Below are 57,671 nucleotides of genomic sequence, written 5' to 3' on the forward strand. Positions count from 1 at the left end.
ACTCACCGACGAGCCAGCCACAGAGCGAGTGCCACACCAGCAAACCCGACGCCTTAGCCACGGTGTCCTGGAAATCTGCCCTGTCCCAGTGCTCGGGCGCCAGCGCCGCGCCCCGCTCGGTAAACTTGATATGGTAGGCGAGAGAGGCCACATCTGCGTCGGCCTCCAGTTCGACCCGGTGACCGATCATCGGGTACAGCATTTTTTCATAGCGCGCTGCAATCGCCAGGGCATCACCCAGGGTGCGCTCGCCAATCATGCAGTGGCACATCAACGCGAACGCTTCGCTGCCCACGCCGGCAGCCCAGGGCAGCGGCTGTTTGAGCGTTTGCATTTCCTGCACCGCTTCCTTGTACAGGGCGGAATATTGCCGGCCAGAGAGCGGATCATCCGGTGCCAGCGCGGCCAGCCGCCGGGCGCTGAGCCCTGCCCTGTCGGCGATGCCATCCGCATCCAGCCCCAGGTGTTGCAGGTAATCCAGCAGGCGCAGAAACTTCTTCGCGGCGATGTTAACTTCGTTCATGCGGGTAGCGGCGGATAATGTTTATAAATATGGTTGGTCGAGCCCTTCACTAAGCTCGCCATCAGCCTATCATAAACGGCTGACTGAACAAGCCGGGAACCACGCCATGAACAATACCGCTTACCATCACCTGCGCCACGAGGTCCTGGTAGGTGGTATATCCAATGCCGTGTTCAACGGGCTCATAGCGTGGTTGCTGCTGCGCAGTGGCCCGGCGCTGGCGTGGTGGGGAGAGCACAGCTTTGTCATGGACATCGCCGCTACCGCGTTGTTGCTACCGTTGATTGTAGCGCTGATTGTTATTCCCCTGCAGCGCAGCAAATTGCGCAAAGGCAAGCTACAGCCAATAGCGCTGGGGCCCTCTTCCTCTATACAGGCGCTGGCCGACCGCTTCCCCTCCGGCGCCGGCAAAAGCGCTTTGCTGTTCGGGCTTGTCGGCCTGTTACTGGTGGCACCGCTTACGCTGTCGGGCTTCTACCTGCTGGGCGTTGAGCAGGTGGCGCCCGGCAACTACGCTCTGTTCAAGGGTATCTGGGCAGGCGCCATGGCCGGCGTACTGGTGATTCCCATGGTACTGGTGGCGCTGCGCGCAACACCCACGAATTCATAACACAAGGAAAACGACATGGGACTTCTGGAAAACAAAGTTGGCGTGGTCACGGGGGCCGGTCAGGGCATCGGCCGCGCTATCGCCCTGGCGTTCGCGGCCGAGGGGGCGCGCGTAGTGGTAGCCGACTTCAATCGCGAGGCCGGTGAAGAAACCGAGAACCTGATCCAGCAACAGGGCGGAGAGGCCTGCTTTGCCTACGGTGATGTTAGCGACGAGGCGTCGGTAAAGGCGATGATCGATACCGTGATCGAACGTTTCGGGCGCCTGGACATTGCTTGCAACAGTGCTGCTCTGAGCCGGGGTTCGGGCCCGATTCACGAGTACAGCCGGGAAATCTTCGACCAGACCCTGGAGATGTGCCTGACCAACACCTGGTTGTGCATGAAGTATGAGGTCCCCGCCATGCTCGCCAATGGCGGGGGCGCGATTGTGAATATTTCCTCCAACGCCTCCCTGCGCGGGCAGGCCTTCAATACCGCCTACGCAGCAGCCAAGGGCGGCGTCAATTTGCTGACCAAGAGTTCCGCTGCCGAGTATGGCGGCCAGGGAATCCGCATCAATGCGGTGTCGCCCGGGGTGATCCGCACACCGGGGCTTGAGGCCTACTTCGAAGAGCAGCCCAAGGTGGCGGAAGGCCTGAAACGCGCAGCCGTGATGAATCGCCTCGGCGAACCCGAGGAAATAGCCCAGGCAGTCGTATTCCTGTGCAGCGATCGGGCATCTTTTATCACCGGCCAGCTGCTCAGTGTGGACGGCGGCAGCGCCGTCAAGTAAACGCCACGCCGGCTGCTGCCGGCGTGCAGTCAGTTGCTCAACACATCCGGCGCCAGGTTCTGCAACTGGCGTCGCACGCCATCATGCCAGTCGACGCTGGTGCGGCCGATCAGCTCATGCATGCGTTCCGTGTCGATGGCGAGGCTGCCGAAAGCCTTGGGGTTCTCGCTGAATTTTGCCTCGAATCCTGTCAACTCACTGATATAGTCGCACCATTCCTCGATGCTCACCTTCTGCGAGCCGCCGAAATTGGTGGTGGTCACCTCCGGCGTCGCCGCGCCCAGCAGGTAGGGAATCTTGTCGATGTAGTCATCGGCGTGTAACGGGTTGTAGTAATTGGGCCCATCGGGGTGTATTTCTATGGGCGCGCCCTGCTGCATCATCAGCATGTGAAAATACATCCAGCCGCCGTTGTCGCCGTAGGGCACGCTGAGGCGCGCTATGGTGGTAGGGATGTTCTGCTGATGGGCGACAAAGCGGCACACAGTCTCCGCCGCAATCTTGGAGATGCTGTAGGTGGGAAACATAATGCGGTGGTTGTCGCCCAGTGGCGCATTTTCCTTGCGCGGTTCCTGCCCGGCATACTCGTAGACTGCGGTCGAGGAAAAGTGCACAAAGGCCCTGGCACTGGCACAGCGCATCATCAGATTGCCGACGCCTTCGCCATTGGCGGCAAGGTCGTACTCGAAATCACCGCTCTTGACGACGGCAAAGTTCAGCACGTAGTCAATATCGTCCGGAATTGCCGCCAGCGTCTCCGGCCTGGCGAGGTCCGCTGCAATGACCGTAGCGCCCATCGCCTCGATCTGATCGCGATCTTCCTGCTTGCTGAAACGGGCCAGTGCATACACATCGGCAATGCGGGCAAAATGCTCTACCACGGGGAGTGCCACCTGGCCGGTGGGGCCGGTGATCAGCATCTTGCTGCCTTTGACGTCGACGGGTGTTACGGGCATGACTATCTCCTTGCGAGGCGGACTCAGGCCGCCGGATAGCTGGTGTAGCCCTCCTCCCCCTGCGTATAAAGTGTTTTGGGGTCGAAGTCCGCCAGCTGTTTACCGAGACGCCAGCGCTGTGGCAGATCGGGGTTGGCTATAAAGTAACGACCAAATGAAACAGCCGTCAATTCTCCATTGGCCAGCGCCGCTTCCGCCTCTGCATAGGTATAACTATCATTACCAATCAGGCGTTCACCGAAATGCGCCCTGCACAGTCCCAGGTTATCCACTCGCCCCCCGGGCATGCGGATCACGTGCAGGTAGGCCGGATCCATTGCGCGCGCAGCCCTGAGCAGGGTCTCAAACGTCTCCCCCGGGTCAGCATCCGACAGATCGTTGAATGGATTATCGGGGCAGATACGCATGCCTACCCTGCCGGGACCATCCACGCCAATCATGGCCTGCAACACCTCCAGTACAAAACGGCAGCGGTTGGCGACAGAACCGCCGTACTGGTCATCCCGGTGGTTGGTGCCTGTGGAAAGGAACTGGGCGGGGAGATAGCCACTGGTACAGTGCAGCTCGACCCCGTCGAAACCCGCCGCATAGGCATTGATAGTCGCCTGCCGGTACTCCTCAACCACCTCGGCTATTTCCTCGATGGCCAGTGCACGCGGCGCGTCCATGGGCTGCATGCCCGCAGCATCGGTGTAGATCTCACCCTTTGCCGTAATCGCCGACGGCGCCACGGTGCCGGCTCCCGCCGGCTTGTTGTAGTGGCTGGAGACACGGCCAACGTGCATGATCTGCGCAACCATGGTACCGCCCTCGGCGTGCACGGCATCGGTTATCCGCCGCCATCCCGCAACCTGCTCTGCGTTATACAGCCCCGGAGTGCGACAATAGCCCAGTCCCGCGGCACTGGGCGCAATGCCCTCGGAGATAATCATGCCGGCACCGGCACGCTGGCGATAATATTCCTGCATCAGCGCATTGGGCAGGCCGGCCTCGTCGGCGCGACTGCGGGTCATGGGTGCCATTACGATGCGATTACGCAGCTGTAATCGACCGAGTTCGAGGGGAGTAAACAGATCAGTAGTCATCGTTCAGCGCACCTTGATTCTGGGCTCGCCGGCATCGCGGCGCATGGTGGTTAAAAAAGTTTCCAGTGGCGCCGGTGGCGCCACTTCGGGTTCGTCGGTATCGGGGGGAGAGTCCCAGAATGCCTGCCAGGACGGCCACAGGTCATGATATGCGCCGGCGTAGGGCTCCCTGTCCGGCCAGCGCATCTTGTTGTCACCGACCGGCGGTTTGTTGATATCCGTCGCATACCAGTAGCAGGGCAGCCTGCGCCGAAAATACCAGCGCCCGTCGATGCGCTCGTAGTTATCCCAGTACAGCATCTGCATGATGACCCATTCAGTGCCACCGTCACTACGCGGGGTCTCGTGCTCGTTCTTGCTGTACACCACGCCGTGGGCGTGGTCCGGATCATCGAATTCGATAATGTGGTTGCCAATGTGATGCGAGGTGCCGGTGAACTGCAGGCGCAGGGTGTCGTCGAGCCAGCGTTTCAGGCACGCCCGGCCAACCTTGTCCCGGCTTACCCGGATATCATGGGCAAACAGATTCACGTGCGCATCGAGATCACGCATATCCAGGGACAGCGCGTACTTCGCCGGCAATTGCCGGATCTCATCAAGCGATTCGAGTCGATCAATGCGCGCCAGCAAATCTGTCTCCGGCATAAAGACACTCCTTCAGGAAAAGTTCGTATCGGCAGCTTAGGGTTGCCGCCACCACCTGGTCAACAACACCACGGTTCAAATTGATCGGCTTTAACGGTCAGCACGCTGACAGGCCCGACCGCCATCGCCTGTGCTATAAAGTGATCATGGAAACCCTCTACATAAAGGCCGCTGACGACTGCGATGTACCGATCTATTGGACCATGCCGGAGCAGCAGCCGCGTGTCACGCTCCTGCTGTTGCCGGCCCTGGGCATACAGGCGCGACTGTACCGGCAACTCGCCAGCGCGCTGGCAGCACAGGGCTGCGCCACTGCGATCATGGAACAACGCGGGCACGGCCTGAGCAAGGTCAAGCCCGGGTATGGCGTTCGCTTCGGCTTTGACGAGTTCCTGTACCTGGACATTCCCGCGGTTATGGAGTGGATAAAGCAGCAGGTACCAACAGCACCGCGATTGCTCGGCGGCCACAGCCTTGGCGGCCACCTGTCTACAATCTATGCGGGTATGCAACCGCACCAGGTAGACGGTGTTATCCACCTGGCCTGCGCATTCCCGTACCTGGGTGATTACGCTGACAGGCAACGCCGAACACTGCGCCTACTTTGCGCCCTGATTCCGCTTTTCGGCCTGCTTCCCGGATATTACCCCGGTCATCTCATCGGTTTTGGCGACAGGGAATCGGCTCGCCTCATGTCGCAATGGCGGCAATGGGCGCTGAGCGGGGATTTTGACTACGAGGATAAGCACGATCTCGCAGCAGCGGTGGCCGCATTCGACGGCCCGGTTTTGTCAGTGAGTTTTGAACGGGACGATTTCAGCACACCCGCGGCGGTCGCACGCGCCCTGTCCCCTTTCACCGGGGCCACGGTCATGCGCGTGGAACTGGGTGAGCGCGAGCAGGGAACGTATCTCGGCCATACCGGCTGGGCAAAACAACCCGATGGTGCCGCTGCAGCCATCGGCGCCTGGCTTGATACGCAGTTCCCGCGCAGTTAGAAAGGAAATACCCTGGGAATCAGCAGCAGTACAACCGCGGAGTACACCAGCGACAATGGCAGTCCCGCGCGGAAATAATCATTCAGCCCGTAACCCCCCAGGTTCTGCACCATGAGATTGGTGGTATAACCATAAGGCGTGAGGAAACTGGCGCTGGCACCGTAAGCCACCGCCATAACGAAAGGCATGGGGGAGAGTCCGTAACTCTCGGCCAGACCGAAAGCGATGGGGAACGCCAGCGCCGCTGCCGCGTTATTGGTCATCATCTCGGTCAGCATCAAGGTGCCGAGATAGATCCCCGCAAGCGCAGCCCAGGGCCCCAGTGCAGCGAGGTGATCGTGCAGGAAATCCGCCATCAGTTCGACTACCCCGGTGTTGCCCAGGGCCTGCGAGAGAGTCAGTGCCGAGGTAATGATCAACCACAGCTCAAAGGGAAACCGGCGGCGCAATTCCGAACCTCGCACCACGCCCAGGATGAGCATCGACACCAGCAAAAACGCCATGCCCTTGATCAGCGGCACGACGCCGGTGGTCGCCAGCGCAATCACGGTCACCAGTGCACCGGTGGTGAAATAATTCTGGAACGGCGTGGTCTTGATACCGCCTACCGAGTCGTCGACAACCACGAAATTCTTGCCCAGGTTCTTGCGCTCGTTGAAGTCCGGCCCGACCGCCAGCATCATGTTGTCGCCGGCCTGTATGGTAATGTTGCCTAACTTGCCGGAGAGTCGCTTACCACCCCGACGCATACCCACCACCGCGGCATCAAACAGGGAGCGAAAACCGCTATCCTTGATCGTCTTGCCCTCAATGGATGCGTTGGGCATGACAATCACTTCCATCATATTTTCGCGCAACAGGCCCTCTTCCACCGCGAACAGTTTCAGGCCATCGATAGACTCCAGCACCGCGACCTGGTTGATATCACCGGAAAAAATCAGTTTATCCCCGGCCTCGATGTACTCGTAGGGTCCCACCGGACTGATCAGGTGTTCGCCCCGCACGAGCTCAACCAGGAACAGGTCCTCCATGTCGCGCAAGCCGTTGCTGAGAATGCTCTTCCCCACCAGCGCTGACTCCGCAGTGACCTCGGCCTCAATGAGGTACTCATTGATATCCATTTTCTCGTCGTCGCGTGCCGGGAGCAGGCGTGCACTGAGCAACAGCATCACCAGGCCCAGCACCGTGGCCAGGCCGCCGATGAGGAGAAAATCGAAGAACGCCAGCCCGGTACCCGTCGCATCCTCCAGGAAACTGCTGACGATAAGGTTGGTTGAGGTGCCGATCAGGGTCATGGTACCGCCGAGGATGGCGGCATAGGAGAGTGGTATCAGCAGGCGCGACGCTGGATGGTGTTTGTTGCTGCGCACGGTGTGCGCCAGTGTAGCGACCACTGCCGTGTTATTAACGAAAGCGGAAAAAAACGCGGTCACCGTCCCGAGGCGCAGGAGGCTGGCCGTGTAACTCGGCGTGATGAGCTTGCCAGAGAGGTGTGTCAGCCAGGACAGTTTCTCCAGACCGACAGACACCAGTAACAAGAGCACCAGCGTAATCAGACCGCTATTGGATGCCTTCGACAGTACGTCGGCGGTATCTACAAGGCCGATAAAATACGCTGCCAGCATGGTGCAGGTGAACACCCAGACAGCAGGCCAGTCTGTAAAAACCAAGCTGGCGACCAGCCCGGTGAACAGCCCGACGATCAACAACTGATCGATCATTTAATGTACGACGCCCCTGTTTTTTTCTGGGGTAAGCATACTGTGTTGCGCGCGCTATGAATAGGCTCGCTCGCACCGCGGCGAGGCCCCGGCCGGACTGCCAGGACGTTCACAATACAGTGATGAAAAGCGCTGAAAATGCCGGTTTTACATTGTCCCTGCGCGAGGTGTCATGCTAGTTTCAGTGACATAAGCAAGCCAGGGCAAGCAACGAGGACGCCCGGCAGAACAATGACGTGAACCCAGGAATCTCGTGCTGGTGATTGTGGGACTCAATAATATGACATCCATCATCGCCCTAAACGCGCTGTGTGACCGGGGGCGGACGCCTTGAGTATCGCTGCTCGATTCAGCGTCCTGCTGGCCGGCGTGGTGCTGCTGATCGGCGTATTGGCTGCCGTGTTTGCCGCACAGCGGGAATTCGCCGCCGGCCTGGCCGATCTCACCCTGCGCACGCAGGCGCGTTTGACCGGCAATCCTGGGCTGCAGTTTTTTATCTACAAGGCTGACGGCGAGTCACTGCAGCGATCGCTGCAACCCTTCCTGGAGTCAGGGCCTGTCACCACAGCGCAGGCCTTCGACGGACTGGGCGAACTGATCACCACCGTCAAGCGCCCCGGGTCGAGGACATTCCAGCCAGCGCCATTTCCCGTGGTGCGTCGCGACCTGCTCAGTCTCGACAGCGGTGTACTGTTTTTCGACAGCGACAGCGGCGCGCGCGAGCCAGTCAGCCTGCTGCGCACCCTGCTCAATGCTGATGCTCCCCTCTACCTGAGCCTGCCGGTGCTGACAGAAGCCAATACCGGAGCAGCGGGCCTGAGCGCCGCTGATTTCGCCAGTGCCCTGGTCAGCGGCAGCGGCAATGACAGCCAGCGCATCGCCGGTTATATCCATGTGCTCGCTGACCCCGGGGTACTGAACGCACCTGCAGTGAGAGCCGGCGCAGTGGTACTGCTGCTTTATTCGGGGCTGGCCCTGGTGTGCGCCCTGGCCACCTGGTTCCTGACACAAAAAATCACCCGCCCGCTGCGCGAACTGGCCGGTATGGCCGACGCCGTGGCCGCCGGTGAGATCAGCGACCCCATCCAGGTTGACGGCAGTGGTGAGTTGCAGGACATTGCCCGACTGTTCAACAGCGTGATAGAAGGCATCAAGGACTCACAGAAAGTCATGGAGACCGACAGGCGACTGCTGAGCCTGAAGGTACAGGAACGCAGCTCACAGCTCACGCAACGCGATGCGGCACTGAGCCGCGCAGTCGAGGAAGCGAACGAGACCCGCGACCAACTGCAGCACCTGGCCAACTATGACAGTCTCACCAACCTGCCCAACCGCCGCCTGTTTACCGAGCAGCTCGAGTTGTTGCTGAAATTAAACCAGCGACACGGGCATACGCTGGCGCTGCTGTTCATCGACGTGGACGATTTCAAGCGCGTCAACGATTCACTGGGTATCAGTGCCGGTGACCAGATGCTGGTTGAGGTGGGTACACGACTGGCCAGCGCCGTGCGTGACAGTGACAGCATCGGCTTTTTCACTCATAGTGGCACCGGCATTGATGTAGCGCGACTCGGGGGCGATGAATTCACGGTTATTCTGAACCAGCTGGATGCGCCTGAATCGGCGACCATTGTCGCCCGGCGACTGATCGCCAGCCTGACCCAGCCGCTGGAGGTCGACGGACACCGGCTATCGCTGCAGCCCACCATGGGGATTGCCATTGCCCCCACGGACGGCAAGGATGTCGAGAGCCTGCTCAAAGCGGCGAGCACTGCCCGGCATCACGCCGCTCGCAGCGGCAGCGACGAACGCTTCGCTGTCTACCGCAGTAACATGGGGCAACAGGGAGCAGAGCGCCTGCGCCTGGAATCGGACCTTCGCCAGGCCCTGCAGGAGGACGGCCTGAGCCTGCATTACCAGCCGCAGGTAGACACCAATTCCGGATCAGTAGTGGGCGCAGAGGCGCTGCTGCGCTGGACACACCCGCAGCTTGGCGACATTCCCCCCGGCCGCTTTGTCAGTCTTGCCGAGGACGCGGGCATGATGAATGAGCTGGGCGACTGGGTGCTGCGCAAGGCCTGTCGGCAGGTCAGCGAATTCAATCGCGAAGGCGTCAAACTGGGCAAAGTCGCGATCAACATCTCCGCCGAGCAATTTTCCCCTGCCTTTGTCGACAGTGTGCGCGCCACCATTGATGAAACCGGGATCGACCCCGGGCAGCTGGAACTGGGTCTGACCGAAGCGGTCATGAGCAGCAATGCGCCGGAAACCGTCAGTGCCCTGCGCAGCCTGAAGGAAAGCGGTATTTATTTATCCGTGGACGATTTCGGCACCGGCTACTCACCGCTGAACTACCTGAGCCAGTACCCCCTGGACGAATTGAAAATCGATCGCAGCTTCCTGCTCGAGGCGGGGCGTTCAAAGACCGGCGCCAACCTGGTGGTGGCGATCATCGCGATGGCGCACAGCCTGGGGTTGCGAGTGCTGGCCACGGGCGTGGAGACAGAGTCGCAGTTCCACTTTCTTACCGCCCACGGCGCCAGCCTGATACAGGGTTACCTGTTCAGCAAGCCGGTCTCGGCGGAAGCGCTCAAACCCATGCTGTCGCCCTGGCATTTCGTAGACCAGCTGCAAAGCCTTGCTGCGGCAGCGGCCGACTAGCTTGGCTGACGCCCCCGGCAGAAGGTCGCCTAGGCACCGTAGGCTGCATTGATGGCACTGACAAACCCGTCCAGGCTGTCGACCGGCAGGTCATTGATGCCAGCCGCGGCCGCCCTGCCCCCACCCGTGGGGAACTGCATGCACAACTCTGCCGCACCCTGCTTGTTGCTGAGTGGCGCGCGCACACTCACCAGGTAATTGCCATTGGCTTTTTGCGTCAGTACCGCGTGGGCCCGTTGCGGGTTCCCTGTGGCCAGGTCGTTACTGAAAACGCCGCTGACGCGGCGCGCCCAGGCCTCGTCAGGCAACATGAATACGGCAACCGAGTCATTCACATGGGTTGGCTGCAGCGCTTCTGCGGCGGCCATGTCCTCATCATAGCCAAGGCTGAGGCGCTGGAAATCAGCGGATTCATGCACGAATGCCAGGGGTGAACCCGCTTCGTAGAGTTTGCGATAGAGCTCCTCGGGGTCGAAGTGCAGGTCCTCGATGGACGGTCCGTAACCGTTGTAATTGATACAGATACCCAGGCGCTCCAGCGCCGTGAGGTCAGCCTCTGCCAGCGCCAGGGTTTTACCCAACTTGCGTGCCGTGTCCTTGAGGTTATCGCCGAAGGCACCGGCAACGGCCCACTGCGCATGGGCGCCATCAAGGTGACCGTTAACCAGCACTGCGGTGCAGACATCGGGCGCCTCATTGATAAGGCTGGTCAGGCCGGGGTGCTCCGGGATATCACCGGGGTAGTGGTGGTCCACGTAAAACACCTGTGCATCGTTGTTTAACGCCTGCTCCAGATCGGCCTTGTTCTTGTCCATCGAAACATCGAGAACCGTAATGCGATCCCCGGGCTCCGCCTGTACACGCTTCATCAGGTTGATGTCGCGCTTGACTCCGGTAACCAGTTTGGCATCCCGGGGCTCAGCCAGGCGCAGTTGCAGCAGTGCACAGATGCCGTCGGCATCACCGTTGAACAGATCGTAATCCATGGTTTCTCCCGTGAGGAAGCCGACGCCACCATGCCGGCGGCGTCAGCGGGCTTGTGCAGGTGCCTAGCTATCCAGAGACTGGTAGTAGTCGGAGAGGATTTTGGCGACTTCAGGCCGTGAAAACTCAGGCGGCGGCGCAATGCCCTTGCCCAGCATTTCCCGCACAGCGGTACCGGACAGCAGCACGAAATCCTCTTTCTCATGGTCGGGCGCGTCGCGCATCATCACCACCTTGTTGAGCTTCTTGCTGTAGGCAGTGTGATCGGCCTTGTAGATTTCCAGCTCCAGGGCGTCGTCCGGCACTTCTTCGTCAAAGATAGTCTGCGCGTCGAAGCCGCCGTAATAATCACCGACACCGGCGTGGTCACGCCCGACGATAAGGTGTGAGCAGCCGCAGTTCTGGCGGAACACGGCATGCAGGACGGCTTCGCGCGGGCCGGCGTACAGCATGTCGAAGCCATACCCGGTCACCATCACGGTATTGGGTGGGAAATACACCTCTACCATCTTGCGGATGGCGGCGTCGCGCACATCGGCGGGAATATCACCCGGCTTCAGTTTGCCCAACAGCATGTGCACCAGGATTCCATCTGCGCCGAGGTCATCCATGGCCATGCGGCAGAGTTCCTCGTGGGCGCGGTGCATCGGGTTGCGCGTCTGGAAGGCCACAACCTTGTCCCAGCCGCGCTCGGCAATCTCGTTGCGAATTTCCACCGCGGTGCGGAAGGTATCGGGGAAGTCAGTCTGGAAATAGGAAAAATTCAGCACCTGGATAGGGCCCGACAGCATGGTCCTGCCCAGTGACTTGAATGTGGCCACGCCGGGATGTTCCGGGTCGAGGGTACGGAAAATCTTCTCAGCCATGAAATCGATCTGTTCGTCGGACACGCTCTCCACGGATTCCACGTCCATGATGGCCAGCACCGGGTGACCCTCGACATTGGGGTCTCGCAGCGCAATCCGGGAACCTGCTTCAACGCCGCTTTCATCGGTCAGGTTTACCACGGGCACCGGGAAAAACAGGCCCGAAGCAGTGTGCATGTTCTCGGCCACTGACATGGCGTCTGCCAGGTTCATATAGCCTGCCAGGGGGTTGAAGTAACCACCACCGAGCATCACGGCATTGGCGGCGGCGGCTGAATTGAGCAACAGCGCCGGCAGGTTTTCCGCTTCCGCTACAAGTGCGTGGCGCCGGTCACTGTCATACACAAACAGCGGATTGAGTTCGTCTGACCCATGGGGCTTGATCATTATTATCTCCTGTTACTTGTTGACGATGCCGCGCTCTCGCAGCACAGCCAGAATCTGTTCGACCTCTTCCTGCAGCGACTGCTTGTCGGAATGCAGGTGAATTTCAGGGTTTGCAGGCGCCTCGTAGGGATCATCAATACCGGTGAAATTCTTGATCTCGCCAGCACGGGCTTTCTTGTACAGACCTTTCGGGTCACGTGCCTCGGCTGCCTCGAGCGAGCAGTCGACGAAAATCTCGATGAAATCCATGCCGGCATCTTCATGCAACTGGCGAACCTGGTCGCGATCGGCACGGTAGGGGCTGATGAAACTGGACAGGGCTATCTGCCCGGCATCGACGAAAAGCTTCGCCACCTCGCCGATACGGCGAATGTTCTCGGTGCGGTCCTCGGCGGAAAAGCCCAGGTTCTTGTTGATACCCATGCGCACATTGTCGCCATCGAGGCGGTAGGACAGGATACCCATCTCATGCAGTGTCCCTTCCAGTTCGACCGCAACGGTGCTCTTGCCGGAGCCGGACAAGCCGGTGAACCAGAGCGTGGCGCCGCGGTGTCCCAGCAGTTTTTCACGATGCGCACGGGTGATGTCTCCCTCGTGCCAGTGTACGTTGGTGGCTTTTTGCTCTGCCATGAATACTGTCCTCTTATGATTGCTAGCTACAGCGCGCCCGGCATACCGGCCAACTGCATTCCGAAGCGCAGGGTACGGCCATTGGAGCCATATGTAAAACAGGATATTATGGAAAGCGCCATCGGATTTTCCGATAGTCATACCAAACCGGGCCAGCAATGAAATACACCTTGCGACAATTACAGATTTTCATCGAAGTGGCGCGCCTGCAAAGCATCTCCGGGGCGGCAAAAAACCTGCACATGTCACAGTCCGCGGCCAGCGAGGCCTTGCAGTCGCTTGAACACGCCTACGAGATCGCCCTCTTCGACCGGGCCCGCAACAAGCTGGCACTGAACGCGGTGGGCCAGACCGTGCGCAAGGAGGCGCAATCACTGCTTGATCACGCGCTCAGTTTTGAAGAGGTCCTGAAGTCGCATAAAGAGCTGGGCCACATAAAGGTGGGCGCCAGCTTTACCATTGGCAATCACCTCGCTACCCGCTACCTGGCGGGTTACCTGTCGCAATACCCGCAGGCGGACGTCGGGCTGGAAATCGCCAACACCCCCGAGATCGTCGCCAAAGTGCTGGATTACCAGGTCGATATCGGCATGATCGAGGGTGAAGTGCAGCACCGTGAGTTGCAACTCATCCCCTGGCGACAGGACGAACTGGTGGTGTTTTGCGCCGCGCACCATCCCCTGGCCCAGCAGCGCAGCCTGTCTACGCGCGACATCAAGGAGGCTGCCTGGATACTGCGGGAACCGGATTCGGGCGCGCGCCAGACCTTCGACAAGGCCATGGCCGGCCTGCTGCCCGATCTCAACGTGTACATGGAGTTTCACCACAACGAAGCGATCAAGAATGCGGTGGAATCCGGCCTCGGTATAGGCTGCCTGTCGCGCATTGTGCTGCAGCGTAACTTCGACAACGGAGACCTGGTGCCACTGGCCCTGCCGCGACGGGACATGCGCCGCACCTTCTACTTTGCCCTGCCGCGCAAGCGCTACCCACTGGAATCGGTACAGTTCTGGATGGACAACTGCCGCTCCCTGGACGCCTAGGGCAAGACTACTGGCCATGCCCCCTGCCCCGTCCGGCCTGCGGCAGCGCGAACGAGCGGGGCTAACACGGCGTAATGCATTCGTATTAGAATCGGGGTTTTATCCAGGACCCGACAACTGATGACAGCCGCGGCGAACAGGCATGCCCAGAGGTCGGCAGAAACCCGGCGCCGCTTCATTGCCACTGCGCAAAAACTGTTTGCAACGCGCAGCATCGACGGCGTCTCCGTGAACCAGCTGACCGCGGCAGCCGGCCAGAGAAACCGCAACGCCCTGCAGTACCATTTCGGCGGCAAGGAAGGCCTGGTCCAGGCAATCCTGGACACCCACGCCGATGCCGTCGGCGAGCTACGCCGGGCCTACACCAGTGCTACCAACCTGTCTGCACTGACACCTGCAGAGGCGGCCGCGCGGGTCCTGGTAATACCGCTGCAACAATACCTGGACGCGCACCCGGAGGGTGTCTACTACGTGCAGATACTGTCCCAACTGGCGGCGACCAACAGTAACCGGACCAATCCGCAGTCACGATCCAGGCTGACTTTCCGTGATATCCCCGAGCTGGAGCGACTAATGGGTGGCGCCATGGCGCATCTCGAACCCGCCGAGGCGCGCAGGCGACTGTTCCTGGTGATCAGCATTACCTTTCACGGCATTGCCGACAGCTGCAGGGCCGCGCCCGGGAACAGCGCTGCCGGAAGGCGCGAGCGTTCGGCATTACTGCAACAGGTCATCGCCTGTATCAGCGCACTGATGGCCGCCCCCGCGCGCGACTAGCATGGCGAATACCCGCAAGATCATTCACGTCGACGCCGACTCATTCTACGCCTCGGTAGAGATGCGGGAAGATCCCTCGTTGCGCAACAGGCCCCTCGCAGTCGGAGGCAGTGCAGAGGGACGTGGCGTGATCGCCACCTGCAACTACGAGGCGCGCGCCTTCGGTGTGCACTCGGCCATGTCCAGCCGGGTGGCGTTGCGCCGCTGCCCACAGCTAGTGATCGTGAAGCCGCGCTTTGAGCTGTACCGACAGGTGTCCCGCCAGTTCCACGACGTGTTCAGGCGCTATACCGACCGCATCGAACCGCTCAGCCTGGACGAGGCCTACCTGGACGTGAGCGACTGCACGGACTGCCAGGGCAGCGCCACACGCATTGCCGAGGCCATCCGCAGACAGATCAGGGAAGAACTCCAGCTCACCGTTTCTGCCGGTGTCGCGCCCAACAAGTTTCTGGCCAAGGTCGGCAGTGACTGGGACAAGCCCGACGGGTGCTTCACCATCGCGCCGCAGGATGTGGCGGACTTCGTGCGTGACCTGCCGGTCTCGCGTATCAACGGCGTGGGCGCCGTCACCGCGTCCCGACTGGCAAAGCTGGGGGCCCGCACCTGTGGCGAACTGCAGCAGGTCCCGTTGACCCTGTTGCTGCGGCACTTCGGCAAGTATGGTTCCAGGCTGGCGCAACTGGCGCAGGGAATCGACAACCGGGAGGTAAAAACCAGCCGTATCCGCAAGTCGATCTCGGTTGAGAATACTTACCGCGAGGACATCGATTCGCCGCAGGCGATGGATGCGGCGCTGGCGGCGCTACTGGATGAACTGGAGACCCGCTTTCACCGGATCGAAGAGCAGTACCGGCCCAGCAAGCGCCTGGTCAAGGTACGTTTTAACGACTTCTCCCGCACCACCGTTGAGGAACTGATTCCCGAGAACGGCGACCACTGGCTCAACACCGGTGCCTACCACGCCCTGCTGCGACAAGCCTGGGAGCGAGGGCGCAAACCGGTGCGACTGCTCGGTGCCGGGTTGCGCCTGGCGCCGCGACGCGCCGATGACCACGAGCAGCTGGCGCTGTTTGGCGAAGACGCGGACTGAACGCTGTCAGCCCTGCCGGCGGTCGAACTTGGTAGACAGGACAATCGCAGAATCCGTATCACGTACGCCCTCAAGCGCTCCGATACGGTCCAGGCTGGCGTCCAGTTCGGCCGGCGATCCGACCCGCATGATAGCAACCAGGTCAATTTTGCCGCTGACCGTATAGAGCGCTTCTACCTCGGGCATACGCTGCAGGGCGGCGACAATGGGCGTGCTGTAGTGCGGATCGACCACCAGGTTGACATAGGCCTGGAAGGTCGCCGACTGGTAGCTGCTGCCCAGCTTGACCTGGTAACCGGCAATCACACCGCTGGTTTCGAGGTGACCCAGGCGTTTTTGCACGGTAGTGCGCGACAGGCCAAGTTCCCGGGCCAGCTCGGATATGGTTTGCCGGGCATTGCGTTGCAGCGCCTGTAGCAGTCGCCGGTCATTACGGATCAGGTCCATGATGTCTCACTATGACTCACTCACTGGTCAATTTGACCACATAAGCATCAAATTAACCAGTTTTTGCAACTGTTCGCTGAACACGCGTCTCGGCCAGAATTGCCCTATAACAACACCGAGGTGGTGCCATGACAGGTAGCAATGCAAGGGTATTCCAGCGACCGGAGACTGCCGGTTCCTATCGCGACTGCGCGCAGATCACCGGCGAACTGAAACCGACAGACCCACTGTATCTTTACTGCCCGGCAACATTACAAGGTCGGGCAGCCGCGTTCCTCGACGGCTTTCCCGGACAGGTCAGCTACGCTGTGAAAGCCAACCCTGAGCAACGGGTGCTGGCCACGCTGGCAGCAAGCGGACTGCGGCACTTTGATGTTGCCTCGCTGGAGGAAGTACGTTGCGTGACTGCAACCGCGCCGCACGCCACTGTGCATTTCAACAATCCAATCAAGGCGGAAGAAGCCGTCGCCGAGGCCTACCTGCGCCACGGTGTCCGGTCGTTTGCTGTCGACGAATTGCAGGAGGTCGACAAGATCCGGCGCTGCACCGGCGCTGACCCCACGGTGACTTATGCAGTGCGTTTTAAACTGCCCCACACGGCAGCAGCTTACGACTTCGGGAGCAAGTTCGGTGCCGATGAAGAGGCCGCCGTGGCACTTCTGCGCGCCATCAAGCAACTCGGCGCGCGCGCTGCCCTGACCTTTCACCCCGGATCGCAATGCACAGAGCCGGCAATGTATGCGCGCTATATCCGCGCCGCGGCGCGCATCGTCACGCGGGCCGGGGTGCAGGTGGATTTTATCAATGTGGGGGGCGGTTTCCCTGAATACTACCCGGGGCAGACGCTGCCGGACCTGGCCACGTATTTCTCGCACATTGGCGACGCCGCCAGCAAATACCTGCACAGCAACACGCCACTGATCTGTGAACCCGGTCGCGCCATGGTGGGTTCGTCCGTGTCCCTGCTCACGCGGGTTATCCATGTGCGTGACTGCGGCGTGAACCTGTTCATCAATGACGGCGTCTATGGTGGCATGCAGGAACAGAGCCTGGTCGATCTGCAACTGCCGGTGCGTGCCTGGCGCGACGGCAAACTGCTTGCCGGGCCTTCAAGGCAGTACCGGATTTTCGGGCCCACCTGCGACCCTGTCGACCGACTCTCGCGCGAGACAGGACTGCCGGAGGGACTGCGTGCAGGAGACTACCTGGAATTTGGCCTGCTGGGTGCCTACGGATCGGCGACATCAACACGCTTCAATGGATTCCACTCCAACACCTACGTCAATGTGGCAGCAGGCACGGATTTCACAGGGCAACGGGCTGATCAGCCTTCCGGGGCGCTGGCATCGGCCTGAGCCTGCCCACTGCCATTGTCCGGCGTATACCAGATAGGCGAAGACCAGGCGCGCTCCTGAACCACCGGTCGATGGGTTTCTGCGCAGCAACCGCTATAGCCTTCGGTGATGGTTGCCGGGTCCGCACAATCTACTCCCGCGGCCACGCACTGGCGCTGGCTCCATCGGCAACTGGGGTTTTCCAGTACCCGGGTGTAATAAAACGCCGCCTGCCCGGGATCAAAGTTGTCGTCACGCCAAACCTGGCACAATTGCGCGTGACCCTCGCCACGGGTAGCGCAGGTCTTTAAATCAACTGAAGCGCCGTTGTCGGCATCTCCTGCCACGTCAATAACGCGCTGGTGGGTCTCGCCGCGCTCATCCACCCAGCCCTTGATCACCTGCACGCGCTGCAGCGGTATACCCGGTGACGCCGCGGTGCCCGAATCCTGGCTGGCTGCCACCATGAAAACCGGTGCCGCACGCTCCGGCCGCGGCGTCAGCACACCACCCATGGGCACGCCACGTTCATAGGCCAGGCGTGTCGCCTCGGGCTGTGCACAGAGATCCTGCGGGTAATCCCAGCCGCCAAAGAACCGGGTAACGATACGCGGCCCGCTGGTGGCGTACGTTTCCCGACGACGCATGGCCGCGAACAGCGCATCGCGGCTGTTTTCCTCGGCCCATACCGCAGCCAGCCCGCCTGGGTTGTACTCGAGCTTGTCCGGCAGCCCCGGCGGAATTTCGTCACGGGCGGGCACGCCGGCACCACCGTGCCCGGGGAAGCCATCTTCAGCCACCGCACCGGGTGCGCCGAGGTGGGTATCGGTACTGGCGATCACCCCGAACTGGTAGGGATTCACACCCAGATCACGTTCCAGCGCCAGCCCGTCAGCAAGCACCTGGCGAACGAAGCCGGTACCGCGCCCGGGAGGAGAGTCGTATCCGGCTATATTGTCTTTGGGTAACTGCTCGAAAGCACAGAGCTCGTCGCTGCCGGCAACCGCGGCATAGAAGCACTCAGAAGCCCCCTTGTGCTGCATGATCTCCACCAGTGGCTCAAAGCGCCGGCGGTTCGCCGCGTACTCGGGCGTCATCACACCACCACCATCCAGTTCTCCGGAGAACATGTAACCGGCACTGAGGTTGGAATTGTGCGGGATCACCAGCGCATCGCAACGACCTTCGCCCTGCAGGCAGTCCCGCTCCAGCGCCTGCCACAGCAAATTCGCGCCCGGTGTCTGGATATAGCCGGCGGGCAGGCGCGGCACGTCGGCATTGCGAAAGACCACGTTGCGGTGCAAGTTGCCACCGCTGGAACTCTGCATGCCGGTCCATTCGTAGCCGACAAAAGACGTGAATGCGCAGGTGTCACTGCGGTCATAGGCTTGCTCTGCCGCATCCTGCATTTCCCCCCAGGGCTGCAGCGCGGCGAGACGGCACTTCTCTCCCGCTTCACCACACATGCCCAGGTGCGAGGCGCGCATGGTCGCCATGTAATTGAAGAGATAATAGGCGCCGCGGGGAATATATCGGTAAAGCAGGCATTGCCAGCTGTTATAGCCGTCTGTTTCCGGCGTATTACACATCTGCACCTCGCCGATCAATTCGGCGTGATCTGAAACCATGGCGAAGTCCAGCGGGCGCCGCAGTTGCAGGCTGCGCGCAGCATTGCCCTCCTCGTCCCAGGGCTGGATGCCGATCTTCGCCCCCTGCGCAAACGCGTATGCCTGTGCCGGCGTGGTCCTCGTGCCCTGGGTGCTGGCATCAAGTGAATAACGTGTATGTACATGCAGGTCACCGAAAAACACCTGGCGCTGGGAATCGAAATTGGCACAAGGCTGGCGCTGTTCAGTGTAATCGGATGCATTGTCGGCATGGGCGACAGTCGTGGCCAATATAGCCAGGCAAAACATCAGTGGGACTTTCATCATTTAGCAGGCTCCAACAGCCGGTTAAAGGGGTATCGATCTGGGGCGCGTCAGGGACTCACCCTCCTCGCCTGCGCAGCCTGCTGCCGCCAGGCCGAGGGCGCGAGCCCCGCCCAGCGACGAAAGGCGTGGCTGAAATTGCCGGACTCCGTATACCCCAGCAGCGAAGAAATCTCCTCCATCGGCAGGTCAGTATCAGTGAGGTACTCCCGGGCGAGCCCATAACGTATCTCCTCCAGCAGATCGCGAAAGCTGGTGCCCTCGTTTTTCAGTCTGCGGCGCAGGGTTCGCGTCGACAGTTCCATTTTTTCTGCAACATAATCGACATCCGGAAAGTAGCCCGGGCGCGCCAGTATCAGCATGCGGACCTGGTCTACGAAACTGCCCTGTGAGGTCAGCTTGGCAATCAGCATATGACACTGCTGCTGCAGGTGTCGCGATGAGTCCGGGTCGCTCTGCGGCAGGGGCTGGTCAAGTATTTCCGAGCTGAAGTGAAAGCGGGCGTCGGGCCGGTTGAGTTCAAGGTCGCAAGCGAAATACTGGCGATACCGGTCCACGCAACCCCTGCCGTCATGGGGCAGGTGCAGGCAGGCGATCGCGAACTGTTTGCCCAGTATCTCGGTAAAGTCCACCCGCGCCGCAGCCAGGTCCCGATCCAGGTAGAGATTGATCAGCTCCGGCTCCATGACTGGCGGGTCGCGCAGCGCAAACCAGGCGCTGCGCCCCTCCACACCGAAATAGAAACTGAACAGGCTGAAGGTCAGGCGCCCGAAGTGCTCGGCCACTGCGAGGGCATGGCGAAACGTCTCTGCACTGAGCAGCGCGTACCCGAACAGGCCATAGCGCTGGGGCACAAAAGGTTCCCCCAGGCGCAAGCCGATGAGGGGGTCATCGGATACTTCGAGCACATTGCGGTAAAAGCGCAGCTCCTGCTGCAGGGTGATCAGCGCACCCGGGTCAGACAACTGTGACGCCGTCACACCGGTTCCGCGCAGGCACTGCTGTTGCGCATAACCCATCTGCTCCAGTACCTCCAGCGGAGGGAGCAGTGCCCTGGCCGGGTGGCGCAAGGGAAAATGCTGCGCAGACTTGGTCATATTATTCTTCTAATAACTAAGGGGCGACTTGCAAGCAATGTAGCACACTGGCCGAATATCACAAATTTGTGGCCCGGTGACACACGCCCGGGAACCCAATACGCGCTACAATCAGTGGGCTTTGCGTAAACCAGGATGTACTGTTCCCGTGGCTACACCAGCCGCAACAGTCTGGTGGACAACAACGCTCCCGACCCGAAACAAATATAAACCGTCAGCACGGCAAGGAGTTGCCATGAAAACCGTATTGATCACCGGCGCTGCACAGGGCATCGGCCTGGCCACCGCGAGACACTATGCCAGCCAGGGATGGTTCGTAGGCCTGTATGACATCAACGGCGACGCCGTGCAAAACCTGCTGGACTCGGGCGAATTTGAACACGCCTGCGGCGGACATTGTGATGTCACCGACTATGCCTCGCTGCAGGCGATGTATCGCCAGCTCGCCGACCACTCCGGCGGTAAATTGCACTTACTGGTCAACAACGCGGGCGTGCTCAGTGCCGGGCGTTTTGAAGCCATCGACAGCGCGGCCCACGATGCCATCGCCGATGTCAATGTGCGCGGAGCTACCAACACCTTGCACGCCGCGTTCCCGCTGCTACGCGAGACACCGGGGGCAACGGTCGTCAACCTGTGTTCCGCTTCCAGTATTCACGGCATACCCCACCTCGCCGTGTACAGCGCCAGCAAGTTCTACATCGACGGACTCACCGAAGCACTGGACCTGGAGTGGCGTGATTACGATATCCGTGTGACCTGCGTAAAACCTCCCGTGATCAACACGGCCATGGGCCAGGCTGTTGCGGACGAGATTCCGCAAAAACTAGGCATGGATCTGAATGCCAGCGATGTGGCCGCATGGATACAACACGCCGCCGAGGGCAGCGGCACATCCTATCCCATGGGCCTGGCGACGCGATGCTGGTACCTTGTGGATCGGTTGCTGCCTAATCCCCTGCGCCACCTGCTTACCCGCTACCTCACGGGTGCATGACCGGGTCGACGCCAGCACCCATAACGACAGCAAGCACAACATCCGCAAGAAGGAGATCAAAATGTCCGCACGCCTGGAAAGTAAAGTTGCCCTGGTCACCGGTGGTGGCGCCGGCATCGGTGAAGCCACCGCCAAACGCTTCGCAGAGGAAGGCGCGATCGTGTTTGTCAGCGACATCAACTTCGACGCCGCGAGCGCAGTCGTGGAAGCGATCGCAAGTTCCGGCGGCCAGGGGCATGCCCTCGCACAGGACGTCACCGACGAGGCGCGCTGGGATGAGGTCACGGCAGAGATCCTCGACCGCTGCGGTGCCCTGCACATACTGGTCAACAATGCCGGCATAGCGCTCACCGACAACGTGGAGGAAACATCGCTGGCTGACTGGCGCACCACCCAGGCAGTCAATGGGGAAAGTGTTTTCCTGGGCACCCGCGCTGCCATCAAGGTGATGCAGGCGAGCGGCGGATCGATCATCAACATCTCTTCCATCGAGGGCATTGTCGGCGAGCCCAGCGCCCCCGCGTACAATTACAGCAAGGGGGGCGTGCGTATTTTCACCAAATCGGCCGCCCTGCACTGCGCCGCGCAGGGCTACCCGGTGCGGGTCAACTCGGTGCATCCGGGGTTCATACTCACCGCCATGGTGGAGCAAGGCATCGCCGCACTTCCCGATGGCGTCCGCGAGGAGGCCCACCAGCGCATCATCCACGAGATACCACTGGGTGCTATGGGCTCTCCCGAAGATATCGCCAATGGCTGCCTGTTCCTCGCCAGTGATGAATCACGCTACATGACCGGCTCCGAACTGGTGATTGACGGTGGCTTTACCTGCCACTAACCGGGTGACAGCGCTGATCGCAACGGCGTCCGCGCGCTAATTGTGCGCCGCGGTCAATGGGGGCATACTTGCGCCCTGTTTACCATGCAATGGAGCCACCCCGCTTGAACCGCCACCTATGTTACCTCCTTGCCGCAATGCTGCTGGCCGGATGTTCGTCCGATGTGGATCGCGCCAGGGAGGCCGTCACAGACAGCCTGGTAATCCACACCGACCTTGAATTTCACGAACTGGAGGCCTTCCCGGGTGACGTTGTCTGCGGCAGTTTCAGCGCCTATACCTCTTACAGCGAGCCACGCGTTGAGCACCAGCCCTTTCTCTATCTCCGTGGCACCGTGGACAAGGCCCCGTCGGCGAGGGACCTCAAGTTCTATTGCAGCACGGATCACAGCAACAGCCTGCTCGAGATGTCCGGAATCGGACCATTCACCGCTGACAATGACGCCCTGGCGCAGATCACCCGGGACATGACCTTGCTTACAGCCGCGCTGGAAACCTACTACACAGACAATCATGTATACCCCACTGCAGCGCAGGGGCTGGCAGCACTGGTCAGCAAGCCCGAGGGCGGACGCCCACTGCCACGGTACCGGGAAGGGGGTTACCTGAAATCCGTACCAGCCGATCCCTTCGGCCATCCCTATCGCTATACCGAAATGCAGTGGGGCCGCACCAAGGGCCGTTTTACCCTCAGTACACTCGGGCGCTCCGCACAACCGGGTGGCGGCGGCGACGAGGCTGACGTCAGCACGGAGTACCTGCCCTACCTGCAACATATTGCACAGCTGCTCGGCGTCGATTGATCCGAGCGGACATTACGCCAGCGGCTCTGGCAACCTGTTTTCCGCGCGGCAATCCAACCCGGCCTGCCCGGCAATAGCTGCGGTTTATTCGGGTTCGCTGCCGGAAGGTTCAGGCTAACGGGTCAGCGCGAGGACCAGCGCCCGCAAACGCGCCGCGTTGACCGGCTTGGCCAGGAAACGGAAGCCCACTGCCTTGGCCCGATCCTTGATCACGTCACTGTCGTCGGCGCTGATAATCACGCAGGGAATCTCGCTGCCGCTCAGCTTCCGGGCTTCAACAACCGCGTTCACGCCCGTGTCACCCTCGTCGAGATGATAGTCTGCGAGCACGATATCAGGGCGCGTGCCATTGCCCAGGCGCTGCAGCAACTGGGCGCGGCTGGATACCCCTTCAGCCTCTGCACCCATGGTCATCAGCAACTGCTGCATACCGTCGAGAATCAGGGGATCGTTGTCCAGACAGAGAATGCGCAGGCCCTCCAGGTCACGGGCGGTGCTGACGGCCTGCTCGCCCCTGCCCTGCGCCTGCCGCTGGCCGTAGGTCACAGTGATTGAAAACAGCGTGCCGCGTCCCTGGACAGAGCGCAACTTGATGGGATGGCCAAGCAATTCAGCGTAACGGGAAACGATAGCCAGGCCGAGGCCGAGACCCTCCTCACCCTTGGTGACCTGGTTCTGCAGGCGCTCAAATTCCTGGAACACTTTGACCTGGTCCGCCTCGGCGATACCGGGGCCGGTATCCCACACCTGGATTTCCGCACCGTCGGCTCGCCGTCGCACCCCCAGCAGCACCCGGCCCTCGGCAGTGTACTTGATCGCATTTGAAAGGAAATTCTGCAGGATGCGTGTGACCAGGGACTGGTCTGAATACAGCCACAAAGAACTGTTCTGCATGATCAGGGACAGGTTCTTCAGGGTGCTCATTGGCTGGAACTCGCGATGCAGGGCCTCAAACACATCCGCCAATGGGAAGTGGCTGCGCCTTGGCAGCTGCCGACCGGAATCGAGGCGCGATATCTCCCGCAGTTCGGCGATCAGTTGCTCGGCACGGTGCAGCGAACTATCGATCTGGTCGACAATACGCCGTGTGTCGGCATCGACGCCCTCGCCCAGCTTTGGTTTCAGCGCGGCGGTGAACAGTCGCGCCGCGTTGATCGGTTGCAGCAGATCGTGGCTGGTCGCGGACATGAACCGGGTTTTACTCTGGTGCGCATCCCTCAGGCTCGATTCGACCTGGGCACGCAGGCGGTTCTCCTGCCGCAGCCTGGCATTGGTCTCGCTCAGGGTTTGTGTGTCGCTGGCTACTTTCTGTTCGAGCTCCAGCTTGGTCTCTTCCAACTGTGCCAGCACTTCGCGATAGTCGGTAATGTCGATGTAGGTGGTGACAAAGCCACCGTGAGGTAAGGGATTACCGCGAATGTCGACCACCTTGCCGTCCGGCATCACTCGCTCAAGGCGATGGGGACTGCCTTCCCGCAGCCACTGCAGCCGTCGTTGCACCTCTTCCTCAACCGGGCGATCGCCGCTGCCGAGGATGCCGCGCTCTGCATTGAAGCGGTAAACGCGTTCAATGGGACAACCGACATAGAGAAAGCGCTCCGGATAGTGGAACAGGGACTCGTACTGCTTGTTCCACGCCACCAGGCGCAGTTCCTTGTCGACCACAGAGACGCCCTGTAACAGGCTCTCGACGGTGGTCTGCAACAGCTCGCGATTGAAGGTGTGCAGACGACTTGCGTCTGTCACCATGCCGGCAAGATCGCTGAACTCCAGCTGCTGGCTGCGCTCCAGTTGTTCCATGGCCTGGTGTGCCGAGGTGGCACCAATTATTCTCGCCAGCGCCGACTCCACCTGGTTGACAACAAACACGGGCGCGCGGTCGCCGGGGAGCAGGCGCTGCTGGTAGGTTTCCTCGAAACGCCGCCAGGTGGCATCGAACTCCTCCGCTTCCATAAACGGCGGCAACAGGGCCTGTAGCTGGCTGATGCGGATCAGGCTCAATTCAAAATCCCGGTCCTCATCGCTGGGGGTATTGCTCGCTTCCTCGATGAAGAGGCGCGCCTGCCGCTCATCAGCACGGGACGGCCGCAATAACAGCGACAGGGACACCAGGGCCATGACGTTGCCGCACAGGCTCCAGATGGTGGCATAACTCAGGCGTGACTCGCCACTGATGCCCAGCAGCTGCGTCGGACGCAACCAATCAAAGCCGAAAAGGCCCTCGGTGAGTAAGGAGGCGCCAGCCGGCAACACCGCAGGGAGAACGGCGCAATAGAACCACAGCGCCAGGCCGACAACCAGGCCTGCAATCACACCTACACCATGTGCACGACGCCAGTACAGACCGGCCAGCAACGCCGGCGCCAATTGCGCGGCGGCGAGGAAGGAAATAAAGCCAATCTGCGCCAGCCAGGGGATATCCATGATCAACTGCGTGACCAGCCACGCGCAAAACAGTATCACGGCAATGGTTATCTGTCGGATCCGCCGCAAGCTATCGCCCAGCTTGAGCACCGCTGCAGGCGACTGTGCGCTGGCGCGCAGCACAATAGGCGCAACGACCTCGTTGGTGATCATGATGGCCAGGCTCACCGTGGCCACGATAACCATACCCGTCGCCGCGGAAATCCCACCGATAAATGCGGCGACGGTCACCCAGGAGGCATCCAGTGAAACGGGCAGCAGCTGCACGTAGACATCGGGACTGATGTTATCGGCAACCACAAAGACACTGGCGCCTGCCAGGCTGATGGGTACCACCATGAACATGAACAGGGCCAGGTAGGCAGGAAACATCCAGCGGGCTATGCGCGTATCCGTGCCGGGTTGGGCCTCCACCACCATCACGTGAAACTGTCGCGGCAGGCACAGTACTGCCAGGGCACTGATCAGTGTACGGGCGATAAAGTCTGCCGAGATCGTCACCTCGCCCAGCGCCTGTGAACCGTGATCCTGCGCCGCGCCATCCGGCAGGTCGATGAGGTAGCCCAGGGCCAGCACTGCCACGGCGGCGAAGGCCACCAGCTTGACCACGGATTCCACCGCAATGGCCGCCATCATGCCCTGGTGACGCTCGCGGCCATCGAGCCGTCGCGCACCGAAGAGGATGGTGAATACCGCCAGGATGATCGCCACCAGCAGGGCAGTATCGCCACCCATTGCCTCCACCTCCTCCATGGTGATGCTGCCGCCGACAATTGCCCAGGCCTGTGCCAGTGCCTTGAACTGCAGGGCGATATAGGGAAGCACGGCCGCTGCCGCAACCAGGGTCACCAGTACGGCGAGGGACTGGCGTTTACCGTAGCGGGCGCCAATGTAATCGGCGATAGAAGTCACGCGGTGGCGCGCGCCGACAGTCAGCATGCGCTCGATGATGGGCCAGCCAAACACAAACATCAGAATGGGGCCGAGATATATCGGCGCGTGGCTCCAGGCCGATTCGGTGGCACTGCCAACAGCACCGTAGAAGGTCCATGAACTGCAGTAGACGGCCAGTGAGAGCGCGTAGAAGGTGCCTCGCCAGGCCGGCGAACCGAAGTAGCGTCGAACGACGCCCTGCTTCTCTGTGGCCTGCCGGTCTGCATACCAGGCCACGGCAAACAGGATACAGATATATAGCAGCGCCAGGCTGAGCAGGTTCGATGGGGTCAGCATCTATATGAATTTTGTTATGTAGGTGTGCGCAGCATATCATGGCAGCTGGGCATGGACACCGCCGCATCGGGGGTGATTGGCGTGACCCCATCCATTTCCACTACTATTGGTACTCGACCCACATTCAGGCACCCCGCGAGGCTTTTCGTGCTGTTTATAAAGCGAATAGAAATCCTGACCTTGGCACTGTTGCTGCTCAGCCCCGGCGCCCTGGCCAGTCGCAAGACGGACATCATCAATATGTACAACGGCGACAGGATCACCGGGGAGATCGTCACCCTGTACGGCGGTATACTTAAAGTGAAAACGGATGCCATGGGGACCCTGAACATCGAGTGGCCGGAAGTGGCCTCCTTGACCAGCGAGTACCACTATGAACTGCGGCTGAGCAACGGCGAGCGGCTCTACGGCTCGTTTGACGAGAGCGCCCGCCCCGGCCAGATCGACCTGGTCACCCTGTTCGGAAAACAAGACATCGAATGGCTGGAGGTGGTGGAAATCCGGGCGATAGAGGACGACTTTCTCGAGCGACTCGACCTGTATCTATCCACTACCTTCTCTTACACCCGGGCCAGCAATATCGGCCAGGTTTCCCTCAACACCGACATCAGCTACGAGAACGAGGACTCGCGCAATCGCCTGACCGGGCGCACCGATATTGTGGACTCCAACGAGGAACGCAGCCAGAGCACGCGCTTCGATGTCAGCCGCGCCACCTGGCGCGGTGATCGCGCCGACGCCTTCCGCGCGCTCTTTGCCAACTACGAGGATAACGACGAGCTCGGGCTCAACCGGCGGATTGGCGTGGGCGCCGGGATCGGCCGTTACTTCGTGGACACACACAGAAGCCGGTTGAATGGCGTTGCCGGACTGCAGCTTATCAGCGAACGTTTCGCTGGCGAGGAAGACAACCAGGACGTGGAACTGATCCTGACCACGTCTTTTGCAACCTGGAAATTCACCACACCGGAACTGGATATCGACCTCAGTTTCAGCCTGTACCCCAGCCTGACCGATTCCGGCCGCGTGCGCAGCGACGGTAACCTGCGCATCCGCTGGGAACTGGTCAGCGACCTGTACTGGGACATCACCGCCTGGGTGACCACAGACAACCAGGCGGAGAACGACAATACGGTTGACTACGCGATCACCACTGGCGTGGGCTGGACTTACTGATGATCCTGAACCGGCGTCAGGCGTCTTCGCGGTAGACATGCACATCGCGCTGCGGGAACGGTATGGAAACCCCTTCCCTGTCGAAGCGCATTTTGACTTCTCGGGTGATGTCCCAGTATACGTCCCAGTAGTCCTCTGTTTTCACCCAGGGCCTGACCACGAAATTGACCGAGGAATCGGCCAGCTCATGCACCTTGATCATGGTCTCGGGTTTCTCCAGCACCTTGTCATGCCCGGTCACCACGTCCTGCAGTATCTGCTCAGCGGTGGGGATATCGTCGCCATAACCGATACCAAACACCAGGTCTACGCGACGCACTTTCTGCGCGGTCACGTTCTTGATGACATCGCCCCATATCTTGCTGTTGGGCACCACCAGTGTCTGGTTGTCGAATGTGGTAATGGTTGTCGAGACCAGGCTCATCTTTTTCACCAGGCCTGACGCGCCGGCGACCTCGACGTAGTCGTCCACATCGTAAGGTCTGTAGGCGAGAATCATGCCTCCCGCAGCGAAGTTGGACAGCGTATCCTGCAGCGCGAAACCCACCACAAAGCCGGCGACACCGAGACCGGCGAGCATGGGCCCGAGGGAAATCCCGACCTGTGCCAGGCCAATCAGAATACCTACCACCATCACCACGCTACCGCAGACAGACACCAGCACCTCCTTCAGCAAGGTGGATATATCCGTCCCCGGTCGCTCACATGCAGACCTGACGGCTCGCTTCACCAACCTGGCGAGAGCGCGGAATACCAGTACAATTACGGCAAAGAGCAGCAGGTTCAGCAGGAAATCCGGTGCATTTGCCGCCAGTGACTCCTTAAGTGCTGTCCAGCTGTCATCGAGCAGGCTGCCCAGTGCCCCGGTTTCCAGGGTGGCGATCGACAGGCCCTGGCCCTGTTCAAGCAGTACCGCACGGTACGCGACCGGGTCGTCCCCGAGCCGTTCCAGCAGGCCGACCGTGCTTTCCAGATTGCCCATATCGATTGACTGGGCGCGAAGCAGTTCGTCCACGGCAGCGTTCAGGTCGGTATTATCCGCGGCGTCTGACTTGCGTTGCTGAAGTATTTTCAGTGCCGCGCCATTGGCATCGATACGACCCGCCAGTGTTTCTGCCTGCTGGTAGAGCTGCGGCAGCAGGCGCTCGCGCAGGCCCGTCTCCGACTGCCCAAGTTTCTGTCGATACTCCACCAGGTCCATCAGGGCTTCATAGTAGCGGAACCACGATGACTGCAGGCTCTGCAGGTGTGCCTCGGTGGCGATCTGTGCCGCACCGCTCTGCTCCGCATACGCCGTCCGCAGGCTCTCTATGCGCTTTTCCAATTCCTCGATGCGCCGCAACAGGACTTCCTCTCCCGCCTGCAGGTATGCGGCCAGGCTCGCCGCAACTGACTCCCTGCCGGGGTCATCTTCAGGCAACTGGGTCACCGCGGATACCAGCTTGCCCATATCCTTCACCAGGTGCAGGTTGCGCTGATCCCGCCGGTATACCAGCGCCTCACGATCAAGCGCGCCGGCAGCTGCAATCTGTGCATCAAGCCGGCCCAACTCCTGTATATCTCTCTCGATTGCCTCGGTCATCCCGGGTATGGCGGCCTCGCGGCCTGGCTCAGGCTCATTTGCCAGCACCGGGATGGCAAGGCAGCTCAAGACGAAGAAAACCGGCACAACAAACAAGCGGGGAAGAACGGGCACAGTGAAAATCCGGACTGGGAAGTTGCCACGATTCTAAGGGATTTCATCAACGATGGCACCAAAAGGCGAGGCGACGCCGTGCTAGACTTTATCGCCATCACAGCATCGCAAAGAGAGGGAACGGGCATGGGTAGGCGAGTCCACGAGGAGAACAATTTTATCTTTTTCACCCTGGCGCTCCTGCTCCTCCTGCTGACCAGCGCCATCGTCGCTTCAGTTGCTGACGGCCGGGGAATGATGGTGGTTGAGGGCGTTATCCTGGTCACCCAGGTCGTCGCTTACATGAGCCTGCATTTCGGCAGGCGGTGGCGTGTATTTGTCGTGGTAACGCTGCTGCTGATCGCGCTGGCAAACAGCGTACATCGCGCCACGGACTGGCCGGGAGCCGCGCCGATCACCTTGACCCTGACCCTGGCATTTTTCGTCGGTGTCGCCTTTATGGTGGCGAGACGGGTACTGTTCCCGGGGCACGTCAACGCCAACATTGTGGTCGGCGCACTGGCAATCTACATGCTCCTGGGCCTGATCTGGGCCACACTGTACCTGCTGGTACTTGAAGTGTTCCCGCAGGCCATCAACGGCATGGAGCACATCTACTGGGCGGACAATTTCTCCAATGCGCTGTATTTCAGTTACATCACCATGACTTCGGTCGGTTACGGTGAGATCACCCCTGCCATGCCTATTAGCCGAACACTGGCCTATCTGCAGGCGATGATAGGCTCTTTCTACATGGCGGTTGTGGTCGCCAGTCTGGTCGGCGCGCACCGGCTATGGCGAAAGTCGGGGCCTGACTAGAGCCATGGCATGAATAGTTGGCCGATGCGAGATTTTCCTGACCCGGAGGCCCGGCCTGCCTTTACTCCGGGCTCGAGGCAACTGATATTGTTGCGCGTACGGCCGGCGATATGACCGACCCAATAGACATAAAAAATGAACGGACAATATGGGAACCAACGTCCCCATGGATGTTCGTCCGCAAGTGAGGTGCCCGATGCAACAGACTGTTTCCTTTCGCAAGACAATACTCGCCACTGCCCTGGCAGCTGCGACCGCGCCCTCGCTAGCGCAGCAGCTCGCGTTGGAGGAGGTTATTGTCACTGCCACCAAGCGTGCCGCGACGGTGCAGGATATCGCCGCCACGGTGAACGTGGTAACCGGTGAAGACGTGGACCGCTTCAGTGCCTTTACCTTCAGTGACCTGGAAGACCAGACCGCTGGATTATCATTGGGCACGCCAAATGCGCGCACCTCTACCCTCGCCCTGCGTGGTGTCTCGGTGGACCCTGAATCGGGCGCGGCGGCTACCGTTGATACCTACTGGAACGACATGGTGATCGCCGCCGATGTCGCCTTCAGTGAACTGTATGACCTGGAACGTGTAGAGGTCCTGCGCGGGCCGCAGGGAACCCTGCAGGCGCGCACCTCCCCCGGTGGCGCGATCAACATCATTACCCGCAAACCCGACCTGACCGAAGCCAGCGGCTATGTGCAACTGACTGCGGGCGATGCCGACGTGCTCAACGGCCAGGTCGCCTGGGGCGGGCCCATCGTGGAAAACGTATTTGGCCTGCGGGTCGCGGCAGTCTACGACGAGGATGATATCGGGGGCGCAGAGAACGCCGTCACCGGCACCGATGCGAACCGCGATGCCACTTCGGCGCGCTTGAGCGGCCTGTGGCAGATCACCGACGACTTGTCCGCAGACTTCGCTTACCAGTATTTTGATCGTGACTACGAAAGCCCCGCCGCGGTTGCCGGGGTCGACAAGCTCGGGGAAAGGCCCTCCCTGAAGCCGGCGGACCGCACCGCACTGGGCAGGACAGACAACCCCGGTGACTTTTCCTTCGATCTTTACAACCTCACGCTGAACTGGGCCATCGGTGAAAACCTGGAGGTCACGTCAATCACCTCCTACTACACCACTGACAAGGAAAATAACGAACAGCGCGACCGCGCCGCCTACTTCGAGGACCCGCAGGCGAATTCCACACAAACCTCGGTCACCGAATACGAGGACCTGATGCAGGAAGTGCGCCTGGCTTCCCTGAACAATGATTTCTGGGACTGGATGCTCGGTGTTTACTACCAGGATCGCAAAACCGACACTACCTTCTTCACCAATACACCGGTCGCGGCTCTGGGGGCAGTAATCAGCCTGGGTTCGAACGGCGAGATTCCAGTGGCCTCCAAGCAGTGGAGCGTGTTTACTGCCAACAGCCTGTTCCTGACCGATGACTTGACCCTCGAGTTTGGCCTGCGTTACACCGACTATGAGAATTCGCGCCGCGCTGACCTGTTCTACGGTGGCCTCACCTACGTTGCCGAGGGCTCCAACCCCACAGGCGTGTCGATCATTGATGCGGGAGCCGGCTCACGTTTCCCCTACGAGGCCATCCCGGAAGATGAGGTCGACAGTGACGAGAACGCGGTGACCGGCTCCCTGACCCTGCGCTGGGACTGGACCGACGACACGGCGCTGTACACCAACTACAACCGCGGTTACCGCCCCAGTGGTATATCCATCAACCCGGACCCGAACCTGCGCCTGTTCCCGGATTTCCCCAATGACGTCAAGCACGACGAGGAAACCAGCGATTCCATTGAACTGGGCTTCAAGAGCCGGCTAATGGACGGGCAGGCGTCGCTGAACGGCGCGCTCTACTACCAGAAATATGACGGCTACCTCGGCTTCGTGCGCAGCCTGCAACTGGCTGACCCGGATACGGGTAACGTGCAGGCGGAATTGCCCGGCGGCATTATCTACAACGGCGATGCTGTGGTCTGGGGTGCCGAGTTGGAGGGCCAGCTCCGGCTCACGGAAACCTGGATAATGGGTGGTGCCCTGTCTTACGTGAACGCGACCTGGGACGGTGCTGAAGCACCCTGCAACGAACGCGAACCCGGCGAAGTGTTTGGCACCTGTGACGTGGATGGGGACAATATCGGTGGCGAGCCAGAGTGGTCTGCGAGCCTCAATACGGAGTACTACTTCCCGCTGCAGTCCACTGAAATTTACCTTCGCGGCCTGTACAAGTACACGGGCGAACGGGACAACACTGACGCTTCCGCCGGCATTGGCGAGGTACTGGACGAATTTGAGGCCTATCACCTGCTCAACGGTTACGTCGGCTGGCGCAGCAGTGAGCAGACCTGGGATGTGTCGCTATGGGCGAAAAACCTGCTGGATGAAGACGAAATCATCTACCAGCGCGGCCCGGACCAGTTCGATATCGCGATCTCCGGTGGGTCCTACACCCAGCCCAATGTGCTGGCCGAGCGTTCTTACGGCATCACCGCACGCTACAACTTCTAGGGTATCGCCAGGCCGGAGGGGCGGCTGACGCCGTCCCTTCGCGCGCGGCGGGCAATCGACGCCGCCTTCCTGCCAGCGTTCGCGCAACGATGCAGCCGCAATGAACCTGGCAAACAACAATCGAAGCCACAGCCGCTGAGCCCGCCTAGCGAATAGTGGAAATGCCCACCGCGTCACGAACCGAGCGCATCAGCGGCGCGCTGTATTCGCGCGCGCGCTCGGCGCCCTTTTGCAGCTCGTTTTCAATATACCCGGGATCTTCCATCAGCTGGTCGTAACGCTCACGCGCCTCCGCCAACTCACTGTTCACCAGTTCGAACAGCTGTTTCTTGGCTTCGCCCCAGGCTATGCCATTGGCGAATTCCTCGCGCATACGCGCGGTCTCGCTCTCGTCGGCAAAGGCGGCCCACATCTGGAACACGGTGGAGGTATCCGGGTCCTTGGGCTCACCGGGTTCAAGCAGATTGGTCTTGATCTTGTTGATGTGCTTGCGCAAGGGCTTTTCGGCGAGGAACAACGGTATGGTGTTGTTATAGCTCTTGGACATCTTGCGGCCATCGAGCCCCTGCAGCACAGCGACGCTGTCATCCACCACCGCCTCCGGCAGGGTAAAGACATCGCGGAAGTTATGGTTGAAGCGCGCCGCGATATCCCTTGCCATCTCCACGTGCTGTATCTGGTCACGCCCGACGGGAATACGATGTGCATTGAACATGAGTATGTCGGCCGCCATCAGCACCGGGTAGCTGAACAGGCCCATGGTGATCGCGTGATCGGGGTCCTCTCCAGCCTCTTCATTGGCCTGCACGGCAGCTTTGTAGGCATGCGCGCGATTCATCAGCCCCTTGGCCGCGTTGCAGTTCAGGATCCAGGTCAGTTCCGGGATCTCCGGAATATCGGACTGCCGGTAAAACAGCGCCTTGTCAGTATCCAGGCCTAACGCCAGCCACGTTGCCGCGATTTCCTTGGTCGACTGCCGCACCATGTCGGGGTCATGGCACTTGATCAGCGCATGGTAGTCGGCGAGGAAGAAAAATGAATCCAGTGTCTCATCGCGAGAAGCCGCAATTGCCGGGCGGATAGCGCCCACGTAATTACCCAGGTGCGGTGTGCCTGTGGTGGTGATCCCGGTGAGTACCCGTTGCTTTGCCATAGTGTTTTTTCTGGTCTGGGAAAAGCCGCCAATCATACCAGCTTGGCTAGCGGTTGCTATCCTGCAGGGCGCGGATCGTGCGTTCGTATCTGCCAGACAGCACCTGCGGAAAATATGCGGACAGGTCCGGTGGCGGTGGCAGCGCCTTTCCGAAAGCGCAGATCAGCTCGGCAGCGGCAGCAGCCTCGCTGGCCGGCGTTTGTGGACTGGATGGATAACGATACAGCGGGTCATAGATTTCGCGGTAGACCAGGCGGTCGGGCACCACCGGGACGCAGCCGCATTGCACTGCCCGCATCAGCGCCAGGCCCTGGAACTCGTGCAGGGCCGTGGACAACGCCACATTGGCCCACTGCATCAGTTCGGTATAGCGGGCCTCGCTGTCGACGTAACCGAACTGCACCAGTCGGTGGGAGAATTCTCGCTCGATCTCTGCGAACACTGGCGGCGAGCGCCTGAATTGCTGTCCGGTCACCGCGACCTCGAAGTCCTCCTGTGCCGCTTCGAGATTGTGCAGAATCCGCAGCAGCCCCTCGCCGCCCTTGTCGTGTTCGAAGCGGGCGCTCCACAACAGGCGTATTCCTGCACGCCGGTCAGGCGTGGCAGCGCCCTGCCCCGCGCGCGGTTCGGCCGGCATCAGCGGCACCGGCAATATGCATGACTTGTCACGCAGTGACGTCACCACTCCCGCTGGCACCCGATCCGGTAAGCGCGCCAGCAGTGCGTCACAGCCATCCAGGAACGTGTCGCGATTGAACCGCGAATTAAAGGCGATGGTATCCGCAGCCAGCGCGCCATACAGACTCACCATCTGCGCTTCCAGCAGGCTGTGCTGCTGTTTGTCCTGCGGATAGGCGAACTGGTTTTCGTGAAAATACAGCAGCGCCGGGATCTCCCCCAGGGCGGGCACCAGCCCGCGCAGCGTGGCCAGGTCGGACATCGAGGTAGCGATCAACAGATCATGGGGCGCCTGCAACAGTTCGCGCTCGGCGATACTCCAGTACAGCGGGTTACCCCGCACCCGCCAACTGAAGTAGCGTGGCGGTAATTCCAGCACGGTCCACGACCAGCGGGGGAACATCTGCTGCAGGGCTGCCTGCCAGTAGCGGTGGCTCTGTGCGGCGTAGGCTGACAGCAGCAATACCCGCATCCGCTGCTCAGGCCGCGCCGAGATTGCCCGGGTAATTGTAGAATCGTGCCAGCAGGCGGGCCAGATCATGCGCATCGGCACTACCGGCGAGTTCACGCACCGAATGCATGGCGAAGGTGGGCACACCGATATCCAGCGTCTTGACCCCTACCTCACCCGCCGTGATCGGCCCGATGGTGCTGCCGCAGGCCATATCCGTGCGCACTACAAAGGACTGCAGCGATACCCCCTCCTCTGCGGCCAACATACGAAACAGACCGCTGGTCTCGCTGTTCGAGGCGTAGCGCTGATTGGCATTGATTTTCAGCACCGGCCCACGATTGAGCAATGGACCGTGGTTGGCGTCGTGGCGGTCGGCATAGTTGGGGTGAATGCCGTGGGCATTGTCTGCGGACACCATCATGGAGCGTTCGGTCAACGCCGCATATCCGGTCTGGCTGTTTGCAATGCGCTTCAGCGTGGCAGACAGGAACGGGCCGTTGGCGCCAGCGGCGGACAGGGAGCCCACTTCTTCATGATCATTGCACACCAGCAGGACACTTGTGGCGCCGTCCCAGCGCTGCAAAGCCTGCAACCCGGTATAACAGCTCAACAGGTTGTCCAGGCGCGCAGCGGCGACAAAATCGCCGCGCAAACCGACCACGGCCGGACGCTGGGTATCGTACAGGCACAGCTCGTAATCCAGCACCCTGTCTGCAGCACACCCGGGATGCTCCTCGCACAGCCGCTCCAGTAGCAGCTGGCGGAAGTCCAGCACTTCCTCACCCTGCAACTGGCACAGCAGCGGCACGATGTCTTTCTGGGGATTGATCGAGCGGCTTTTGTTGGCCTCGCGATCAAGGTGTATCGCCAGGCTGGGAATAACGGCAATCGGGTCGCGAAAATCGATCAGCGCGGTACGCAGCACGCCGTCCCGACACTGGTAACTGAGGCGACCGGCAATGGACAGGTCGCGATCGTACCAGGGGTTGAGTAAGGCGCCGCCATATACTTCCACGCCCAATTGCATATAGCCCTGTTGGCGCACTTCGGGCACTGGCTTCACCATCAGGCAGGGGCTGTCAGTGTGTGCGCCCACCATGCGCATACCTCGTTCCGGCGCTGCATCCCGGCCCATGCCAAAGGCGATCAGCGAACTGCCATTGCGGGTGAGATAGTAGCGGCCGCCGGGCTCCAGTGCCCACTCGGCGTCCTCGTGCAGTCGTTGGTAACCCGATGCGTCCAGGCGCTGCACCATCTCTGACACGGCGTGGAAAGGCGTGGTAGCGCGACTTATGAACTCACACAGGCCCTGGTTGAACTGTTCGCGTTCTGACATCACTCATTTCCCTCTGCGGCATGGCCGCCCATGGACCGCATGCGGGCGAACAGGCTGGATGTGTCCCAGCGCCCTCCACCCATCGACTGCACATCGGCATAGTAGGTATCCACCAGTTCAGTCACCGGCAGGGACAATTGCAGTTCTTCTGCCTGTTCCAGCACCATGCCAAGGTCCTTGCGCATCCAGTCAACGGCGAAGCCGTGATCGTATTCCCCGGCCAGCATGGTCTGGTAGCGATTTACCATCTGCCAGGACTGGGCCGCACCCTGTGAAATCACCTCGATCACCGCAGCCGTGTCCAGCCCGGCACGCTCGGAGAACTCCAGGCCCTCGGCCAGGCCCTGCACGATTCCTGCGATACAGATCTGGTTGACCATCTTGGCCAATTGTCCACTGCCAGCGGGACCCAGCAGACGTACACAACGTGCGTAGGATTCCAGGACGGGCTGCACTCGCGTAAACACGTCTGCATCTCCGCCTACCATGATGGTCAGGGCGCCGTTTTCGGCGCCGGCCTGGCCACCCGATACCGGCGCGTCGAGAAAGCCCAGCCCCTGCGCCCGCGTGGTTTCTGCCAACTCACGAGCCAAACCAGCCGATGCGGTGGTGTGATCGACAACCACTCCGCCGGCACGCATACCGGCAATAACGCCGTCGTCGCCCAGCATCACACTGCGCACGTCGTCGTCATTGCCCACGCAAAGGCAAACAATATCCGCAGCACTCGCGGCCTGTCCCGGGGTGCTCGCACGGGCACCACCGTATTCTTCAACCCAACTTGCCGCCTTGTCGGCGCTGCGGTTGTAGACCGTGACCTCGTGACCGGCGCGTTGTAAATGTCCCGCCATGGGATATCCCATCACGCCAAGCCCGATGAAAGCCAGTTTCATTGCATCACTCCCTGTTCAAGCCAGCCAGAAAAAGTACAGTACGCCCGCCAGCGCGATCCGGTAATAAACAAACGGCATCATACCCACCCGATCCAGCAGGCGCAGGAACACGGCGATGCACAGATAAGCGGTGACACCGGATATGGCCGCGGCCACCAGCATCAGCGCCCAGTCCACCGCTGCGGCACCTGCGGCCAGTTGCGCTCCCTTGAGCAGGCCGGCGCCCGTTATAACCGGTATCGACAACAGGAACGAAAAGCGCGCGGCGTCCTGTCGACTCATATTGAGCAGTAAGGCAGCGGTGATGGTCGCACCCGAGCGCGACACCCCCGGCACCGGCGCCATCGCCTGGGCGAGACCGATCAGCATCGCGACCTTGAAATCCAGCGTACGTTTTCCCGGTTTGCGTGCCGCATGGCGATCAGCAAAGCCCAGCAACAGCCCGAAGACCAGTGTGGTGGTCGCAATAACCGGCAAGTTGCGTGCCTGCGCTTCAATAAAGTCGCCCTGGAAAAAGCCCATCAAACCGGCTGGCACCGACGCCAGGAGCAGATACCAGACCATACGGCTTTGCGCTGTCGCAGGACTACCCCTCAGTGAAGCGGCCCAGGCCGTGACGATGTCCAGCAGGTCACGCCGGTAGTAGACGATGACCGCCGCCAGCGTACCCACATGCACGGCAACATCAAAGGCCAGGCCCTGGTCAGGCCAGTTTAATACCAGTGAGGGGATCACCAGGTGGGCAGAACTGGAGATCGGCAGAAACTCTGTCAGCCCCTGCACAATAGCCAGTGCCACAGCCTGGAACCAATCTATCACTTGCGTTTTCCCTGCTCTGGAATCTTCTTCCAGTTGATCTCGTCACGCACATAAACGGGTTGCACATCACGGGCAAGTTGAGTCTCTCCCCTGGCCGCACTGTGTCGGGCCAGAGGCACCAGATCCCGGGCCTCGGGCAACAGATCAGGCGCCACAACACCCAGGGCCTGTCGCACGTTTGCCGGCATATGCTCGAGAAAGCGGCAGCCACTGCCTATGCCAACTGCGGCCACTATGGCATCGGGTAACGTTACCTGCTTGGGCGAACATGCCAGTGCCTGCGTCAACGGTACAGCCAGCCCTTTTTCAAACTGGTACCAGGCATAGTAAATCTCGTTGATACGCGCATCGATGGCACTGAACACGAACTGGCCGGGAGCGGCCAGCCCGAGACGCAAAGCCGTTTGTGCCTGCGCCGCCAGCGTGGACACCGGTATTGCGGGCAGTGCTGCGCTGTAGGCCAGCCCCTGCACCGCACTGGAGGCAATGCGCAGACCAGTGAAAGAACCCGGGCCGGCCCCGTAGGCTATGGCATCTACGCCATGGCGCTGCAGGCCGCCGCCGGGGAGCAGCTCTTCCAGCATCGCCAGCAGCCGCTGGCTGTGCTGCCTCGGCGTAATCTCGTGCCGCTGTTCGACAACATCGCCACGTGCCAGGGCGAGCGAACAGGCCTCTGTCGCTGTCTCGATAGCGAGAATGGTTTTCATGGCGATCGTGATCGGCCCCGGTAGTGCGTGCTAAGCTGCGATTATCCCACAGCCGCCTGCAGGTAAGAACCGTTGCGAGTCCGTTTTGTCGATAGATAGGCCAAACCTTCACGGCATCGAGGCGCTGGTACTGGCGGGCGGCGCAGGCCGGCGCGTCGGCGGCCAGGACAAGGGCCTGCTACCCTGGCATGGCAGGCCACTGATTGAACACGTTATTGAACGGATAAGCCCCCAGGTCTGTTCCCTGCACATCAGTTGTAACCGCAATCGACATGTCTATGCCCGACATGCGCCGTTGACACCGCCGGACCTGCGCCAGGATTACCAGGGACCACTCGCCGGACTGGAAGCGGCACAAGCTGTTTTACACCATGCACGCGTGCTACTGGTACCTTGCGACACCCCCCGCCTGCCACAGGATCTCGCCGCCAGGCTGTTGAGCAAGCTGGAAAGCGTTCCCGACGCGCAGGTCTGTTATGCCAGTACAGGGGATAAGGCCCACTACCTGTGTGCCCTGTTGCGCCGGGAAGCCCTGACCTCACTCACTGCCTTTCTCGATAGCGGTGAACGTGCCGTACACCGGTGGTTTGCGCAAATGGGCGCAGTGGCGGTGAGTTTTGACGACCAGCGCGAGTGTTTCCTCAATATTAACGCCATGGAAACGCCCGCTACAGGCCAGACGACAGCCACCTGATTGGGGAGCAAAAAAAACCCGCAGTCGTAAACAACTGCGGGCTGTTTCTGGCACTGGTGTTCAGCGCCTGCTGGATGCTACTTCTTTGCGGCGGCCTTCTTTTTGGGAGCTGCCTTTTTCCTGGCTACGGCCTTTTTCTTTGGCGCCGCCTTTTTCTTGGCTGCAGCTTTTTTCTTGGGTGCGGCTTTTTTCTTGGCGGCGGCCTTCTTCTTGGGCGCGGCCTTTTTCTTGGCGCTTGCCTTCTTCTTGGCCGGCTTGCCTCCACTTACCATGGATTCGATTTTCTTGGCCGCAGCGCGTGCTTTAGCCTCTGCTTTCTTTTCCGCTGCCTTGGCTTTGGCCATTGCCTTCTTCTCTGCGGCAGCTATCTGCTTGGCCAGGCGCTTCTCCAATGCGGCCAGTTTTTTCTTGTCTTGCTTGGCCCGCTTCTTCATCCAGGACTCGGCATGCTTTGCCATTGCCTTGGCTTTATCCATTTCCGCTTTGGCAGCCAACTCGGCCTTGTGCGCGAGCTTTTTCTCCTCAGCTGCCATCTTGACGGCCTTCAACCTGGCAGCTTCAGCGACCTCGGCTGCACGATGTTTTGCGTCGGCCACTTTTTCACGCATTGCCTTGATGCGGGCCGAACTCTTAGCCGAAGCGTTTTGCGCTGCCTTCACTGCACGCTTGTTAGCTGCCGTGGCATTCTTGGCAGCCTGTTTACGCGCGGCTTCCAGTTTCTTGCGAGCGCTTTGCAATGCTTTCTTTTCAGAATCCACCGCTTTTTGCAGCTTGGCCAAAGCCTCGTTAGCTCGTTTCACAGCGGGTGAAACCGTCGTCTTGCTGGCGGCGGCTTTCTTCTTCGCAGGTGCCTTTTTACGCGCAGTAGACGCCTTCTTTGCAGGTGTTTTCTTTTTTGCCTGTGCCATTACGCTCGTCTCCGAAATAGTTTGTCAGGTAACGCAACTCAAAAATAGCAACATTAAACCGGGCTTACAACAACTCCCGTGCAGAAAATCCTCGCGAAAACAGGAATTTAACGCTGTTTTGACAGCTTTGCCTGTTGTCTGGCGCAAGTTGCGACGGTCAGTGGAACAAGAAACAGTGCTTTGGCCGCATCACCGATTACTCTGCTGCCACAGAAAAAACGCTACATTCGCTGATGATTCCCGACACCCTGCTTACTGCAACGCTTTTTCCAGATACGCCGATACGCGAATGTGAACGTCGTTTTCTGGCCGACGTGTGAACTGCGCCACGGACATGCAGATACAAAAAAGGGGAGCAAAAGCTCCCCTCTCGGAATGCCCGAACGGGCTACTCTTCCAACTCGGCGAATACCGCGTCGCGAATCTCTTCAACGCCGCCCACACCGGCCACACGATGATAGGCGGGTGCGTCGTCGCCCACCATATTCTGGTAGAAATCAATCAGCGGACTGGTTTGTGAATGATACACCTCAAGGCGCTTGCGCACCGTCTCTTCCTGGTCATCGTCGCGTTGTACAAGCGGCTCACCGGTAACGTCGTCCACGCCTTCCTGCTGCGGCGGATTGTAACGAACGTGGTAAACACGCCCCGATCCCGGATGCACGCGCCGGCCACTGAGCCGCGCCACGATCTCATCGTCTTCCACGGCAATCTCTACAACATGATCAATCGCCACGCCGGCCTCTACCATGGCCTGTGCCTGGGGGATTGTGCGCGGGAAACCATCAAACAGGAAACCCCGACTGCAGTCATCCTCGGTAATACGCTCTTTGACCAGCCCGATGATGATGTCATCGGAAACCAGGCCACCCGCGTCCATGACTTCTTTCGCCTGCAAACCGAGCTCTGTCTGTGCCTTCACTGCGGCGCGCAGCATGTCACCGGTCGATATTTGCGGAATGTCGTACTTTTCGGTGATGAATTGGGCCTGGGTGCCCTTACCTGCGCCCGGGGCGCCCAACAGTATCAATCGCATAAGCGAACTACCTCGATCTTCTGGTTTGCGGCTAAACCGCGTAAAAGAGTGGTTCTGGGATTACGAAGGGCGAACACGATACACAGCGCTCCAGCAGGATACAACCCCTACTTTTGGCGAGTATCAGAGCGCTTTGCGCGTTCCCACAGCGCGTCGAGGGCGGCCTCATCGAGCGAATCCACATTCGTCCCTTGAGCCTCCGCCAGGGCTTCCATGAGGCGGAATCGTCTTTCGAACTTACCGGCAGAATCACGCAGGGTGGTCTCCGCATCAAGGCGCAGGTGACGGCACAGGTTGACACAGCTGAACAGCAGGTCGCCCATTTCCTCACGCACCGATGCGCTATCCCCGCTGTCCATGGCCTGGCGCAACTCGTCGAGTTCCTCGGCAATTTTTTCCAGCACCGGCGCACTGTCCGGCCAGTCGAAGCCGACTCCGGCAGCGCGTTTCTGTAATTTCTGTGCGCGCGGCAGCGCCGGCAGCGCCACCGGCACATCGTCCAGGACACCATGCTGCGCGCGCCCGCTGCGTTCCTGTTTCTTGATCGCCTCCCAGGTCGCATTGACCTGTTCGACATCTGCGGCGGCATCGACCACACCTTCTATCGCGCCACCGGCAAACACGTGCGGATGGCGACGCACCAGTTTTTCCACCAGCGTATTGACGATGGCGTCGAAACTGAACAGACCCTGCTCACGCCCCAGCTGGGCATAGAAAACCACCTGGAACAGTACGTCTCCCAACTCTTCACCCACATGATGAAAGTCTTCCTGTTCTATGGCATTGGCGAGTTCGTAACATTCCTCCAGCGTCGAGGGCACGATGCTGCGGAAATCCTGCTCCAGGTCCCAGGGGCATCCGTGTTCGGGATCGCGCAAACGCTCCATGACACGCAGCAGGTCGTCAATGCCATACACCACCGGCTGCTCCGCGCTCACTGGCTCACCCTTGTCGCGGAAATCACGTTGTGCAGCCGGTTTATGCGCTCCAGCATTTTCGACAGGGAAGCCAGGTTCGGCACTTCAACACGCAGCCGCATGGTCGCCGTATGGCTCTTCTTGTTGGTCTGGGTGTTGATCGACAACACGTTAATGTGCGCATTGGCGAACAGGCCGGTGATATCCCGCAGCAGCCCATGCCGGTCATACGCTTCGATGGCCACGTCAACTTCATAGTTATCTGTGGGTGTGGTGCCCCACTCTACATCTATGACACGCTCCGGCGTGGCCTCGGCGAGCTTCACCAGTCGGGCGCAGTCTGTGCGATGAATACTCACACCCCTGCCCTGGGTGATAAATCCGGTAATCGCATCCCCGGGCAGTGGCTTACAACACCCGGCCATATGGTTGAGCAGATTACCGACACCCTGCACCTGCACTTCGCGCCGGTAACGCGTGGCGCCCGGGCGTGCCAGCTTCAGCTGCGGTTCCTGCCGCCGTTCGACCAGGCCCTGCGCCGCGTTTAACACCTGTGCTGATGGCAGGTCGCCGTAACCCACCGCTGCATACATGTCCTCCACCGTCCGCATATGCACTTTGCGGGCCACACGCTGGTAATCCACGCTGGTGAGCGCCAGGCGCTTGAACTCACGCTCCAGCAGATGACGACCGGCATCGACATTTTCCTCACGCGCCTGGGTACGAAACCAGTGCTGCACCTTGGCGCGGGCGCGGGAGGTGCGCAGGTAACCCAGGCCGGGCTGCAGCCAGTCGCGCTTGGGGGAGCCGTCCTTGCTGGTCAGTATCTCCACGCGCTCGCCGGTCTGCAGGACATACGTGAGCGGCACAATGGCCCCGTTTACCTTGGCACCACGGCAGCGATGCCCAACCTCGGTATGCACGTGGTAGGCGAAATCCAGCGGCGTGGCACCCTGAGCCAGGTTGACCACATCGCCCTCGGGGGTAAACACGTAAACACGATCCTGCGCGACGTTAAAACTGAACTGTTCGGCCACGCTGCCGGTATCGCCGGTTTCATCGTGCCAGTCGAGAACCTGGCGCAGCCAGGCGATCTTTTCCTCGTAGGTGCTGGCCATGCCCTCGCCGGCATCTGAGCCCTTGTAGCGCCAGTGCGCACACACGCCCAGTTCCGCTTCCTCGTGCATCTGCCGGGTGCGGATCTGCACCTCGAGAATCTTTCCCTCCGGCCCGATCACCGCCGTGTGCAGGGAGCGATAGCCGTTTTCCTTGGGATTGGCGATATAGTCATCGAACTCGTTGGGAATATTGCGCCACAGGCCATGAACCAGCCCCAGGGTGGCGTAGCAGTCCTTGATCTCGGGTACCAGTATGCGCACCGCGCGTATGTCATAGACTTGCGAAAAGCCGATACCCTTGCGCTGCATCTTTCGCCATATGCTGTAGATATGCTTGGCGCGACCATCAATCTGGAACTCCAGGCCGGCATTGCCCAGCACTTTCGTCAGTATGGCTTTCACGTCGACAATAAACTGGTCCCGCTCCAGGCGTTTACCATCGAGTAACCGGGCTATCTTGCGGTACGCGTCTGCGTATATGTAACGGAAGGACAGGTCCTCCAGTTCCCACTTCAGGTGACCTATGCCCAGGCGATGGGCCAGCGGGGCATACACATCAAACACTTCCCTGGCGACGTGTTCGCGACGCGCCTCGTCATTCTTCACTGCGCGGATGGCGCAGGTCCGCTCCGCCAGTTTTATCAGGGCCACGCGCACGTCATCAACCAGGGCGATCAACATTTTGCGGATGTTGTCTTTCTGTGCGTGCGCCTGGCCCAGCACAGGGCGATCCTGCTGCAATCGCAGTTCGCCGATCGCAGCCATACGCAGCACACCACACAGCAGGTCACCCGCTGTGGTGCCAAACTCTTCGTTAACCTCGGCCAGCGAGATACGCTGCTCACGCACCACCCGGTAGAGCAATCCCGCAACCAGGCAATCCGTGCCCACGTGCAGTTCGGCCATTATCAGGGCGATATCGAGACCGGCGCGAAACGGATCACTTTCCAGTGCCCAGTCGCCCTGGTCGACACCGGGAACTGCACAAAGCTCACGCACACGCCCGGCGGTCTGAAGCAGGCGCTGGCGCTCTTCCTGCTCCAGTTGCACCGGCAGGCTGTCCAGCCAGAGCTCGAGATCTACTTTCTCGGGCTCGGCATTGTGATGGGATTGATGGCGTACCTGGACCATGTCAGTGCGCCGCGAATACGCCCGTGGAGAGGTAGCGATCACCGCGATCACAGATGATCGCCACAATCACCGCATTTTCCAGTTCAGCTGACAGTCGCAACGCTGAAGCGACCGCACCACCGGAAGACACACCACAAAATATCCCCTCTTCCGATGCCAACCGGCGCATGGTCTGCTCCGACTCGCGCTGTGAGATATCCATAACCCGGTCCACCCTCGCGGCATTATAAATGGCAGGCAGGTAGGCCTGCGGCCAGCGCCTGATTCCGGGTATGCTGGAACCATCTTCGGGTTGCAGGCCCACGATCTGCACGTCAGGGTTCTGGCCCTTCAGGTAAGCCGAGCAACCCATGATCGTGCCCGTTGTACCCATAGAGCTGACAAAGTGGGTGATGGTACCGCCGGTCTGGGACCAGATTTCCGGCCCTGTGCTGGTCAAGTGAGCATGTGGATTGTCGGCGTTGCCGAACTGGTCGAGTACGCGGCCCTCACCGCGGGCCTGCATGGCCATAGCCAGGTCACGTGCGCCTTCCATGCCCTCTTCCTGGGACACTTCAATCAGTACCGCACCGTATGCCGACATGGCTTGCTTGCGCTCATCACTCATGTGACTGGGCATGATCAGCACCATACGGTATCCGCGAATGGCTGCGGCCATGGCCAGGGCAATACCGGTGTTGCCGCTGGTGGCCTCGATAAGCGTGTCGCCGGGCTTGATTTCGCCGCGCTCTTCCGCACGCGCAATCATGCTCATAGCCGGCCGGTCCTTGACCGAACCGGCCGGGTTATTGCCCTCTAGTTTCAGCAGGATGGTGTTACTGGTTTGTCCCTGCATGCGTTGCAGCCGGATCAATGGTGTATTGCCGACACACTGTTCAATGGTGGGGTATTCGCGCATGACTACTCTACATCGTGTTGCCCGTGCAGCAGTGTACCGCTTCACGCCGGCCTGTGCATGTCCGGGGCGGGATTCAGGCCTTTAAACCAGCACTGCAAAAGCGATCACACAGTCTTCCTCGTCCGCCAGGCTCAGGGCCACCCGCGTGCCGCCTTGTTCACTGGCAACGCGCAGAGCACCGCCGCTGAGCTCCACCTGCGGCGCACCGCTGGCGTCGTGCGTGATCAATATATCCTGCCAGCTGACGCCGCGGCCTATGCCGGTGCCCAGCGCCTTGGCGACCGCTTCCTTGGCGGCGAAACGTTTGGCCAGCAGGTTTCCAGGACGCCCGCTGAGCGCATACTCCTCGCACTCGGCCGGGCACAGTATGCGCTTTACAAAACGCTCCCCCTGGCGTTCGACCACGGAGTCGATGCGTGCAAACTTGAGAATGTCAGTACCCACTCCTATCACCGCTATTCCCCCTTTCCGCGGGTTCGCGCCCGAAACAGTTCCCGGCTGCGCAATGGCGCATCCCCCAGGTGCACAGCAAGCACCTGTCGCATCAGGCGGCGTGCGGCCAGGCGGTTTTCGCCGGCAAACTCACCGCGTGACATGGCCAGCAACTCATCCCCCCGGTATGCGGGCTGCACAGTCCTGTATGCACCGGCACTCGCCACCATGCCGTGATCAGGATGAAATTGATACCAGGCTTCCGGGTCCAGGCCCTCACCACTGTGTCCATCATGGCAGAGGGAGAAACTGTAGCCCAACTGTTCCAGCAAACCCAGCTCGAAACGGCGCAATACAACCTCAACGTCTGCCTCGGCAGCGAGTTCTTCCACCACCAGCGTGTAGTCGGCAAAAAGCCGGGGGTGTGGATCATGTTTGTGCAGCAGGCGCATCAGCAACTCATTAACATACAGTGCGCTGTACAGGTTTTGGCCGCGCAAGGCTTGCGCCAGCCCGGCGGGCTCTACCTGGGTCAGGGTTTTCAACTCGCTGCGGCCACTGAAAGACAGTAGCAAGGGGGTGAAGGGTTGCAACAAGGCAGACGTGCTGCCACCGCGGGCCCTGCGCCGCGCGCCTTTGGCGACCAGGCTGATCCTGCCGTGTTCGGCGGTAAACGCCTCCAGTATCAGACTGCTGTCCCGGTATGGTCGACCGTGCAGGATATAGGCGGGCTGCAGGGAAACACGCATGCTGGCCAGGCGCCTCAGGGGTCGTCGTAGCCCAGGCTGCGCAGGGCCCGTTCATCGTCGGACCAACCGCTCTTGACCTTGACCCACAGGCGCAGCATCACCTTGCAGTCGAACAGTCGCTCCATATCCTGTCGCGCTTCGGTACCGATGGAGCGCAGTCGACTGCCCTTGTCGCCGATGATGATTTTTTTCTGGCCGTTGCGCTCAACCAGGATCAGTGCTGAGATGTGTGCCACGTTATTCTCAAAGCCAAACTCCTCGATCTCCACCGTGACCGCGTAAGGCAGTTCATCCCCGAGTTGGCGCATGATTTTTTCCCGCACGATCTCCGCAGCGAGAAAACGCTGGCTGCGGTCCGTGATCTGCTCTTCGGGAAAGAAAAATTCCGACTCGGGCAGGTATTTGCGGATCTCCTGTTCCAGGAGGTCTATGTTGCGCTGGCGCAAGGCCGACACCGGTATGATCGCCGCGAAATCCCCGCGCTCGGCCAGTGACTGGAGGTGCGGCAACAGGCTGTTCTTGTCCTGCAACAGGTCAACCTTGTTTACCACCAGCAGCACTGGCCGGCCCGACTGCTGCACCTGCTCGAGCACCATCTGGTCTTCTTCTGTCCACGCTGTGCGATCTACCAGAAAAAGCACCAGGTCCACATCACGTATGGCGCTGCTGGCGGCGCGATTCATGAAGCGGTTTATCGCTTTTTCACCACCCTGGTGTAGCCCGGGCGTGTCGACAAAGATTATCTGGCAGCCACCCTCGGTCTTGATACCCAGGACCTGGTGACGGGTGGTCTGTGGTTTGCGTGAGGTGATGCTGATTTTCTGGCCCAGCAGATAGTTCAACAGGGTCGACTTGCCCACGTTGGGTCTGCCAACGATGGCGACGTAACCGCAGTGTTTAGTCTCTTCTTGGGACACCCAGGCTCTCCAGTGCTTGGCCGGCAGCGGCCTGCTCGGCCTTGCGTCTGCTGCTGCCGGCACCCTCCACGACCATCTCGGGGCTGGTGAGTCGACAGGCAACCTGGAACTGCTGGTCATGATCGGCGCCGGTAGTGCCCAGCAGTTCGTAGTTGGGCAGTGGTCGACCGCGACCCTGCAGGTATTCCTGTAGCTGCGTCTTGGCGTCTTTATGCGCACTGGCAGGATCCAGATCCTCCAGGCGACCATCAAACCAGGTGTGTACACAGCGGCGGCAGGTTTCAGCGCCCGCGTCGAGCAGGATGGCCCCGGCAATGGCCTCCAGCGCATCGGCGAGTATGGACCCGCGGCGTTTGCCACCACTCTTGCGTTCACCGGTACCGAGCACAAGGTAGTCGCCGATATCCAGTTCGCGGGCAATCCTCGCCAGAGTATCTCCCTTGACCAGCGACGCGCGCATGCGGCTCAGTTCGCCCTCGCTGGCGCGCGCGAACTGGTGGTAAAGGGCCTCTGCGACAATGTGATTGATGATGGAGTCACCGAGAAACTCGAGGCGCTCATTGTTGCGGCCTCCCGCGCTGCGATGTGTCAACGCCAGTTCCAGCAAACCGGTGTCAGTGAACACATGGCCCAGGGCGCGCTGCAGGCGCCCGAGTTGCTGCTGGCGGTCCGTCACCTGGGCTCAGGCTTCCCCGCCTCGATCAGCAGGTCGTCGAACTTCATGACTGCGTCGATACGCCAGGCCAGCGGAACCCGCGCTTCATACCGGGCATCGATGTAGGTGACACCCTTCTCCCGATAGATATCCACGTCGCCGACCTTCAGGGCATAAATCTGGTTGGTGTTGAACAGGCGATCGATGCGCCGTCTGACCTGGCCCACGGTGGTGCTGCCCGGTTCGTGCTCATCCGCCACAGTCTGGACAATGTTTTTGACCGACGTGTATTCGAAGTAATGCGGGACCATCTTTACAAAGCACATAACGTAAAAACCGGCCATGATGGCGATGATCAACATGCCCGGAATGGACATCCCCCTCTGACGCTGCGGTGTGCGCATATCCCTGTCTCCCCTGACTGTCTTATATCATTCTATGGCGCCAACGCGGCTGAAGCTGGGCAGGCTGAAGAATGAGTCCCAGTGCATCCATACCGCGAAGGCCTTGCCTACTATATCCTTTTCCGGGACCTGACCCCAAATACGTGAATCCGCGCTGTTGTCGCGATTATCGCCCATCATGAAGTAGTGTCCGGGCTTCACCACCACCGAGAAGTTCAGTGGCCGTCTGGCGTCGTTGACCTGCATCATGAAGCTGGCATCGCCCAGTACTTCCTGGCCCATGCGATAGCGACCATTGGGGCCTGGCACCACAGCCACCTCTTCATGAGCTACCGCTTCACCATTCACGTAAAGACGTTTGTTGCGATAGGACACCGTATCCCCGGGGAGACCAATCACCCGCTTGATATAATAGGTGTCATTCATGTGTGGCGGGAAAAACACCATCACATCTCCGCGCTGGGGTTCGTTCAGGTCCAGTACCTTGGTACGAGTGACCGGGAGGCGAAGACCATAGGTATACTTGTTGACCAGTATATAGTCGCCCACCTGCAGGGTCGGCACCATGGACGAGGATGGAATCTGGAAAGGTTCGACCATGAAGGAGCGCAGTACGAATACCACGAACAACACCGGGAAAAACGAGCGCGCGTATTCAACGACCAGGGGCTCCCTGGCACTGTCCTTCACCCTGGCTGCGTACTGTTGTTCCTGGGGGTTGCCCTCCTGGTCCCAGTTCGGGTATTGCTGCTGCAGATCGGCAATGGTCTGTTTACGCCCGGGGGCCAGAAACAAGGTATCGAGCAGCCAAATGAGCCCGGAGCCGGCCACGAGAATGACCAGTATCAACGGAAAATCTATTGTTACCCCACCCATTAACCGTCCACCTTCAGCACCGCCAGAAACGCTGACTGGGGTATTTCAACCCGTCCCACCTGTTTCATACGCTTCTTCCCTTCTTTCTGCTTCTCCAGCAACTTCTTCTTGCGGGTGGCGTCGCCGCCATAACATTTCGCCGTCACGTTCTTGCGCAGCGCCTTGACCGTGGTACGGGCCACGATCTTGCCTCCCACCGCGGCCTGGATCGCCACATCAAACATTTGCCTGGGGATCAGCTCTTTCATCTTTTCGGTCAGCGCGCGCCCGCGATACTGGACATGATCGCGATGCACGATCACTGCCAGCGCATCGACCCGCTCGCCATTGATCAGCACATCCAGGCGTGACAGGGCTGCCGCCTCGAAGCGCTCGAAGCTGTAGTCCAGGGATGCATAACCACGGCTGACGGACTTCAGCCTGTCGAAGAAATCCAGCACGACTTCCGCCATGGGAATGTCATAGGTCACCTGTACCTGGGCGCCAAGGAACTGCATATCCACCTGGGCACCGCGCTTTTCCACACAAAGGGTAATGACATTACCCAGGTAATCCTGCGGCACCAGGATATTGCAGCGAGCGATCGGTTCGCGCATTTCCTCGATATCAGCCACATCGGGCAGTTTCGACGGGTTGTCGACCTTGATCACATCACCGTTCTTCTTGACCACCTCGTAGATAACCGTCGGTGCGGTGGTGATCAGGTCGAGATCGTACTCGCGTTCCAGCCGCTCCTGGATGATCTCCATATGCAGCATGCCCAGAAAGCCGCAGCGGAAACCAAAACCCAGCGCGTCAGAAGTCTCGGGCTCGTAGAACAGCGAGGCGTCATTCAGCGTGAGTTTGCCAAGCGCGTCGCGAAAATCCTCGTAATCGTCCGAGGAGATAGTGAAAATGCCGGCGTATACCTGCGGCTTGACGGTTTTGAATCCCGGCAAAGCGGGTACGTCGGGGCTCTTGTCGTGCACCAGGGTGTCGCCCACCGGCGCACCGTGAATATCCTTGATGCCAGCGACAACAAAGCCTACCTCGCCGGCCTGGAGGCAATCGCGTTCCTGCCTCTTGGGGGTGAAAATACCGACGCTGTCGACCTGGTGCGCCTTGCCTATCGATTTGGCGACGATTTTGTCCCGTTTGCGCAATACACCCTGTTTCACGCGCACCAGGGACACCACGCCCAGGTAGTTGTCGAACCAGGAGTCGATAATCAGTGCCTGCAACGGGGCATCGCGGTCGCCCTCTGGTGGCGGGATAGACTCAACCAGGTACTCCAGCGCATCCTCTATACCCAGGCCTGACTTGGCGCTGACCGGGCACGCCTCGGTGGCGTCAATGCCGATAATCTCCTCGATCTCCTGCTTCACCCGATCAGGATCCGCCTGCGGCAGGTCCATCTTGTTGAGTATGGGCAAGACTTCCAGCCCCTGCTCGATGGCGGTGTAGCAGTTGGCCACGGACTGGGCTTCCACACCCTGCCCCGCATCGACCACCAGCAAGGCGCCCTCGCAGGCGGCCAGGGAGCGGGACACCTCGTAGGAAAAATCCACGTGGCCAGGTGTGTCGATGAAATTCAGCTGATAGATCTCGCCATTGCGGGCTGGATAGTCGAGGGTGACGCTCTGGGCCTTGATGGTGATGCCCCGCTCGCGCTCGATGTCCATGGAATCGAGTACCTGCTCGTCCATCTCGCGATCAGAGAGCCCGCCACAGTGCTGTATGAAACGGTCGGCCAACGTCGACTTGCCATGGTCGATGTGGGCGATGATGGAAAAATTCCGAATGTGTTGGAGATCGCTCAATGCTTGGGTCCAGACAAAATAAGGCGGCACTCATTGAGGGCCGCCAAAAAACGCCGGATTGTACCTGAAAGCGCCCGCTGCGGCTATCGCCACACCCTGGCGCGTCGCCGGCTGCGCGTCCCGGACTGCGCGTCCCGGACTGCGCGTCCCGGACTCAGCCTGCAGGACTAGTCGGGCAACTTGATCCCGATGAACATGGGCGAGCCCCGGCGCATGAGGCGCAGCGGCACGGAACTGCCCCCGCGCAATTTCTCTTCTGCCTGTTCAAACGCATCGACAGACTTGACCGGGGAATTGCCCACCAGGGTAATGATATCGCCAGGCCGGATACCCGCCTCGGCAGCCGGTGAGCCCGGCACAACCTCGCGCACCTGCACGCCGCCGGACAGGCTCCAGCGCTCCAGTTGCTCCTGCGGCGCCTCGGCCACAATCACACCCAGCTTGCCGCCCTGGCCCTCGGCGCTGTCGCCGCCGCGCAAGCTGAAGCTGTCATCCGCATTCAGGCCCCCTACTTCCACCTTGATAGTCTTGCGCTTTTTATCGCGCATGATTTCTACGGGCACACGTGAACCCGGTGCAATCAGGCCGACCACGTGAGGCAGGTGGGATGAGGTGGGAATGTCCTTGCCATCAAAGCGAACGATAACGTCGCCCTCGCGCAGGCCAGCATCGTCAGCGGGCCCGTCCTCGGCCACCTGTACCACCAGCGCACCGCGCGGGCGATCGAGACCAAAAGACTCTGCCAGGTTCTTGTCCACATCCTGGATAGTCACACCCAGCCAGCCGCGTGTCACTTTGCCGTCTGCTTTCAGCTGATCAACGACATTGCGCACCACGCTCACCGGAATCGCGAAAGACAGCCCGATAGAACCGCCACTGCGGGTAAATATCTGTGAGTTCACTCCGACCACCTCGCCGGCCAGATTGAAGAGCGGACCGCCTGAGTTGCCGGGATTGATCGCCACGTCAGTCTGGATAAACGGCACGTAGTTCTCGTTGTTCTCCGTGGGCAGGCTGCGCCCCTTGGCCGAGACAATACCCGCAGTAACGGAATAATCGAGGCCGAACGGCGAACCGATTGCCAGCACCCATTCACCCACTTCAAGCTCGTCGTTTTTAGCGAGCCGCAGGGTGGGCAGATCTTCGGCATCAATTTTCAACAACGCGAGGTCTGATCGCGGGTCGGTGCCAATCACCTCCGCTTCGAACTCGCGGCGGTCGCTCAGGCGCACCAGCACACTGTCGGCGCCTTCCACCACGTGATTGTTGGTGACGATATAACCGTCACCGGAAATGACAAATCCGGAACCCATGCCCATACGCTGGTGAGGTGCCGGTGGTGCACCGCGGAATTCAAAGAAACGTCGCAGGTACTCGGGAATCTCCTCCGGCCCCGGCTGGCCACTGCCCGGCCTGGGCCCGCTGGCCTCGACGATAATCTTCACCACGGCGGGCGAACTTTGCTTGACGATATTGCGAAAATCGGGAAGTTCAGCGGCCCTGACCTGCAGGGCGCAGAGCACGGTGATGCCAAAAACCAGTACGGAGGTCAATCGTGTCAATACAGTCATTCCAGCGTCCAATCAGCTTGAGTTGTTACTGCCGGCCGGTTCAGCCGACGTGTAGAGCCTGCACGCGGCGGTGCAGAATACCTTCCAGTGTCGGTTGCAGGGAGTCGTCGTTGCGGTGCCGGTGTGCGTGGGCCCGCACCAGCATGAAGCCGGCGACAAATCCCGCTACCGCGCCCAGCGCCGCGCCAAGATCGGCGTTGGCTGCAACCCAGGTACTACCGAAGAATGCCCCCGCGAGCATAAGCAGCAGCGGCAGGATATAGACGATCAGCGAGCCTCGAAGAATGACATCTTCCGGAATGGCTATGCGCACCTCGTCGTCCACCGCGCAATCGCTGGCAGCGACCTTGCCGGGCAGCACGCGTATCAGCGAGCGATGCCCGTCGGATATCCGGTTGAGCAGGCCATGACCACAGCCCTTCTGCGCGGCACAGGCACCACAGGTCGACTGCCGGATGGTTTCGACCCAGACACTGTCGGCCTCCACTGCCACCACTCGTCCCGTTTCCAACAACACGTCAGCGTACCCACCTTACCGAATCGGCCACCATTCTAGCGGTGTTGACCGGCACTTCGCCAACCACGGTAATCAACAGCGGCGAACCGGTGAGGCTCAGGCCGCGGCTGTAGGATGTGGTGCTGCCCTCGCGCACAAGGCCCTCTCCGGGACGGATCTCCCGGTCCAGGACTTCAACGAACACAGAAAACACGGCCAGGCCATCGGTAAAGGTCTTGCGTCCGGCATTCGCCGGCTCGCTGGCGGTGGCCACAAAGCCCTGCGGCAACCAACCCAGGCGCCATCCCTGTGGCAGTCGCGCCGGTTGCTGCACGGCGCCCGGGGCCGGGTGCTCGGCCTCGTGCACGACATTGATATCGACACCTTCGGGAACGCGCTTGTTATAGGAAATCTCGGCGAACTGGAACTGCTCCAGGACCCGGTTGCCACGACCCAGTGTCGTTGTCTTGAGCAACAGGCCGGTCTTGCGATCGAGATCCATGGCATAGCCGTAGCGATACATGTCGCGAGGGCTGATCAGCACCCTCACCGCCTTGCGACCGGCCACGCGCTCGCCGTCTGTCACCTGGAAGCGGTATTGCGCGGCGACGCCACAATACCCGCCATCAATCTGGTTGCTCAGCCGCAGCAGCTTGTGTCCGGGGTGTACGCAGTCCAGGGGATGCTCAGGACGCACTATTTGTGCGCCCTGCCCCGTCAGCTGGGTCAAGCGCTCGGAGCTGGTATCACCGGTGACGGAGTGGGACACCTGCATGACCTGCATGTCCATGTCGCCACGCTGGTAGGTGACCACACCGTGATAGCTGACTTCGTGCACGCTGCGGGACATCCTGTCCAGCCACTCCAGTGCTTCACGGTCTACTTCGGGACAGGTGTCAGCGCTGGCCGCTGCGGACAGCAACAGGGTGATGGCAAAAAACGCTCCACGCACCGCGCCGATGTTGGGCAAAACTGGCATGCGCTGCTTACTCGCGTATTTCCGGGACGCGGGCAAAAGGAATCAGACCGTGCGGCGAATTCAGGGCGGCGTGCTCCGCGTGTTCCTGCATATACATCTGCATACGCTGGCGCGCCAGCTCCTTGTATGCGGTGCGCGCAGCCGGCTCCAGCACGGGCACCGCCTCAGTTCCGTAGCTGGCCTGCACTGTGGTCGCCCCGAGGCTGTTGACCATGCCTACCGGCGATACCCCGCCACCGGCGAACGCATTGGCGCCCTGGGGATCGGCGCCCAGCTGCGACAGTTGCTGCCCGCCGATCACCACGGTTGCGGCCACTGAGGCGGCCACTGCGAAACTGGCAACAGGGCGAAACAGTCTCTCACGCAACGAGGGCTTTGCGGCCGGCTCGGTGGCGATTGCCTCGCGTACGCGGGCCGAAATATCCAGCTGCATGTGACTTACGTCCTGGCCAGCCATGACCGAGCGCACGGCGTTATAGCGAACCCAGGTTGATCGCAGCTCGGCATCGCCATCCAGCTTTTTTAGCAGACGCTGCAGTTCCAGCTCATTGGCCTCGTCGTCCATTAACGCTGAAAGCGATTCCCGCAATTGCTCACTCATTGTTGTTCCTCCGCACCGGGTGCGTTTACTTGTTTCAACGCAGGGCCTGCAATCACCCCGCTTGATAATCGACACGCCCAGGGCGCTAACCGTCGATCTGTTCTCTTACCTTGGTGTCTATGGCCTCACGCGCGCGGAATATTCGCGAGCGCACCGTACCAACCGGACAATCCATGATTTCGGCGATGTCCTCATAACTGAGACCATCAAACTCGCGCAAAGTTACCGCACTGCGCAGGTCATCAGGCAAATCCCTTATCGCGGCCTCCACAACCTCTTTTAACTCGGCCCCGAACAGTGCATTTTCCGGCGATTCGATATCCCGCAGTGCACTGCCGCCTTCGTAATACTCGGCATCCTCCACTTCCACGTCGGAACCAGGGGGGCGCCGCGAGCGCGAAACCAGGTGATTTTTCGCCGTATTCACAGCAATCCGGTATAACCAGGTATAGAACTGACTGTCACCGCGAAACCTGGGCAGGGCGCGATAGGCCTTGATAAAGGCTTCCTGTGCGACATCCTGTACTTCATCGGCGTCGTGTACATAGCGACCAATGAGACTGAAAATCTTGTGCTGGTATTTCAGCACCAGCATGTCAAATGCTCTCGAGTCGCCTTGTTGTACTCTGGCGACGAGCTGCTGGTCCGTTTCGGCAGCCGTCACGCCCCTAACCCCTCCGTGGCCAACGGCATTGCTGCGCTGACTCTGCTCTCGTATCCGCCAACATAGACCGCAAGGACGTGCCTGAGTTCACTGACAACGGGAAAGTTGTGGGAAAGTGCGAAAAAGTGCCGCGATGCAGACCACACGGTGGTGATTCCTTGTTCAGGCGGAAGTCGTAATAATTGACTTCCAGGGTGATGTTCAGTGGCGCTAAGTTGTTGAGCCATATAATATATTTGACTCCCCACAGCGGCAAGCGAAGAGGCCCGTGCCCAAAACCTACCAACACGACGTACTGATCATCGGCAGTGGCGCTGCAGGACTGAGCCTGGCCCTGCACCTGCCCTCTCACTACAGGGTAGCACTGCTTTCCAAGGCCGACCTGAACCAGGGCTCCACCTACTGGGCCCAGGGTGGCATGGCGGCGGTGCTGCATGACCGGGACACGGTTGACGCACATGTCGAGGATACGCTCACCGCCGGAGCGGGCCTGTGCAAACGGGAAGCCGTGGAATTCACCGTGCGCAATAGCCGCCGCTGCGTGGAATGGCTGGTCAGCCAGGGCGTGGATTTCGACCTGCGCCAGGATCGCCCGGAGACCCAGGGGCGTGAGTTCCACCTGACCATGGAAGGGGGGCACAGTCATCGCCGCATCATTCATTCCGCCGACCGCACCGGGCGGGCCATATCCGAGGTACTGACGGAAAGAGCACTGGCAGCGGACAACATCGAAGTTTTTACCCATCGCGTTGCCGTCGACCTCGTCAACGAGGACAATCGCTGCAGCGGGGCCTACATCCTCAACCGGGAAAACGAACGCGTGGACCTGTTCCAGGCGCAGGCTGTCGTGCTGGCCACAGGTGGCGCCAGCAAGGCCTACCTTTATACGAGTAACCCCGATGGCGCCAGTGGCGACGGTATCGCCATGGCCTGGCGCGCGGGCTGTCGCGTGGCCAACCTGGAATTCAACCAGTTCCACCCGACCTGCCTGTACCATCCCGAGGCCAAGTCATTCCTGGTGACCGAAGCTGTCCGCGGTGAAGGCGGCCGCCTGCTGCTGCCTGACGGCAGCCGGTTTATGGACAAGTTCGACAGCCGCGGCGAACTGGCGCCGCGCGACGTCGTCGCGCGCGCGATCGACCACGAAATGAAGCGCCTGGGTGCTGACTGCGTGTACCTGGACATTTCACACCGCCCCAGGGAATTCCTGGAAAGCCACTTCCCGACTGTAATGCAGCGCTGCCTCGAACTCGGTATGGATATGAGCAAGGAACCGATACCGGTAGTGCCTGCGGCGCACTACACCTGTGGCGGCATTATTGTCGACACCGCGGGGCGCACAGACCTACCCGGTCTCTATGCCATTGGAGAAGCATCCTGCACGGGCCTGCACGGAGCCAACCGCATGGCATCCAATTCGCTGCTGGAATGCATCGTGTACGCCGAGTCCGCTGCCGGAGACATTGCCGGTGCACTGCAGCGTGGCGCGACACCCGCCGCTGCGCCGCCGTGGGATGAAAGCCAGGTTACCGATTCCGATGAGGATGTCGTCATCTCTCACAACTGGGACGAGCTGCGTCGCTTCATGTGGGATTACGTGGGCATCGTGCGCACCAACAAGCGGCTGCAACGGGCCCTGCACCGGGTCACGCTGTTGCAGTCTGAAATCGCCGAGTACTACGGCAATTACAAGGTCAGCAACGACCTGCTGGAACTGCGCAATCTCGCCATGGTCGCGGAGCTG

General features: G+C 60.4%; 52 protein-coding genes (2 of these 52 running past the window's edge). 16 read left to right on the top strand and 36 right to left on the bottom strand.

What is annotated here, in order from left to right; translation table 11 throughout:
* Nucleotides 1-523: the beginning of an AraC family transcriptional regulator gene (locus F0M18_RS05550; RefSeq protein ID WP_149610413.1), read on the bottom strand. It extends 563 nt beyond the left edge of the window; only the first 523 of its 1,086 coding nucleotides appear in the window; it begins with the start codon at nt 521-523; its stop codon lies beyond the left edge, outside the window.
* Nucleotides 524-629: 106 nt separating this feature from the next.
* Between F0M18_RS05550 and F0M18_RS05555 the strand changes: the two genes are divergently transcribed.
* Nucleotides 630-1,133, top strand: a complete 504-nt coding sequence (locus F0M18_RS05555) for a hypothetical protein (protein WP_149610414.1) — start codon at nt 630-632, stop codon at nt 1,131-1,133.
* Nucleotides 1,134-1,148: 15 nt separating this feature from the next.
* On the top strand, nt 1,149-1,907 hold the full coding sequence (locus F0M18_RS05560; protein WP_149610415.1) for an SDR family NAD(P)-dependent oxidoreductase: 759 nt from the start codon (nt 1,149-1,151) through the stop codon (nt 1,905-1,907).
* A gap of 29 nt (nt 1,908-1,936) precedes the next feature.
* Here the strand turns inward: F0M18_RS05560 and F0M18_RS05565 are convergent, their stop codons facing one another.
* Genes F0M18_RS05565 through F0M18_RS05575 form a run of 3 tightly spaced genes read right to left on the bottom strand, consistent with a single transcriptional unit; the run spans nt 1,937 to nt 4,593 of the window.
* A complete protein-coding gene (locus F0M18_RS05565; RefSeq protein WP_149610416.1) occupies nt 1,937-2,863 on the bottom strand; it encodes an NAD-dependent epimerase/dehydratase family protein in 927 nt (308 codons plus the stop codon).
* Between the two features lie 23 nt (nt 2,864-2,886).
* Nucleotides 2,887-3,948: an alkene reductase gene (locus tag F0M18_RS05570; protein ID WP_149610417.1), complete on the bottom strand. Its 1,062-nt coding sequence runs from the start codon at nt 3,946-3,948 to the stop codon at nt 2,887-2,889.
* Between the two features lie 3 nt (nt 3,949-3,951).
* A complete protein-coding gene (locus F0M18_RS05575; protein WP_149610418.1) occupies nt 3,952-4,593 on the bottom strand; it encodes a nuclear transport factor 2 family protein in 642 nt (213 codons plus the stop codon).
* Nucleotides 4,594-4,739: 146 nt separating this feature from the next.
* On the opposite strand from F0M18_RS05575, the gene F0M18_RS05580 reads away from it, so the two are divergent.
* Nucleotides 4,740-5,591, top strand: coding sequence for an alpha/beta hydrolase family protein (locus F0M18_RS05580; protein ID WP_149610419.1), 852 nt, complete (start codon nt 4,740-4,742; stop codon nt 5,589-5,591).
* Here the strand turns inward: F0M18_RS05580 and F0M18_RS05585 are convergent.
* A complete protein-coding gene (locus tag F0M18_RS05585; RefSeq protein WP_149610420.1) occupies nt 5,588-7,312 on the bottom strand; it encodes an SLC13 family permease in 1,725 nt (574 codons plus the stop codon). The two genes, F0M18_RS05580 and F0M18_RS05585, sit on opposite strands and share 4 nt — an antisense overlap.
* A 330-nt stretch (nt 7,313-7,642) precedes the next feature.
* Here F0M18_RS05585 and F0M18_RS05590 point away from each other — a divergent pair, with 330 nt between their 5' ends.
* Nucleotides 7,643-9,973, top strand: coding sequence for a putative bifunctional diguanylate cyclase/phosphodiesterase (locus F0M18_RS05590; protein WP_149610421.1), 2,331 nt, complete (start codon nt 7,643-7,645; stop codon nt 9,971-9,973).
* Between the two features lie 29 nt (nt 9,974-10,002).
* Here the strand turns inward: F0M18_RS05590 and F0M18_RS05595 are convergent, their stop codons facing one another.
* The 3 genes from F0M18_RS05595 to cysC form a co-directional block, all read right to left on the bottom strand.
* Nucleotides 10,003-10,959, bottom strand: coding sequence for a DHH family phosphoesterase (locus F0M18_RS05595; protein ID WP_149610422.1), 957 nt, complete (start codon nt 10,957-10,959; stop codon nt 10,003-10,005).
* 63 nt (nt 10,960-11,022) lie between these two features.
* Entirely contained in the window at nt 11,023-12,210 is a 1,188-nt protein-coding gene (gene sat / locus F0M18_RS05600; protein WP_149610423.1) for a sulfate adenylyltransferase, read from the bottom strand.
* A 12-nt stretch (nt 12,211-12,222) separates the two neighbouring features.
* Complete coding sequence (gene cysC / locus F0M18_RS05605) at nt 12,223-12,840, bottom strand: adenylyl-sulfate kinase (protein WP_149610424.1); 618 nt, start codon at nt 12,838-12,840, stop codon at nt 12,223-12,225.
* A 158-nt stretch (nt 12,841-12,998) separates the two neighbouring features.
* Between cysC and F0M18_RS05610 the strand changes: the two genes are divergently transcribed.
* From F0M18_RS05610 to dinB, 3 genes are all read left to right on the top strand, one after another.
* Nucleotides 12,999-13,883 (top strand): LysR family transcriptional regulator, encoded by an 885-nt coding sequence (locus F0M18_RS05610; RefSeq protein ID WP_149610425.1) that lies wholly within the window; start codon nt 12,999-13,001, stop codon nt 13,881-13,883.
* Nucleotides 13,884-14,003: 120 nt separating this feature from the next.
* The gene (locus F0M18_RS05615; protein WP_149610426.1) at nt 14,004-14,660 is read left to right on the top strand and encodes a TetR/AcrR family transcriptional regulator; all 657 of its coding nucleotides are present in this window, start codon (nt 14,004-14,006) and stop codon (nt 14,658-14,660) included.
* 1 nt (nt 14,661) lies between these two features.
* On the top strand, nt 14,662-15,753 hold the full coding sequence (gene dinB / locus F0M18_RS05620; protein ID WP_149610427.1) for a DNA polymerase IV: 1,092 nt from the start codon (nt 14,662-14,664) through the stop codon (nt 15,751-15,753).
* A 6-nt stretch (nt 15,754-15,759) separates the two neighbouring features.
* Here dinB and F0M18_RS05625 read toward each other — a convergent pair whose 3' ends face one another.
* Complete coding sequence (locus tag F0M18_RS05625; RefSeq protein ID WP_149610428.1) at nt 15,760-16,200, bottom strand: Lrp/AsnC family transcriptional regulator; 441 nt, start codon at nt 16,198-16,200, stop codon at nt 15,760-15,762.
* Between the two features lie 128 nt (nt 16,201-16,328).
* On the opposite strand from F0M18_RS05625, the gene F0M18_RS05630 reads away from it, so the two are divergent.
* Nucleotides 16,329-17,555: a type III PLP-dependent enzyme gene (locus tag F0M18_RS05630; protein ID WP_149610429.1), complete on the top strand. Its 1,227-nt coding sequence runs from the start codon at nt 16,329-16,331 to the stop codon at nt 17,553-17,555.
* Here F0M18_RS05630 and F0M18_RS05635 read toward each other — a convergent pair.
* Together F0M18_RS05635 and F0M18_RS05640 are read right to left on the bottom strand one after the other, a co-directional pair.
* A complete protein-coding gene (locus tag F0M18_RS05635; RefSeq protein ID WP_149610430.1) occupies nt 17,525-19,468 on the bottom strand; it encodes a DUF3604 domain-containing protein in 1,944 nt (647 codons plus the stop codon). The genes F0M18_RS05630 and F0M18_RS05635 overlap by 31 nt on opposite strands.
* A 47-nt stretch (nt 19,469-19,515) precedes the next feature.
* On the bottom strand, nt 19,516-20,562 hold the full coding sequence (locus F0M18_RS05640) for an AraC family transcriptional regulator (RefSeq protein WP_149610431.1): 1,047 nt from the start codon (nt 20,560-20,562) through the stop codon (nt 19,516-19,518).
* A gap of 235 nt (nt 20,563-20,797) precedes the next feature.
* Here F0M18_RS05640 and F0M18_RS05645 point away from each other — a divergent pair, with 235 nt between their 5' ends.
* The 3 genes from F0M18_RS05645 (at nt 20,798) to F0M18_RS05655 (ending at nt 23,200) form a co-directional block, all read left to right on the top strand.
* Nucleotides 20,798-21,559: an SDR family oxidoreductase gene (locus F0M18_RS05645; protein WP_149610432.1), complete on the top strand. Its 762-nt coding sequence runs from the start codon at nt 20,798-20,800 to the stop codon at nt 21,557-21,559.
* 61 nt (nt 21,560-21,620) lie between these two features.
* Nucleotides 21,621-22,397: a glucose 1-dehydrogenase gene (locus F0M18_RS05650; RefSeq protein WP_149610433.1), complete on the top strand. Its 777-nt coding sequence runs from the start codon at nt 21,621-21,623 to the stop codon at nt 22,395-22,397.
* Between the two features lie 104 nt (nt 22,398-22,501).
* Nucleotides 22,502-23,200 carry a type II secretion system protein GspG gene (locus F0M18_RS05655; RefSeq protein WP_188109605.1) on the top strand — a complete coding sequence of 233 codons (699 nt, stop codon included), beginning with the start codon at nt 22,502-22,504 and terminating at the stop codon, nt 23,198-23,200.
* A gap of 114 nt (nt 23,201-23,314) precedes the next feature.
* On the opposite strand, the gene F0M18_RS05660 is transcribed toward F0M18_RS05655, so the two are convergent.
* Nucleotides 23,315-26,854 (bottom strand): hybrid sensor histidine kinase/response regulator, encoded by a 3,540-nt coding sequence (locus F0M18_RS05660; RefSeq protein WP_149610435.1) that lies wholly within the window; start codon nt 26,852-26,854, stop codon nt 23,315-23,317.
* Nucleotides 26,855-26,905: 51 nt separating this feature from the next.
* Between F0M18_RS05660 and F0M18_RS05665 the strand changes: the two genes are divergently transcribed.
* Nucleotides 26,906-28,030, top strand: coding sequence for a DUF481 domain-containing protein (locus tag F0M18_RS05665; protein ID WP_149610436.1), 1,125 nt, complete (start codon nt 26,906-26,908; stop codon nt 28,028-28,030).
* A gap of 16 nt (nt 28,031-28,046) precedes the next feature.
* Here F0M18_RS05665 and F0M18_RS05670 read toward each other — a convergent pair whose 3' ends face one another.
* Nucleotides 28,047-29,726, bottom strand: a complete 1,680-nt coding sequence (locus tag F0M18_RS05670; RefSeq protein ID WP_223177911.1) for a mechanosensitive ion channel family protein — start codon at nt 29,724-29,726, stop codon at nt 28,047-28,049.
* 126 nt (nt 29,727-29,852) lie between these two features.
* Here F0M18_RS05670 and F0M18_RS05675 point away from each other — a divergent pair, with 126 nt between their 5' ends.
* Together F0M18_RS05675 and F0M18_RS05680 are read left to right on the top strand one after the other, a co-directional pair.
* The gene (locus tag F0M18_RS05675; RefSeq protein WP_149610437.1) at nt 29,853-30,524 is read left to right on the top strand and encodes a potassium channel family protein; all 672 of its coding nucleotides are present in this window, start codon (nt 29,853-29,855) and stop codon (nt 30,522-30,524) included.
* A 196-nt stretch (nt 30,525-30,720) separates the two neighbouring features.
* Nucleotides 30,721-33,042 carry a TonB-dependent receptor gene (locus F0M18_RS05680; protein ID WP_149610438.1) on the top strand — a complete coding sequence of 774 codons (2,322 nt, stop codon included), beginning with the start codon at nt 30,721-30,723 and terminating at the stop codon, nt 33,040-33,042.
* Between the two features lie 145 nt (nt 33,043-33,187).
* Here the strand turns inward: F0M18_RS05680 and F0M18_RS05685 are convergent, their stop codons facing one another.
* Genes F0M18_RS05685 through tsaB form a run of 6 tightly spaced genes read right to left on the bottom strand, consistent with a single transcriptional unit; the run spans nt 33,188 to nt 39,082 of the window.
* Nucleotides 33,188-34,195, bottom strand: a complete 1,008-nt coding sequence (locus tag F0M18_RS05685; protein WP_149610439.1) for a tryptophan--tRNA ligase — start codon at nt 34,193-34,195, stop codon at nt 33,188-33,190.
* Between the two features lie 46 nt (nt 34,196-34,241).
* A complete protein-coding gene (locus tag F0M18_RS05690; protein WP_188109606.1) occupies nt 34,242-35,336 on the bottom strand; it encodes a tRNA-queuosine alpha-mannosyltransferase domain-containing protein in 1,095 nt (364 codons plus the stop codon).
* A 16-nt stretch (nt 35,337-35,352) separates the two neighbouring features.
* Nucleotides 35,353-36,663 (bottom strand): M18 family aminopeptidase, encoded by a 1,311-nt coding sequence (locus F0M18_RS05695; RefSeq protein WP_149610441.1) that lies wholly within the window; start codon nt 36,661-36,663, stop codon nt 35,353-35,355.
* Nucleotides 36,663-37,556, bottom strand: a complete 894-nt coding sequence (locus tag F0M18_RS05700; protein ID WP_149610442.1) for an NAD(P)-dependent oxidoreductase — start codon at nt 37,554-37,556, stop codon at nt 36,663-36,665. The genes F0M18_RS05695 and F0M18_RS05700 overlap by 1 nt, the downstream gene beginning before the upstream one ends.
* A 15-nt stretch (nt 37,557-37,571) precedes the next feature.
* Nucleotides 37,572-38,372, bottom strand: a complete 801-nt coding sequence (locus F0M18_RS05705) for an undecaprenyl-diphosphate phosphatase (RefSeq protein ID WP_149610626.1) — start codon at nt 38,370-38,372, stop codon at nt 37,572-37,574.
* Nucleotides 38,372-39,082, bottom strand: coding sequence for a tRNA (adenosine(37)-N6)-threonylcarbamoyltransferase complex dimerization subunit type 1 TsaB (gene tsaB / locus F0M18_RS05710; protein WP_149610443.1), 711 nt, complete (start codon nt 39,080-39,082; stop codon nt 38,372-38,374). The genes F0M18_RS05705 and tsaB overlap by 1 nt, the downstream gene beginning before the upstream one ends.
* Before the next feature lie 85 nt (nt 39,083-39,167).
* On the opposite strand from tsaB, the gene mobA reads away from it, so the two are divergent.
* On the top strand, nt 39,168-39,776 hold the full coding sequence (gene mobA / locus F0M18_RS05715) for a molybdenum cofactor guanylyltransferase MobA (protein ID WP_188109607.1): 609 nt from the start codon (nt 39,168-39,170) through the stop codon (nt 39,774-39,776).
* Nucleotides 39,777-39,853: 77 nt separating this feature from the next.
* Here mobA and F0M18_RS05720 read toward each other — a convergent pair whose 3' ends face one another.
* The 17 genes from F0M18_RS05720 to rpoE form a co-directional block, all read right to left on the bottom strand.
* Nucleotides 39,854-40,684 carry a hypothetical protein gene (locus F0M18_RS05720; RefSeq protein WP_149610445.1) on the bottom strand — a complete coding sequence of 277 codons (831 nt, stop codon included), beginning with the start codon at nt 40,682-40,684 and terminating at the stop codon, nt 39,854-39,856.
* Nucleotides 40,685-41,072: 388 nt separating this feature from the next.
* Nucleotides 41,073-41,720 carry an adenylate kinase gene (gene adk / locus F0M18_RS05725; protein WP_149610446.1) on the bottom strand — a complete coding sequence of 216 codons (648 nt, stop codon included), beginning with the start codon at nt 41,718-41,720 and terminating at the stop codon, nt 41,073-41,075.
* 107 nt (nt 41,721-41,827) lie between these two features.
* Nucleotides 41,828-42,658, bottom strand: coding sequence for a nucleoside triphosphate pyrophosphohydrolase (gene mazG, locus F0M18_RS05730; protein ID WP_262500836.1), 831 nt, complete (start codon nt 42,656-42,658; stop codon nt 41,828-41,830).
* Nucleotides 42,655-44,886 carry a GTP diphosphokinase gene (gene relA, locus F0M18_RS05735; protein ID WP_149610447.1) on the bottom strand — a complete coding sequence of 744 codons (2,232 nt, stop codon included), beginning with the start codon at nt 44,884-44,886 and terminating at the stop codon, nt 42,655-42,657. The genes mazG and relA overlap by 4 nt, the downstream gene beginning before the upstream one ends.
* 1 nt (nt 44,887) lies before the next feature.
* The gene (gene cysM / locus F0M18_RS05740) at nt 44,888-45,784 is read right to left on the bottom strand and encodes a cysteine synthase CysM (RefSeq protein ID WP_149610448.1); all 897 of its coding nucleotides are present in this window, start codon (nt 45,782-45,784) and stop codon (nt 44,888-44,890) included.
* 81 nt (nt 45,785-45,865) lie between these two features.
* On the bottom strand, nt 45,866-46,228 hold the full coding sequence (gene acpS, locus F0M18_RS05745; protein ID WP_262500837.1) for a holo-ACP synthase: 363 nt from the start codon (nt 46,226-46,228) through the stop codon (nt 45,866-45,868).
* Nucleotides 46,229-46,239: 11 nt separating this feature from the next.
* Complete coding sequence (gene recO / locus F0M18_RS05750) at nt 46,240-46,965, bottom strand: DNA repair protein RecO (RefSeq protein ID WP_149610450.1); 726 nt, start codon at nt 46,963-46,965, stop codon at nt 46,240-46,242.
* Between the two features lie 14 nt (nt 46,966-46,979).
* On the bottom strand, nt 46,980-47,882 hold the full coding sequence (gene era / locus F0M18_RS05755; RefSeq protein ID WP_262500838.1) for a GTPase Era: 903 nt from the start codon (nt 47,880-47,882) through the stop codon (nt 46,980-46,982).
* Entirely contained in the window at nt 47,863-48,558 is a 696-nt protein-coding gene (gene rnc, locus F0M18_RS05760; protein WP_262500839.1) for a ribonuclease III, read from the bottom strand. The genes era and rnc overlap by 20 nt, the downstream gene beginning before the upstream one ends.
* On the bottom strand, nt 48,555-48,941 hold the full coding sequence (locus F0M18_RS05765) for a DUF4845 domain-containing protein (protein ID WP_149610452.1): 387 nt from the start codon (nt 48,939-48,941) through the stop codon (nt 48,555-48,557). The genes rnc and F0M18_RS05765 overlap by 4 nt, the downstream gene beginning before the upstream one ends.
* A 27-nt stretch (nt 48,942-48,968) precedes the next feature.
* Entirely contained in the window at nt 48,969-49,817 is an 849-nt protein-coding gene (gene lepB, locus F0M18_RS05770; protein WP_149610453.1) for a signal peptidase I, read from the bottom strand.
* Nucleotides 49,817-51,616, bottom strand: a complete 1,800-nt coding sequence (lepA, locus tag F0M18_RS05775; protein ID WP_149610454.1) for a translation elongation factor 4 — start codon at nt 51,614-51,616, stop codon at nt 49,817-49,819. Before lepA ends, lepB begins: the two co-directional genes overlap by 1 nt.
* Before the next feature lie 167 nt (nt 51,617-51,783).
* Nucleotides 51,784-53,187, bottom strand: a complete 1,404-nt coding sequence (locus tag F0M18_RS05780) for a DegQ family serine endoprotease (protein WP_149610455.1) — start codon at nt 53,185-53,187, stop codon at nt 51,784-51,786.
* A gap of 40 nt (nt 53,188-53,227) precedes the next feature.
* Nucleotides 53,228-53,704 (bottom strand): SoxR reducing system RseC family protein, encoded by a 477-nt coding sequence (locus F0M18_RS05785; protein ID WP_149610456.1) that lies wholly within the window; start codon nt 53,702-53,704, stop codon nt 53,228-53,230.
* Nucleotide 53,705: 1 nt separating this feature from the next.
* Nucleotides 53,706-54,662 (bottom strand): MucB/RseB C-terminal domain-containing protein, encoded by a 957-nt coding sequence (locus F0M18_RS05790; protein WP_149610457.1) that lies wholly within the window; start codon nt 54,660-54,662, stop codon nt 53,706-53,708.
* 7 nt (nt 54,663-54,669) lie between these two features.
* Nucleotides 54,670-55,263 (bottom strand): sigma-E factor negative regulatory protein, encoded by a 594-nt coding sequence (locus F0M18_RS05795; RefSeq protein ID WP_149610458.1) that lies wholly within the window; start codon nt 55,261-55,263, stop codon nt 54,670-54,672.
* 85 nt (nt 55,264-55,348) lie between these two features.
* Nucleotides 55,349-55,927: an RNA polymerase sigma factor RpoE gene (rpoE, locus tag F0M18_RS05800; protein WP_149610459.1), complete on the bottom strand. Its 579-nt coding sequence runs from the start codon at nt 55,925-55,927 to the stop codon at nt 55,349-55,351.
* A 268-nt stretch (nt 55,928-56,195) separates the two neighbouring features.
* Here rpoE and nadB point away from each other — a divergent pair, with 268 nt between their 5' ends.
* Nucleotides 56,196-57,671, top strand: partial view of an L-aspartate oxidase gene (nadB, locus tag F0M18_RS05805; RefSeq protein ID WP_149610460.1) — the 5' portion only. The gene runs 147 nt beyond the window's last position; only the first 1,476 of its 1,623 coding nucleotides appear in the window; its start codon is at nt 56,196-56,198; the stop codon falls past the right edge of the window.

Source organism: Pseudohalioglobus sediminis, from assembly GCF_008370495.1.
In the GTDB taxonomy this organism is placed as follows: domain Bacteria; phylum Pseudomonadota; class Gammaproteobacteria; order Pseudomonadales; family Halieaceae; genus Halioglobus.

What these genes read in the sequence shown, in the direction of transcription:
- F0M18_RS05555 (WP_149610414.1), top strand. Translation starts at nt 630, where the DNA reads ATGAACAATACCGCTTACCATCACCTGCGCCACGAGGTCCTGGTAGGT.
- F0M18_RS05560 (WP_149610415.1), top strand. Translation starts at nt 1,149, where the DNA reads ATGGGACTTCTGGAAAACAAAGTTGGCGTGGTCACGGGGGCCGGTCAG.
- F0M18_RS05565 (WP_149610416.1), bottom strand. Translation starts at nt 2,863, where the DNA reads ATGCCCGTAACACCCGTCGACGTCAAAGGCAGCAAGATGCTGATCACC.
- F0M18_RS05570 (WP_149610417.1), bottom strand. Translation starts at nt 3,948, where the DNA reads ATGACTACTGATCTGTTTACTCCCCTCGAACTCGGTCGATTACAGCTG.
- F0M18_RS05575 (WP_149610418.1), bottom strand. Translation starts at nt 4,593, where the DNA reads ATGCCGGAGACAGATTTGCTGGCGCGCATTGATCGACTCGAATCGCTT.
- F0M18_RS05580 (WP_149610419.1), top strand. Translation starts at nt 4,740, where the DNA reads ATGGAAACCCTCTACATAAAGGCCGCTGACGACTGCGATGTACCGATC.
- F0M18_RS05585 (WP_149610420.1), bottom strand. Translation starts at nt 7,312, where the DNA reads ATGATCGATCAGTTGTTGATCGTCGGGCTGTTCACCGGGCTGGTCGCC.
- F0M18_RS05595 (WP_149610422.1), bottom strand. Translation starts at nt 10,959, where the DNA reads ATGGATTACGATCTGTTCAACGGTGATGCCGACGGCATCTGTGCACTG.
- sat (WP_149610423.1), bottom strand. Translation starts at nt 12,210, where the DNA reads ATGATCAAGCCCCATGGGTCAGACGAACTCAATCCGCTGTTTGTGTAT.
- cysC (WP_149610424.1), bottom strand. Translation starts at nt 12,840, where the DNA reads ATGGCAGAGCAAAAAGCCACCAACGTACACTGGCACGAGGGAGACATC.
- F0M18_RS05610 (WP_149610425.1), top strand. Translation starts at nt 12,999, where the DNA reads ATGAAATACACCTTGCGACAATTACAGATTTTCATCGAAGTGGCGCGC.
- F0M18_RS05615 (WP_149610426.1), top strand. Translation starts at nt 14,004, where the DNA reads ATGACAGCCGCGGCGAACAGGCATGCCCAGAGGTCGGCAGAAACCCGG.
- dinB (WP_149610427.1), top strand. Translation starts at nt 14,662, where the DNA reads ATGGCGAATACCCGCAAGATCATTCACGTCGACGCCGACTCATTCTAC.
- F0M18_RS05625 (WP_149610428.1), bottom strand. Translation starts at nt 16,200, where the DNA reads ATGGACCTGATCCGTAATGACCGGCGACTGCTACAGGCGCTGCAACGC.
- F0M18_RS05630 (WP_149610429.1), top strand. Translation starts at nt 16,329, where the DNA reads ATGACAGGTAGCAATGCAAGGGTATTCCAGCGACCGGAGACTGCCGGT.
- F0M18_RS05635 (WP_149610430.1), bottom strand. Translation starts at nt 19,468, where the DNA reads ATGATGAAAGTCCCACTGATGTTTTGCCTGGCTATATTGGCCACGACT.
- F0M18_RS05640 (WP_149610431.1), bottom strand. Translation starts at nt 20,562, where the DNA reads ATGACCAAGTCTGCGCAGCATTTTCCCTTGCGCCACCCGGCCAGGGCA.
- F0M18_RS05645 (WP_149610432.1), top strand. Translation starts at nt 20,798, where the DNA reads ATGAAAACCGTATTGATCACCGGCGCTGCACAGGGCATCGGCCTGGCC.
- F0M18_RS05650 (WP_149610433.1), top strand. Translation starts at nt 21,621, where the DNA reads ATGTCCGCACGCCTGGAAAGTAAAGTTGCCCTGGTCACCGGTGGTGGC.
- F0M18_RS05660 (WP_149610435.1), bottom strand. Translation starts at nt 26,854, where the DNA reads ATGCTGACCCCATCGAACCTGCTCAGCCTGGCGCTGCTATATATCTGT.
- F0M18_RS05665 (WP_149610436.1), top strand. Translation starts at nt 26,906, where the DNA reads ATGGACACCGCCGCATCGGGGGTGATTGGCGTGACCCCATCCATTTCC.
- F0M18_RS05675 (WP_149610437.1), top strand. Translation starts at nt 29,853, where the DNA reads ATGGGTAGGCGAGTCCACGAGGAGAACAATTTTATCTTTTTCACCCTG.
- F0M18_RS05680 (WP_149610438.1), top strand. Translation starts at nt 30,721, where the DNA reads ATGCAACAGACTGTTTCCTTTCGCAAGACAATACTCGCCACTGCCCTG.
- F0M18_RS05685 (WP_149610439.1), bottom strand. Translation starts at nt 34,195, where the DNA reads ATGGCAAAGCAACGGGTACTCACCGGGATCACCACCACAGGCACACCG.
- F0M18_RS05695 (WP_149610441.1), bottom strand. Translation starts at nt 36,663, where the DNA reads ATGTCAGAACGCGAACAGTTCAACCAGGGCCTGTGTGAGTTCATAAGT.
- F0M18_RS05700 (WP_149610442.1), bottom strand. Translation starts at nt 37,556, where the DNA reads ATGAAACTGGCTTTCATCGGGCTTGGCGTGATGGGATATCCCATGGCG.
- tsaB (WP_149610443.1), bottom strand. Translation starts at nt 39,082, where the DNA reads ATGAAAACCATTCTCGCTATCGAGACAGCGACAGAGGCCTGTTCGCTC.
- F0M18_RS05720 (WP_149610445.1), bottom strand. Translation starts at nt 40,684, where the DNA reads ATGGCACAGGCAAAAAAGAAAACACCTGCAAAGAAGGCGTCTACTGCG.
- adk (WP_149610446.1), bottom strand. Translation starts at nt 41,720, where the DNA reads ATGCGATTGATACTGTTGGGCGCCCCGGGCGCAGGTAAGGGCACCCAG.
- relA (WP_149610447.1), bottom strand. Translation starts at nt 44,886, where the DNA reads ATGGTCCAGGTACGCCATCAATCCCATCACAATGCCGAGCCCGAGAAA.
- cysM (WP_149610448.1), bottom strand. Translation starts at nt 45,784, where the DNA reads ATGCGCGAATACCCCACCATTGAACAGTGTGTCGGCAATACACCATTG.
- recO (WP_149610450.1), bottom strand. Translation starts at nt 46,965, where the DNA reads ATGCGTGTTTCCCTGCAGCCCGCCTATATCCTGCACGGTCGACCATAC.
- F0M18_RS05765 (WP_149610452.1), bottom strand. Translation starts at nt 48,941, where the DNA reads ATGCGCACACCGCAGCGTCAGAGGGGGATGTCCATTCCGGGCATGTTG.
- lepB (WP_149610453.1), bottom strand. Translation starts at nt 49,817, where the DNA reads ATGGGTGGGGTAACAATAGATTTTCCGTTGATACTGGTCATTCTCGTG.
- F0M18_RS05780 (WP_149610455.1), bottom strand. Translation starts at nt 53,187, where the DNA reads ATGACTGTATTGACACGATTGACCTCCGTACTGGTTTTTGGCATCACC.
- F0M18_RS05790 (WP_149610457.1), bottom strand. Translation starts at nt 54,662, where the DNA reads ATGCCAGTTTTGCCCAACATCGGCGCGGTGCGTGGAGCGTTTTTTGCC.
- F0M18_RS05795 (WP_149610458.1), bottom strand. Translation starts at nt 55,263, where the DNA reads ATGAGTGAGCAATTGCGGGAATCGCTTTCAGCGTTAATGGACGACGAG.